Genomic DNA, 56,673 nt, shown 5'->3' on the forward strand with positions numbered 1-56,673 from the left:
TGATATAGACCGTAGCATCGAGAGCATGGACTTTGCTATGCGTCGCAGATTTACTTGGAAGGAAATAAAGCCAGAAGATACACAATCTATGCTCGACAAACTCGAATGTGCCACTAAGGCAAAGAATGTTATGGTAAGATTGAATAATGAGATATCCAAGATTGAAGGGCTTGGACCTGCCTACCAGGTTGGACCATCATACTTCTTAAAGTTGGGTGATAATGGTGGAAACTTTGAAAAGCTGTGGAATATGAATATCGAACCATTGCTTCGAGAATATATCCGTGGTTTCCGCAAATCAGAAGAAATCATGGAGAAGTTGAGAAATGCTTACTTCGATACCAAAGAAAGCAACTCAAATATTAATGATAACGAATTTGTCGATGAGAATTAACTTAACAGATAATAATATTGGACAGGTGGAAGCTGGGACATTTCTTCGTAAAGATGTCTCAGCTTTATTCCCTATTGCCGACAAGACAATAGCTCAATTATGTCATGAAAATGAGAATCTGCTAATATTTCCCTATAGTATAGAGGATTCTGACGATAAAGTCGGTGATGCTTCTGTTATGACCATTCTAAATACAAGTGACTCTGAAAAGGTACGTATTACCACAGGAAATGTGATGGGTTTTATCGGTGTAGGAAACCTGCAGATAAAAATTAAATCCCGTTTTGACGAAGGACGCGATGACTATCTCTTACATTACATGCTTCAAAAGGTCTTTTCATTCAATCTCTTTGACCTTAATCACAACAACGAAAAAGAGGATGTATTTGACTTTATTATGTTTATGTTCCCTCACTTGCTAAGGAACGCAATGCGCCAGGGCATATACAGAGAGTATCAGAACTTCAAACATAACGATGCCAAATTAAAAGGTACTATTGACTGGGGTCGCCATATTGCCCAAAACATTCCGTTTGCAGGAAATGTGGCATACTCCACTCGTGAATATACCTATGACAATGACATGACGGAGTTAATCCGTCATACAATTGAGTTTATGAAGTCAAAGAGACATGGTCAATCCGTATTAGGTTTAGATCAGGAAACTATAGATAATGTAAAATCTATAATTTCACTAACTCCTTCATATAACAAAAATGAGCGAAGTGCAATTATTGGTAAGAACCTAAGACATAAGAGTCATCCTTACTATACGGAATACCAGCCCCTGCAATGCCTTTGCTTACAAATTCTAAGAATGGAAGAAGTAAAGTACGGAGAAACTGATGAGGAGATTTGCGGTATTCTGTTTGATGGAGCTTGGCTTTGGGAAGAGTATCTGAATACGATTCTACAAAAAGAGGGATTCAAGCATCCAGAAAACAAGAAACATAAAGGCGGCATCTATTTGTTTGAAGATCATAGTGGAATCCGTTATCCAGATTTCTATAAAGATGATATTGTTCTCGATGCAAAATACAAGAAGCTTGAAAGTTATGAAAAGGTTTCAAAAGTTAATCGTGATGACCTTCATCAGTTAATCACATACATCACTAACTTACAGGCCTCAAAAGGAGTTTTTATAGCTCCTTTGTCTGAGAGACAGCAGAAAATTCCAAAATCACGGTTGAAGGACTCATCTGCTGCTCTATATATTTTGGGTATTGAAATTTGCAAAATGTCCACATCTTATGCGGACTTTTGCGAAACGATGAAAGCCCAAGAAGCATTCTTTGTAGATACATTAAGACAATTATAATAGGTCAAATAACATATTAAAGCAGGAAGAAACAGTTCTTTCTGCTTTTTTTTCTATCATTCTTGCACATTCTTTTGATTGTGCAGATAGACTGCACAATCAATTCATACCTTTGCAGCAGAAGTTAAACATTAATAGGAAAAGGTATGGGACTATTCGATTTCTTATTTTCAAGCCACAATAGTGGTTATTGCGATCGTGATGAGTATGAAGGCATCGAGAATGATGAGTGCTATGACGATAATTGCGGTTGGCAGTTACCTTCATCGTCAGGATTATCAAAACAAAACATAGAAAAAGTATTATTAATTTAAAAAGTAACATTATGAAAAAGTATTTATTTTTCCTTCTTACCCTCGTGGTAGCATCTTTTGCATTCATATCATGCAGCAGTGATGACGATTCAGACAATGGAGACTATGATAAGTCTATGATTGTAGGAACCTGGGAGATGACTGCAGTAAAGACATCTGAGTCTGGCACTTATGTTGACTGGCCTTTCAGAAAGACTTACGCCACATTCAATGCTGACGGTTCTTATTACGGCTCCGGATATTTCGGAACTGGTCGTGGAACATGGTCTTTGAAAGGAAACACACTAAACACATATGTTGAGGGTGAACTATTTGCTTCTTATACCATCATTACTGCGACATCTACAGTTTCTGAGATGAAAATGTCTATAGGTGACGAAGCTATTTGGGTAAAATGCCAGAAGCAATGATGCTAATCAAGCACTACTTTGTAATGCTTTGAACATACTTCAGAAGGATGACAGGGTCAAACACCTTGCCATCCTTTTTTGTTGTCAGGTGCAGATGAGGGCCAGTTGACATTCCGGAACTACCAGATACCCCAAGCACCTCTCCTGCATTGACAAACATCCCCTTTGAAATCCAAGAAAGCAGAAAGATGGCAATAACTGATGGTATAGGCAGCAGTTCTGACTGTGACATACTTACCTGAGCGATTGTCATGGCCAACGCCAGGCACTTCCCCAGGAAACATAGAAAACACTTGCTCGTAATGAGCTGCCAAATCCACGCCATTGTGCATGATGGTCTTGTGCTTCACCGGGTGATTACGCATTCCAAACCTTGATCCCATATGCCTTCTTCCCAAAGGCTACCATTTCCTCATAGAAATCTGCACGAAGACGTTCTGCCTTAAGTTGCTTCTTTAACTCTGCTACCTCCTTGACCAAATCTTTGTAGTCATCGGGAGTAATTTCTTTACCTTGTTTACTCATCTTTTCTGCCAATTCTGGATTTTCGGCTTCAAAGGTACGAATTTTACGCCAAACTGTAGAGCGACCTATACACAATTTAACTGAAATCTCTTGTTGTGTTAGGTGCTCAAGAGTGTACAGACGGTACACTTCTTTGGTAAGTTCGACATCTTTCAGTGTTGCTTCTAATGATTCTTTCATGTAATTGAAACTTTAGGAGTCAACCATATTTACAAAAAGACACTACAATCAGACTTTATGTTATTTTATGTTTCATACTCTTTACAGTATGATTATTGAAGATGCGCTCCTAATTTATAAATTAGGTTAAATCAAGTCTGCTGACCCAACAAAACCAAGCAGTATGAATCCATTTCTGAATATAATTCGTATCTTTGCAGAAGAATCGTGCCTGAGCAGGTGTTATCCTGCCGTAAATGGCGCATAACTATCAAGTTATCAGTCAATAAAACATTTTGATCAAGCTGCAGGAGAAGATGATTGTGTCTCTGCCTCCTGTTTCTGCCAGCAAGATGCAGAAGCTCGACAGAGAGAAAACTGTAGTGAACCTCTATGTTGCCGGACATCCGATAGATGAAATCTGGATTCCAGCACTTTAAGGGCGGCAAATACAAATTCATCCATTCTGCCTTCGACTCCGAGACTCAGGAGCGCATGGTGGTTTATCAGGCTCTCTATGGAGACCAAGCCTATTGGGTAAGACCGGAAGATATGTTCTTCGGGAAAGTAACAAGGGAAGGCAGAACTTTTAATCGTTTCACGGAAATAGATAAATTCTAACAACAGGAAAATGAGCATGAAACAGATAGAAACACTCGTTTTTGATTATGGAGGTGTCATCGTGAATATTGATGATGTCTCTGTTGTGAAAGCCATGGAGAGCCTGGGCGTTACGGCGTTCAAGCGGCTAATCCATGTCCGCAAAATCAAGAGACTGATGCACCAATATATCAATGGTCTGGTAGCAGAAGCAGAAACATTGAAAGAGATGCTGAGCCTTTGCCGCAAAGGAACCACAACCGGGGATATTGAGAAAGTCCTGGAAGAGTTGTGTGGCAATCTGCCCGTGGAAAGACTGGAGGCATTGGTCAAGCTTCGGAAGCGATACAAGGTCTATCTGCTCAGCAACATCAACGATACGCTTTGGCAGAAATCGGTCAGTCAGATGAATCAGCTGGGATATTCCACAGAGGAGATGTTTGATGAAGTCTTCCTCTCATACGCCATGCGGAAAGAGAAGCCATCCGTCGAAATCTACGAAGAGATGACGCAGAAGACAGGATTGAATCCTGCCACCACTCTCTATTTCGATGACCGTGCAGAGAATGCCGAGGCTGGCAGAAATTTCGGCTTTCAGAGCGTACTGGTAAAGACCAATCATCTGGAAGAGCATCAGGAATGGCAAGAAATTATCAAGAATATAAAAGAATAATCTTATGCGCATAATAGGAAACTTACTTTGGTGGCTCTTCGGAGGTCTCGAAGCTGCCATCGGTTATTTCACCGGAAGTCTGGCTCTTGCATGTACTATCATCGGCATTCCGTTTGCAATACAGACATTCAAGATTGGTCTGCTCTGCCTATGGCCTTTTGGCTCTACAGTAAGAGAATCGAATAGTCCAACAGGTTGCATTCGCATCCCGTTGAATTTACTCTGGCTGATTTTCGGGGGATTGTGGGCTTGCCTCATGCATCTGTTCTTCGGCTTTCTCTTATGTATAACGATCATCGGCATTCCTTGGGGAAAACAGCATTTCAAGATGGCCGGACTTTCGCTCGCACCATTCGGCAAGGATGTGGAGTTGGGATTTTAAAGTGATAAGAAGAAGTTGAAGGAAATATGGCAATAACTATTGATACAACAAACCTCTGCTCACATCTTCAAAAGAAGTTGTTTGAACCTGAGGGAGTATATTATCCTATCTGGCAAGCCATGCAGAATGATGAGGAGTTGACAGCCGTAGTTCGCTCACGACAGCTTCATATTTATCGTAATGGCAAGAAGATTCTCATTCTCGCTGGCAAGGCTCAGCCGAAGATTATCAGAGAGGATAAACTGAATGAATTGATAATAAGATAAAGAACGAAGCTTATGAATTTTCCAGAAATATATTCAGCAACAGGCATGATAGAACTGATCCAGAAGATCGGCTTCCTCCCTCTCCTTGATAGTGGCATTGAAGGATTCTCAGCCGAAGACATCGTGGCGGAAGACTGCGGTTACGTAAGACTTCCTGAAGGCGGTTGGGACTGGCCGCTATGGAAATGGAAGGGCGCAATCATTCAGGAAATGCCATGTATGTACGGAAAGTTCTTTAACAAGAAAGCAGGATTCATCAGCCAGGAATGGTGGCCGGACTTCTGTAACTACAGAAGAAGCAAATACTCTCGCCCTGATGATGAATCAATAGAAGGAGCCATTCTCAGCACGCTTCAATCTACCGGTAGTCTCATCACAAGAGAACTTCGGGCAGCCTGCGGTTTCACCGGCAAGGGAATGAGAAGCAAGTTTGACGGTTATCTCACCCGACTGGAAATGGCGACTTACATCGTGACCGAGGATTTCGTCTACCCTCGTGACAAGCACAATCATGAATATGGCTGGGGATGGTCGCTGCTCAATACTCCTGAAGATCTCTATGGCAGGGAGGTTTGCCAATGCAATCGCACTCCCCTGGAATCTTACCAGAGGATTTTCGAGCATCTGAAAGAAATCCTGCCTGATGCTTCGGATAAACAGATCATTAAATTAATTGGATAAAAATGAGAAAGGAATCAAGAGCAATGGATAGTGGGTGGGCATTGGAAGTAATGCACAAGGCTCCGTATATAACTGTCAGTTTTATTGACGAAGAAGGCAAGCCTTATGGTTTACCCCTGTCACTCGCATCAGATGATGATGTGAATTGGTATTTTCATGGTGCCTTGGAGGGCAAGAAGTTGGAGGCAATCAAGACTCATCCTGAGGTTTGCCTTTCAGCCGTAACCCGTTGTGCGCCTACGGTTGGTCCGAAGGACGGCAGTTTCACCCTGCAATTCAAATCAGCCATTGCATTCGGCAAGGCAGAAATCGTGACAGATGAAGCAGAGAAGATTCATGGGCTCCGACTAGTTTGTGAACGGTTTCTTCCTCACCACATGGATGCTTTCGACCAGAGCATCGCCCGTTCCCTATCACGCACGGCTGTAGTTCGCATCACGCTTACTGAGCCACCAACCGGCAAGCGCAAGCAGTATGATAAGGAGGGCGTGGAAATGAAATATGGCAGAATGGAATAACGAACATTAAAACATATAGATTATGAAGAAGATAAAGTTAAGCAATGGCGTGGAAATGCCGCAACTGGGTTATGGTGTTTATCAGGTGGAACCTGATCCAACCCTACCCTCACCCAGATAGGCGAGAAATACGGCAAGACTGCTGCACAGGTAGCCTTGCACTGGCTGTTGCAGAGCGATGTAATCATCATCCCGAAGACTGTTCATAAGGAACGAATGCAGGAGAATCTGAACATTTGCATAAAAATCATTAGAATGGAGAATTATGGAAGAAAAATTATCGACTATATATTTGGTTGGCGGTCAAACAGCTCTGCAGTATCTTATGAACGTGAGCAAAAAATACAGGCAAATAGCGACCGAAGCGATATTCGAGTGTTTGAGACTGGGATATCCCCTCAACGACATGGAAATATCAGGCAAAGCTCGCGAACTGCTGAGGAAGAGGAATGTAATTGGTTAAAACGATTTTTTCAAATTTTCTTCAAACTGAAGCAAAGGGTGTCCGTACCAATCTCTTGGTACCAATGCTGGAGCAAAGCTACACGATTTAATTTTATCCAAGCAATCACACTCTCTGCATCTTCATCAGAAAGCAACTTTGCATTAGGTTTTCTCATCGGATTATCCTCTATCGTAAAATATTCAAATTGCTTTCGGTTAACCATTACACCCAGAAAGGGCGTGAAAGTCATAGTTGTTTCAAAAGGAATATAAACTCTGATCTTATGACTAAGCCCAGTGCTTTCTTGCCAGAAACATGAAATGTCAAAAAAGGGAGGGTAAAAGTAAGGCTTGTCATTTCTTGGAATAATCATAAATTGATCATATTTGGTTGATTACAAAACTCATAATTCTCAGTAACAATCGAGGCATTGGAAAACAACACAGTGCTGCATTCGCTCATCCCATAGGCATTATGAATGTGCCCGAAGAGATGAGCCTCCGGCTTGATGCGTTTAACTGCATCTAGCAATGTTCTGCTGCCATAATGTAAACCTGCACTTTCATCCATAATGAGATAGGGTGGCTGATGAGTGATAAGCACGTCGATATTGGAAGGAATGTTCTCCAACATTTTGGTATAGTTACCACTTATATCATCTTCCACGAACATCGGGATGCCGAAGAACTTTATGCCTTCTATCGTTACACCGTTACCATAAAGATAATGGCAGTTTTCGGGCAAGCCATTGATATCGGCTCCGAAAAGACAGTCGTCATGGTTTCCTGCAATGAAAACTTTGTGTTTGTATGGCAAGGCACAGAACCATTCCATAAAGTCGATAACTTCGGCTTCTGTTCCTGCCATCGTGAAGTCACCGGAATGGACTATCACGTCAGCTGCAGGAAGATCCTGCAGCTGACGATGATGGCTGTGAGTGTCGGAAATATGAAGTATCTTCATTTATTTTCGGAAGAGGAAATTCCATCTATTATTTTCTTAGAGATGTCTTCTCCTTTTTCTAAGTCAAAACAATAAAACTCTGTTTCAGCGCCTTTTGACTCAATTTTTTTATGGATATTTGTGATAGTTCCATTGTCATGGCTTTTTACTATCATGATAAAGAAGGTTAGGCAAGTAGGCTCATTACTCAACTTGCAGAAGTCTTTGGCGAAGGCAGACTCTTCTGGGTTTAGAGCCTTGAATTCGATAAGAGCAATTCTGTCGAATTTATCATTGTGGATACTGAGGTCTATCATGGCTGACTGTCCCGTTTTTTCTTTTCCATCAGCTTTGTATGGGACAACTTTTATATGCTCTTTACTAAAAACATATTTTTCTTCAGTTGGGGTTTCCACAGAATAATATGCATTCCACTGATTAGCTTCACAATACTTGTTGAATTGCTCAACAAATATAAATCTCAACTCTTGCTCGCTGATGCGAGTTTCACTATCACGATATTGCTCACTGTATTTGGGGAAGATAATTCTTGATTGCGATTTACAAAAATCTTTATGATTTCCATCCCCTTCTCTTTGCGTATGATACACTTTTTGGATAACATCAAAAGTGTCTTTAATAATTTCTTCTATACGTTCTTTGTCTGTCATAATTATGAAGTTTATAATTCAGCCCCTGCCTCCTTGTGGATGCAGATGACCTCCTTGGGTTTAACAATATCAATAACTTTCTTGATGCACTCTCTCGAAGCATGTCCTGAGGTATGAATATCCACCACATTGGGAAACGCCTCTCGAAAGTCTCTGTAAGCAGGATTTTGCTTTACTTGCAATGGGTCTTTGTAATAACCATCCCAAGCAGAATAGATGAGAAGAACCTCTGACGAAGATAATCCTTGACACATTTTCTTCACAAAATCCAAATGGCTAGCCCCTGTTACCAAGACAAAGCCTTTCTTTTGCATCTCCCCGAGTTTAGGATCATCCTCCCCCACATACTTAAAGTGAAAAGCAAACAAGCCCTTTGAAGATTTTGCTTCTCGATGTGTAAAGATTCGCATCGCTCTGCCCATCATTCCACCAGTGTAGTATAGTCCCTTACGAGCTTTGAGAGCTGCCGTTTTCACACTAGCCAATCTCTCGATATCCGTGGCAGAAACCAAGACTATCACATACTTGAAAGCACTCATCACACAAGCCATACGTCTAGACACCTCACTTTCTTGAATACAAAGGTCTCCACGCTTCAGTGTGGTTCCTTCTGTGATAAGCAAGTCTATATTAGAAGCATATCTATGAAGCGTAGGATATAATCCTTTGCCAAGATAGGCATGGTCACGATAATCACCAGTATGCCAAATGCGTTTTCCGTCAGCTTCGATAAGAAACATATAGGAGTCATAGATGCTATGGCTATTAAAAAAAGGAGTGATACGGATATCCCCTATCATAAAAGATTTTGGCCGAGTATGCGGTGCCGTACGCTCCCATACATGAAAATCTTTTATCTTACTTATTTTCTGCTCATCATCTATCAATATCTTACTTTTTTCTTCCGAATCTTTCCATTCTTGCTCATGAGCTATTTTCAACAGGTCATACTTCGCAAGCATTAGTTCTTGACCTCCCACTCCTAAATATTGAGGCACATCGCAAGGAATTAGGTCAAACAAGCCGACATGATCTTCATGGGCATGAGTATATACCACCGCTTGGTGCTGCTTAACATTTTGCGCAAAGATGTCACGCACCAAAGCTTTATCTTGCTCAGGTGTAGTAGGAACAGTACAACCAGGCAAGTTCTGACCGAAATCCACAAAGACCCGAGAAGTCTTCGTGGATATTTCAGTAATACATCCACCTATTTGGTCTATTCCACGATGAATAGTAACTACAACATCGTTATCTTTTAGATATGTTTGAAATCTTGCCATCGTCATTCAATTTTATTGTTTTATTAGAAAAACGTATACTTATTAGAAATATTGTCTTAAATCCATCTTTTTTATTTGATATTTATGTATATTCATTGGGATACAACTTCAACTAAGGTTACTAATCTCACAGAATCCTCATGCCAAGAGCCTATTCCCCACGTTACAGTTTCAAAGGACTCACTTACCAGATGCAAACTTTCCATATCTGTCATTTGCAATTCATGGCCAGTTGGCTGGAAGACAAGAAAGAGTACACGAGCTATCTTACGCCCCCCACACAAGGATTCAAGCTTATCTTGCGTTATTTTGCAAACCAATTTATATGGCTTATTCCATAAATCAAACTCCTCACAATCAAAGGCTACAAGTTTGCCTTTTGTAAGAAAGAAGGACTCAAAGTCATCATTATCAATGCTTACCACCATACGGGTCTGATAAAACTCCCTCACCAGACCCTTTATTATTTCAATATTGCTTATCATTGATTTCACTTCAATACTCTTCGTATAATGACTCTCGTATTCTCCAATTTCAGCATCGGCTGAGACATATAGGTGGTAAACTCACAGCCGTGCTCCTTCATCCAGTTCACTACCTCATTTCTAATCTCGTTGTCATAGCAGATGGTGAGACCTAAAGGAAGAGTTACTTGAAAATCTTTTGGTTCGATTTCCTTGCCTGTCACCATTGGGTTGCTAGGTTCAAGCCCAAGGCAGTATGCCACATAGCTGCCTGCCAATATTCCCTTGGAAGGCTCAGCACTGTATCCTAACTGCTCTTTTACTTTATCCATTACATCTCTCAATGTCATTAGGTCCTTAGCAATACCCAAGTTTGCAAATACCAGCAACTCCTCTTTTATTCGGGTTTCGATTTCAGGTGTCAGGGAATCGAATTTCTGCTTTGCACCAAACATAGTTTGGAATGTCAACGACTCGTTGAGTGTTCTCTGTTGCAGTTGCACCTTGCGTTTCTGTTCTTTGTTCATTGTTCATTATGTATTTTAAGTTCTACAATATCATAAGAAGCATCTTTTTCATGTGCTCCTTATATTTCTATAATACGATAATCCCAATGTAATAATTTTCGAAAAGTCTCTATTTCTGCACACTTTTGCAAGAAATGAGCAAGAATTTCACAAAGTTTAACTATAATGATTAGGGGCGTTTTTCCGGTCATTAAGGATTTCCGTTTATTCAAGATGTCCCCAAGTTGTCCCTCAATGCCTCTCTAGCTTATAAATAAGGTTAAATCAAGTTCGCCCTGCAAACAAAATCCATCCATATAATCACTTTTCTGAATATTTTTTGTATTTTTGCAGCATCGAGGCATGGATGAGAATGAAAGTCTGGCACCATAAGACAATGCACAAGAAATTCAAATTAAAGAACGAAGCATATGAGTAATACAATGAATGGGATTTATTAGAAGGGCATTAAGCAACGGATAGGAAGATTCTTTGAGAAGGTGCACGAATGTATACTTATCTTTACCGATTGGCTGGGGTAAGCATACATAATAAATAGACAGCAAAACATTGATATAAACTGATGGAAACAGAAAGAATTTTACTTCGCTATTGGGAGGAATCTGATGCAGAGGCACTCTTCAAGTACGCCTCCGACCCTGACGTTGGACCTCGTGCAGGATGGCCGACGCATAAGTCTGTTGAGGAAAGTCGGGAGATAATCCGGACATTCTTCCATAATGAAACGACATGGGCGATTGTGTTGAAAGAGACTGGCGAGGCTATCGGCTGCATCGGCTACTACACCCATGAAACCAGCAACATCCCTATCGGAGAAAACGACTGTGAGGTGGGTTACTGGGTAGGAAAGCCTTATTGGAACAAGGGAATCTGCACCGAAGCCTTGAAGCTGATGCTTGACTACTGCATCCAAGTAAAGCATTTCGAAAACATCTGGGCAGACCATTTCATAGGCAATCCTGCATCAGGAAGAGTCATGGAGAAATGCGGTTTTGCCGATACAGGTATGTTGAATAAATGTAGCCAGCTCGTAGATGGCGACAAGGATATGGTTAAAGTATTTAAGTACAAAGGATAAAAATCTCCGATAAAGGTAATAACTTCCGAAAACCAGGTATAAGCTCTTTTGGAGAATGTGCGTATCTTTGCAGAAGATAAACTGCACTCGGCAATTTGAAAGCAAGCTTTCATTGCGCTCATTTGCATTATCTTTGCAAAAATTTAAAATGAATAGGATTATGAAGGAATTATTCTTTAATACAATACAGGAGTTCAACGACTACATTGGGGTGAAAACGCTTCATCCTCTGGTAAGCATTGCACGTGTAGAGAACACCTCTCCTATACAGGAGGCTGTGCACCATTACGGACTTTACGCCCTCTTCCTGAAGGAAAACAAGGGCTGCAAATTGTCATACGGCAGAACAGAATATGATTTTGACGAGATGACCGTAACCTCGTTTGCTCCAGGACAGTCGATTAAGGTTGAACCCATTCCTGGAGTACCGCTTGCCAAATATACGGTATTGGCTTTCCATCCCGAGTTGCTCAATCGCACCCAGCTTGGCAAGAACATCTCCCGCTATGAGTTCTTCGACTATACAAGCAACGAAGCTCTACATCTATCCGCTGCCGAGGTAAACATCTTCCGTGATGTGCTCTCAATGATTAAGCAGGAACTCGAGCATCCTATAGATAGACATTCGCGTGAACTCATCGTTTCAAACATCGAGTTGCTGCTGAACTACTGCCTGCGCTTCTACGACCGACAGTTTATCACACGCGAGGAGATAAATCATTCGGTGGTAAAGAAGTTCATCTCTCTGCTCGATGAATACATTGCCCGGAAAGCGGAGCATGAAGGGCTGCCTACCGTAGCCTACTTTGCCGACAAATGCTGCTATTCTACCAAATATTTCGGTGAATTAGTCAAGACAGAGACTGGCAAAACCGCAAAGAGTCTGATCAACGACCGACTGCTTTCTGCAGCCCGTCAACTACTTGTAGATGAAACCTTAACCATTATGCAAGTCAGCCAGCGCCTCGGCTTTGAATATTCTCAGCACTTCGTCCGCTTTTTCAAGGCACAGACGGGAAAGACTCCAAGCGAGTACCGCAAAACTGCTTAAATATAATGAAGCATATATAGAATAACTGATATTTTTTACATCGAAGATGTTTTCTGGAGAAGAATTTGAAAATATGGAGAAGATTAAAAAAAAATGATACAATGAAGAAAATAGTACAGACAGCAGGGCGCACCCAGTTGGGTGAGTTTACCCCAGAGTTCGCTCACCTCAACGACGACATCCTCTTTGGAGAAGTATGGAGCCGCAATGACCTGCTTTCATTGCGCGACCGCAGTTTGGTAACAATCACTTCGCTCATCAGCCAAGGAATCACCGACAGCTCGCTGAAATATCACTTGCAGTCGGCAAAGAATAACGGAATTACCCGCACTGAAGCGGCAGAGATTATTACTCACATCGCCTTCTACGCAGGTTGGCCAAAGGCCTGGGCTGCCTTCAATCTGGCAAAGGAGGTATGGAACGAGGACGTGAAAGGCGAAGACGCCAAGGCTGCTTTCCAGCGCGAGATGATATTCCCTGTTGGCGAACCCAACATAGCTTACGCCAAATACTTCAAAGGCAACAGTTATCTGGCACAAATATCTGACAGTCAGATACCTTTCTTCAACGTTACCTTTGAGCCTGGTTGCCGTAACAACTGGCATACGCACCACGCCACAAAGGGCGGCGGACAAATGCTGGTAGGTGTAGCCGGACGTGGCTGGTATCAGGAGGAAGGAAAGCCTGCGCAGGAAATCCTCCCCGGCACAGTCATCCATATTCCTGCCAACGTGAAGCATTGGCATGGTGCCGCAAAAGACAGCTGGTTTGCCCACCTCGCCTTTGAAATACCTGGCGAGAACACATCCAACGAGTGGCAGGAGGCTGTGAGCGATGAGGAATATAACAAGATAAAATAACAACCATAATATTTTACAATTATGAAGAAGGTAAAGTTAAACAATGGCGTGGAAATGCCATAACTTGGATACATAGCGGAGAAACAACCAAGCAGTTTATGGAGTGGAGAACTGTGGTGAAACCTACAGAATAATTATGACACAAGATACTTCTACATATTACGTTTGGATAGGCGGCTCATGTGATTATGGGCATAAAGAGCGAGCTGGTGGTGCTGCCGTTGTAATTGAGCATAACGGCAATCTCATCAGTCGTGATGTAATCAGCGACCTGCACACCACAGAGTTCCGCATGATGCTTACCCTCATGGTGAAGGTAATGCAGGAAATACCGGAAGGTTCCGACATTCTCTTCCTGACCAACGCTGCCTATATTCAGAACTTTGACAAAGCTCCAACGGCTAAATCAGCAAACAGAACGAGCAGCGAGAACAAAGATGCAAGCTCGCTTGCAGTCTCTGCCGAGTCGCGAGGGAGGAAGGCGAGAGCCAATCCGGACTTGATTGTTCAATGCATCAAGGAAAAGAAAAGGCACAACTCAGTCGGAGTCAAAATCGTGCAATATCACAAGAGTCCACTGCTGATCGAAACCCACGATAGGGCTACGGAAGCTATGGCTAAGACAAGGAAGGAGTTTCATCAGAAAAACAAATAAATGTTTAGGGCCGTTTTCCGGTCATTAAGGTCACGGTCATTTCCGGTCATTAAGGATTTCAACTTCTCTATTGTGGTAACACATTAGCGCTTTTTGATAACACATTTGTAACACACATGGATGATTTCCCAATACGTCAAATTCATAACATATTGATTAACAGCTATTTACGAAAAGAGTTCATAAAAGAGGAATAAGTGATAAAATATATTTAAAAACAAAAAAAAGAACAACAGAGATAAGTACCTATAAATAAGTAACTTACTACTATTGTTCTCTCACGCTATTTTTGTACAAATAAGTTTCATTTTGACTATTATAGTGATTCCGTTGGGGTTCGAACCCAAGACCCACAGCTTAGAAGGCTGTTGCTCTAATCCAACTGAGCTACGGAACCTACACTTTTCAAATCGCAAACCAGCTAACCAATAACGCAATCAGCCACTTTTCTTATTTGCGGCTGCAAAGGTACATATATTTTTTGAATACACCAAACTTTTTCTCACTTTTTTCTTTTTTTATGCTTAAATATCGCAAAAAATAACTACCTTTGCATCCGTTAGGAGCAAGAAACTGTATTCTGGCCCCGAAAGAGAAGAGATTTTTATAACGCATATTCAAACATAAAACATACGCAAATGAAAAAGTTAATCTTTTCAGTAGCCCTGCTCTCGGCAGCACTCTCTGCCAGCGCAGAAGAACATCCGCTCTGGATGCGCTACCCAGCCATCTCGCCCGATGGCACTACCATCGCCTTCGCTTATAAAGGCGACCTCTACAGTGTTTCTGTCAACGGCGGTGAAGCACGACAGCTCACAACCCATGCAGCCTTCGATTCGCATCCTGTATGGAGCCCTGACAGCAAGAAAATTGCCTTCCAGTCTAACCGCGAAGGAAGTCTTGACATCTTTGTAATCGATGCAAAAGGCGGTGCTCCTACCCGACTCACCACCAACAGCGGCAGCGAAACACCTATCGCCTTTGCAGACAACGACCATGTGCTCTACTCAGCCAGTCTGCAGCCTACAGCCCAGAGCATCATCTTCGGCGACAACACATTCCCACAAGTATATAAGGTAAGCACCAAGGGCGGAAGACCGGAACTCTTCTCTACCCTCACCATGGAGAATATCAGCATCGCCAAGAACGGCGACATTCTCTACCACGACAAAAAGGGATACGAAGACCCTTGGCGCAAACACCAGAAATCACCTATCGCACGCGACATCTGGCTGAAGAGTAACGGAAAGTTTGCCAAGCAGACTACCTTTGCCGGCGAAGACCGCTCGCCAGTATGGACATCAGACGAGAAATCATTCTTCTATCTGAGCGAGCAGGACGGCACATTCAATATCTACCGCCGCAGCCTCAACAGTTCAAGCGACAAGCAGATAACACACCACAAAGGCAATCCGGTAAGATTCCTCACTGCATCCAGCACCGACCTGCTCTGCTACGGATATGATGGCGAAATCTACACCGTGAAAGAAGGTGGAGAGCCTCAGAAGGTGAACATCTCCATTACAACGGATAATGACGCTCCAAGCCTCGTACGTCAGATTAAAAGCTGGGGAGCTACAGAGATTTCCGTTTCGCCAGACGCCAAGGAAGTGGCTTTCGTGATGCATGGCGACGTATACGTAACTTCTGTAGAATACACCACTACCAAGCGCATTACCGACACACCGCAGCAGGAGCGCGACCTGAGTTTCTCGCCAGACGGCAGAGCCCTGGTCTATGCAGCCGAGCGCAACGGCGTATGGCAGATTTACCAGTCTAAAATCAAGAACGAGAAAGAGAAGAACTTCACCTACGCTACCGACATCGAGGAAGAGCAGCTGGTGAAAACAGGCATTACATCGCAGTATCCTCAATACTCTCCTGACGGCAAGGAAGTAGCTTTCTTCGAAGACCGCGCTGCACTCCGCATCGTCAATCTGAAATCGAAGGAAATCCGCACCGTGCTCGATGGCAAATACGTCTACTCTTACAGCGATGGAGACATCGGTTTCGAATGGTCGCCAGACAGCAAATGGCTTCTTTCTACTTATATCGGCAACGGCGGCTGGAACAACCAGGATATTGCGCTGGTAAAGGCTGACGGCAAAGAGGTTCACAACCTGACCAATTCCGGCTACAGCGACAGCAACGGCAAATGGGTGCTCGACGGCAAGGCAATGCTCTTCCAGAGCGACAGAGCCGGCTACCGCAGTCATGGAAGCTGGGGAGCAGAAGACGATGCCTACATCATGTTCTTCGACCTGGACGCCTACAACCGCTTCAACATGAGCAAGGAAGAGATAGAACTGGCTGACGTCAACAAGGACGAAAAGGAGAAGAAGGAAGACGAGAAGAAGGAAGAGGCTAAAAAGAAGGCTGACGAAAAGCAGAAGAAGACCGGAAAGATAGAGGTGGAAAAAGTGAAGCCACTGGAGCTGGACATCGAAAACTGCCGCGACAGAATCGTACGCCTCACCGCAAACTCTTCGCACATGGGCGATGCTGTGCTCTCTAAAGACGGCGACAAGCTCTACTACCAGGCAGCCTTCGAGGATGATTACGACCTCTGGCAGCACGACCTGAAGGACGGCTCTACCAAGCTCGTGATGAAGGGCGTAGGCCAGGGCAACCTGCAGACCGACAAGGATGTGAAGAACCTTTTTATCTGCAACGGAAGCAGCATCAAGAAGGTGGATCTGAGCGGATTCAGCACCAAGAACATCAGCTTTGAGGCTAACTTCAACTATAAGCCAGCCGAGGAGCGCCAGTATCTCTTCGACCACATATGGCGACAGGTGAAAGACAAGTTCTACGACCCTAAGATTCATGGTGTTGACTGGGAAGGTTACCGCAAGACCTATGAGAAGTTCCTGCCTTACATCAACAACAATTTCGACTTCCAGGAGATGTTGAGCGAAATGCTTGGCGAGCTGAACGCCTCGCATACAGGAGCCCGCTACTACGCTTCGAACAGCGCGCTTACCACCGCCAATCTGGGAGTATTCTTCGACCCTCAGTATCAGGGCGACGGCCTGAAGATTCAGGAGATTATCAAGCGCGGTCCTTTCGATGTGAAGAATACGGGCGTTACAGCCGGCTGCATCATTGAGAGCATCGACGGCGAGGAGATTAAAGCCGGAATGGACTACTTCCCATTGCTCGACGGAAAGGTTGGCAAGAATGTACGACTCGGCATCAGAAACGCCAAGGGCAAGAAGATGGAGGTTACAGTGAAGGCTATCTCTCAGGGCAAACTCAACAACCTGCTCTACAAGCGATGGGTAGACCGCAACCGCGCTTTCGTTGACAGCATTTCAGGCGGACGCATCGCTTATGTTCACGTTAAGGCGATGAATTCGGAGAGTTTCCGCACCGTTTACAGCGAATTGCTGAGCGACAAGAACCGAAACAGAGACGCTGTAATCGTAGACGAACGCCATAATGGCGGTGGCTGGTTGCACGATGATCTCTGCACCCTGCTCAACGGCAAGCAGTATCAGGAGTTTGTACCTCACGGCAAGGTAGTTGGCCGCGATCCGTTCAACAAATGGGTGAAGCCATCTTGTGTCATGATCTGCGAGAACGATTACAGCAACGGTCACGGTTTCCCATGGGTTTACAAGGAACTCGGAATCGGCAAGCTGATCGGTGCTCCTGTAGCAGGAACCATGACAGCCGTATGGTGGGAAACGCTGATGGACAACACGCTGGTATTCGGTATTCCTCAGGTAGGCTGCCGCGACATGCGTGGCGTGTTCGGCGAGAACACCCAGCTGAACCCAGACATCGAGGTTTACAACAGTCCGGAAGATTTCATCAATGGCCATGATACCCAGCTCGAAAGAGCCGTAAAGGAAATGATGAAGAAATAAACAGAACGCCCTGCAGGGGTCCAGAAGCAGAATCGCTTCTGCCCTTTGCAGGGCGAATTGTTTTTTGTAGCAGACAACATTATTTATTAAACCTTAATTAACCCACATTATCGGCGAAAACCCTTCTGTCATGACATAAAACCCTCTAAATCTTTACTTTTTTTCTTGAAAAGGGCGAAAAAGCAAATGAAAAAGCCATAAAATAAAAAAAAATGAGTATCTTTGCAGAAGATAAACTGCACTCAGCAATTTGAAAGCAAGCTTTCATTGCGCTCATTTGCGTTATCTTTGCAAAAAATATAAACAAGATTATGGGATTATTCGGATTATTCAGCAACAAAAAGAAGGAAACTCTCGATAAGGGACTTGAAAAAACCAAGGAGAGTGTGTTCGGCAAACTGGCGCGCGCCGTTGCCGGAAAGTCTACCGTCGATGATGATGTGCTCGACGATCTCGAAGAGGTACTCATCACTTCAGACGTAGGTGTAGAAACCACGGTCAAGATTATCCGCCGCATCGAAGAACGTGTGGCCCGCGATAAATATGTTTCAACCAGCGAGCTCAACCGCATTCTGCGCGAGGAAATCGCCATTCTCCTCTCCGAGAATCACAGCGATGACCTGGCAGACTGGGAACTTCCTGCCGACCATAAGCCTTACGTTATCCTCGTAGTAGGCGTAAACGGCGTGGGCAAGACAACCACCATCGGCAAGCTGGCTTACCAGTTTAAGAAGGCTGGCAAGAAGGTTGTTCTGGGAGCTGCCGACACCTTCCGTGCCGCTGCCGTAGAGCAGATTTGCATCTGGGGCGAGCGCGTGGGTGTGCCTGTAGTGAAACAGCAGATGGGAAGCGACCCGGCAAGCGTGGCGTTCGACACCCTGCAGAGCGCCAAGGCAAACGGCGCCGACGTGGTGCTCATCGATACGGCAGGCCGACTGCACAACAAGGTGAACCTGATGAATGAGCTCAAGAAAATAAAGGAAGTGATGAAGAAGGTAATGCCTGAAGCACCAGACGAGGTAATGCTCGTGCTCGACGGAAGTACCGGACAGAATGCATTCGAGCAGGCTAAACAGTTCTCTGCCGTTACCAACATCTCCTCGCTCGCCATCACCAAGCTCGACGGAACCGCTAAGGGCGGTGTTGTCATCGGCATCAGCGACCAGCTCAAGGTGCCTGTAAAATACATCGGACTGGGCGAAGGTATGGAAGATCTGCAGCTTTTCAACAAGACAGAATTCGTAGACTCGCTCTTTAAAAATTAGAAAATGAAGAAAAATCAGATAGATATTATTACCCTGGGCTGCTCGAAGAATCTCGTAGACAGCGAGTTGCTGATGAAGCAGTTTGAGGCAAACGGCTACCATTGCGTTCACGATTCCAAGCGCCCTCAGGGCGAGATAGCCGTCATCAATACGTGCGGATTCATCGAGGATGCAAAGCAGGAAAGCATCGACACCATCCTGGAGTTTATCCAGGCTAAGGAAGAAGGCCGACTCAGAAAGCTCTACGTAATGGGCTGCCTCTCGCAGCGCTACCAGAAGGAACTGGAAGAAGAAATGCCCGAAGTGGATAAGTTCTACGGCAAATTCAACTACAAGCAGCTTCTGCAGGAACTCGGCAAGGCGGAAGTTTCATCCTGCAACGGCCAGCGTCATCTCACCACTCCGCGCCATTATGCCTACATCAAGATAGCTGAGGGCTGCAACCGCCACTGTGCCTACTGCGCCATTCCTATCATCACCGGCAAGCACGTTTCCCGTCCGAAGGAAGAGATTCTGCAGGAGGTGCGCGAACTGGTGGCAGAAGGCGTGAAGGAGTTTCAGATTATCGCTCAGGAACTCACCTACTATGGTGTAGATATTGACGGCAAGCATCATATTACCGAACTCATCAGCGAGATGGCTGATATTCCGGGCGTGAAATGGATTCGCCTGCATTACGCTTATCCAAACCAGTTCCCAATGGATCTTCTGGACGTGATGCGCGAGAAGCCAAACGTATGCAAATATCTCGACATTGCCCTCCAGCACATCAGCGACCACATGCTCACCAGCATGCATCGCCACGTAACGAAGCAGGAAACCATCAATCTGCTGAAGGCCATCCGCGAACGCGTGCCAGGCATTCACATCCGCACTACGCTGATGGTTGGTTTCCCAGGCGAGACAGATGAGGATTTCCACGAACTCCTCGACTTTGTACGCGAACAGAGATTTGAGCGCATGGGCGCCTTTGCCTACTCTGAGGAAGAAGGAACCTACAGCGCCACCCACTACGAAGACAACGTGCCTGCCGAGGTAAAACAGCGCCGACTGGACGAACTGATGATTCTGCAGCAAGACATCAGCTCTGAGATTGAGGCTGATAAGGTGGGCAAAAACATGACCGTTATCATCGACCGCAAGGAAGGCGATTACTACATCGGACGAACAGAGTTCTGCTCTCCGGAAGTAGACCCTGAGGTTCTGATCCGTGCCGACGAGAAGCGTCTGCGTGTGGGTTGTTTCTATCAGGTAGAAATTACTGCAAGCGAGGAATTTGACCTCTATGGCAAGGTGGTGAAATAATCATTCTCTCCCCCATGGCCTGGAGTTTTAGTAATTTTGACTACATATTAAATAAATATGAACAATAAGGAATACATCGCTGAACTGGCTCAGCAAACCGGCTATTCGCAGGAAGACACCCAGAAGTTGGTGCGCAAGGCGATAGACGCTATGATTGCCGAGTTTGAGGATGGAGAAGCTGTCTCTATCCCCAATTTTGGCACCTTCGAAGTGAAGAAGCGCATGGAGCGAGTGGTGGTTAATCCTACTACCAAGAAGCGCCAGCTGGTGCCGCCTAAGTTGGTGTTGGGTTTCCGACCGGTTGCTTCGGTCAAGGAAAAACTAAAGAATGGAGGGGATGAGCAATGAGCAAATTCAGTTTAAATACACTCGGAAAACTGCTTGCTGATAAGAGCGGTCTGAGCCAGGTGGAAGCAGAACTCTTCATCCGGAAGATGTTTGATGTGTGCAACCAGGGACTCGATGCCGACAAGCAGGTGAAGATAAAATGGCTGGGTACCTTTAAGGTACAGGCCACGAAAGACCGTGAAAGCATCAATGTGAACACGGGCGAGCGCTTCACCATTGAAGGCAGAGACAAACTCACCTTCACGCCTGACAACATCCTGAAAGAAATCGTGAACAAGCCATTCGCCCAATTTGAAACGGTGGTGGTAAATGACGGCGTAGATTTCGATGAAATAGATGAGAAGTTTGGAGAAGAACAGACAGAAGATGCACCTGCACAAGTAATCGATTTTCTGGACGAAGAAAAAACTGCAACTCCAAATCCGGAGGTTGTCGTAATCGGATCTGAAAAGGAAAAGGAAAAAGAAGACGAAGACGAACTGGCAAAGCAAATTGCTATTGAACAAGCTAAACTGGAAAGATTAAAACAAGCCCAACTGGAGCAGGAAAGAATACAAAAAGAAAAGCAAGAGCAGGAAAGGCTGGAGCAGGAAAGGCTGGAACAGGAAAGACTGGAGCAAGAAAGGCTTGAGCAGGAAAGACTGGAACAAGAAAGACTTGAGCAAGAAAGACTGGAGCAGGAAAGACTGGAGCAAGAGAAGCTTGAATTAGCCCAGCAACAGCAAGCCCTGAAAGCAGTTGTTGAACCAGCAGTACCTGCATCAGATGAATCTGAAGAAGAAGAGGAGGAAGAAGAATCTTCCAATTCTCATCATATTGTTATTCCTCGCTATCTGGTCGTAGCAGTCTGTCTCATCGTAGTAGCTTTGATTGGCGGAATGGGATGGTTTGCCTTCAACTATGGTCAGATGACTGCCCAGCGCGATCATCTAGCCATGCAGCTAAACCAGTATCATCAGGCTCCAGCCAAGAAAGTCCCAGCCAAACCAGCTGCCGCCCCACTCTCTCAGGAACAGAAACTCCGCCAGAAAGCGATGGAAGACAGCATCCGTATGGCTAAAACTGCAGAAGCAGTAAAACTGGCTGAAAATTCGGATGAGGAAAGTGCTAGCGCTGAAAAAGCTAAGCAGACTGAAGCAAAAGCTAAGGCAGAAGCAAAAGAAAAGGCTAAAGATAAAGCCGAAGAAAAGGCTACTTCGAAAATAGCATCATCCCAGTATGATAAGGATGCTCGCGTACGCACGGGAGCTTACCGAATCATAGGAGTTGCCCAGACCGTTACGGTTGGCGCCGGTCAGACCCTCGAACAGATCAGCACCCGCTATTTAGGTTCCGGCATGGAATGCTACGTAGAAGCCCTGAATGGTACAAGCACCGTAAAGGCCGGACAGAAAATCAAGATTCCGAAACTGGAATTGAAGAAGAAAAAGAAATAAAAAATACAAAACAAAAAATCGCCCTGTAAGAGCAAATATAATTTTGCACTTACAGGGCGACATTGTTTTATGTTAACATTACTTGCCCAACACTTCATCAAGCAATGTGTAGAAAGCAGGATCCTCACCAACGATGGTCTTGATTATCTTACCGTTAGCATCAATCACAATCTTTGTAGGGAAGCCCTGAACAGCGTAGTCGATGAGAACCTTGCTGTCCTTCGGATTGTAAACATGAATCCATGGCAACTGGTGCTTCTCAACAGCAGCCTTCCACTTAGCCTCTGTATCATTACAATCTACACCTAGAATTTCAAACTTACCCTTGTACTTCTCGTAATACTCCTTCATCTTAGGCATTCCCTTGATGCACCATCCGCACCATGAACCCCAGAAGTCGAGAACTACAATCTTGCCGCGAAGGCTGGAAAGCTTGAAATCATTTCCCTTAATATCCTTCAGCGTGAAGTCAGGAGCCTCAACACCGGCAGCCTGCACCTTCTTAGCCTTCTCCTCAGCCTCAGCACGCTTCTTAGCCATATCAATCATTGGCTGGTAGAAAGCCTTCATTCTGCCGTTCTTCACATTTTCAGAGAGCAAGCCCAGCAGTTTCTCCATCTTGCTGACATCATCAAACTGCTCTATGATAGTAGCACAAGCCTCATAATCAGGATGCTGTTTTACGAAATCGAATATCTTATCGTCCTTTGCCTTTTGCAGGGCAGGAGCCTTCTGCTCATACTCTGCCATGATGGTCTGCTGGGTCTCACCATTCTTGATTCTCTGGTTCAGGGAAGCTTCGTAATCTCTCAACTCCTTATTAGCATTCTCCAGCAGAACATCTACTTCATGATACTGCTGATAGAACTTAGAACCCAAAATATCAAAGCGGGTCTTTGCATCGCCCTTAACTTCAGCCTTCTCGCCAGGAACACAAGGCAGGTTGAACATAAACTGACCTGCACCACGATAAGCTTCAGGTGAGAGGAAAACGTATCCTGCTGCCTTATCAAGGTTTGCAGAATAGGTAAACTTGCCATTCTTCACCAAAACCGTATCCATCTTAACATTTCTGCCCTTGTAAACAAGTACAGAATCGGAATTGAAATTCTTCAAATCCACCTTCAACTGGAAGTTGCTCTTCTGAGCCATTGCAACAGTTGATGCAAGCATCAACGCTGCAGATAAAAACGCTGTTTTCATTTTCTTTTATTATATTTATTCTGATTACACCTTATTATATATAGGGAACGAAGAACGCCTGATTCGTCGTCATCCTTATTCTTCATACTCAGTAGTATCTTCAATACCCGCCTCGGCCAAAGCCTCCTTGCGCTCAACGCAGGTTCCGCATTTGCCACAATGCTTCTCACCGCCCTTATAGCAGCTCCAGGTTTCAGCATAGTCAATGCCCAACTTCTTACCTATCTCAGCAATCTGCCCTTTGGTAATATTCGTATAAGGAGCCACCACGCGCACATCAACAAACGTACCTGCTTCAGCAGCCTCATCTATCGCCTTGATAAACTCCGGACGGCAGTCTGGGTAAATCGTATGATCGCCACCATGGTTAGCAATGAAAACTTTCTTCAGATTATTACTCTCAGCAATGCCGATGGCAATGCTCAGCATGATTCCATTACGGAAAGGAACCACCGTACTCTTCATATTATCATCAGCATAATGCCCCTCAGGAATCGCATCGGCACCTTCAAGAAGAGAGCTCTTGAAATACTGATGCATGAAACCCAAATCTATCGTAATATGCTTGATTCCCAAACGCTCACAATGCATCTTGGCGAAAGGAATTTCACGCTCGTTATGATTACTTCCATAGTTAAAACTAATGCCGAGTGCAATCTCGTCTTTCTTATCGTAGAGCAACGTGATGCTATCCATGCCACCGCTCACAATGATTACTGAATCCTTCATTTTACTTTGATTTTTGAACTGTATGATTACTTTTTACTTCACCCGAACAGGCAGCGGAATGCTTCTTCCACCTTCCTTACGGGATGAATTTCTATCTTATATTTCTTATGGTCGAAACCATGATTGTTGTACTTCGGGATGATGATGTGCTGGAATCCCAGTTTTTCAGCCTCAGCAATACGCTGCTCGATGCGGCTCACCGGACGGACTTCACCGCTCAGACCTACCTCGCCTGCCATACACCAACCTTGCTCGATAGGCGTGTCAACATTGCTGCTCAATACGGCTGCCAACACACTCAAGTCCATGGCAGGATCGGTTACTCTCAATCCTCCGGCAATATTCAGGAACACGTCCTTCTGCATCAGCTTGAACCCCACACGTTTCTCTAGAACCGCCAGGAGCATGTTCAAACGGCGCTGGTCAAAACCAGTTGCCGAACGCTGCGGAGTTCCATAGGCTGCTGTTGAAACCAAAGCCTGCGTTTCCACCAGGAACGGGCGTACACCCTCAATGGCAGCACTGATGGCAACACCCGAAAGCCCGTCATGATCTTCAGTAAGCAGCAACTCCGAAGGATTGCTCACCTGTCGGAGTCCGCCTTGCATCATCTCGTAGATTCCCAACTCAGAAGTACTTCCGAATCGGTTTTTGATGCTTCTCAAGATGCGGTACATGTAATGCTGGTCGCCCTCAAACTGAATCACCGTATCTACGATGTGCTCCAGAATCTTTGGTCCGGCAAGCGTTCCCTCCTTATTAATATGTCCTATCAGAATAACCGGAATGCCACTCGTCTTGGCAAATCGGAGCAGGGAGGCTGCACACTCGCGAACTTGGGAAACAGAACCCGGCGAACTGTCTACTTCTTCCGCAGCAATGGTTTGGATAGAATCTATAACTATCAGCTGTGGAGCCACTTCCTGAATATGACTGAAGATTTTCTCCAACTGCGTTTCACAGAGAACCGTAATATGATCAAAGGCTCCTTCTGATGAAAGAGAAGCCGTTTTCAGAGTGTCTGCAGAAGAACCCTCTCTGAGCATCGCCTGTCCTTTAGCCAACCGGTCAGCACGGAGTTTAATCTGATGAGCACTTTCCTCTCCGCTCACATACAGGATGCGGCGGTCAGTCATGTTCAGAATAGTCTGCAAGGTGAGCGTACTCTTACCGATTCCCGGTTCACCGCCCAGGAGCGTAATGCTGCCAGGAACCATTCCGCCACCCAGCACACGGTTCAGCTCCTCGTCCCTCATATCGATGCGCGGTTCATCAATCGCAGAAATATCGCGAAGTTTCATCGGCGCAGCGTCGTGCTCGCTGTGCTGCCCGCCAAACATCGTGGCAGCTCCACCATGACGCATGGTCATTACGGCATTCTTCGCAGCCTGCGATCCGGAATCAGCAGCAATACGAATTTCCTTAAATGTATTCCATTGTCCGCAGCTAGGACATTTGCCCATCCATTTGGCACTTTCCTGTCCGCAATTGCTGCACACAAAAGCAATCTTATCTTTCGCCATTTTATCTCATTTATATGTAATAACGTTTTAACTGCGCACAAAGGTACTATTTATTATCGAAAAATCCAAAAAAAAAGTAATTTGTTAAGAATATATTTCATTTCTCTCCATTTTGTTTAACAAATCAGGCAGAAGGAAGCGCAAAACACGAATTTTGCAAACCCGATATAGCAAACAGACGATTTCATCTACTAAAAATCATAAAAACCGCTACTATATTTTGCTGAATCAAATATAATTTGTATCTTTGCCTTCGGTTTTTGAAACCAGCAGAAAGGTTTAGAACAATAAATTAGTACATAAACTAAATAAAATTTGGTAAAATGAAAATTGAAGATTTTAACTTTGCCGGTCACAAGGCAATCGTGCGCGTTGACTTCAACGTGCCATTGGATGAAAATGGTAATGTAACAGACGACACTCGTATCCGCGGTGCCCTTCCTACATTGAAGAAGGTACTTGCAGACGGCGGCGCGCTCATCATGATGAGCCACATGGGTAAGCCAAAGGGCAAGGTTAAACCAGAGCTTTCTCTCTCTCAGATTGTTAAGAACGTATCAGACGCTCTCGGCGTAGACGTTAAGTTCGCTAAGGACTGCGGTAACGCTGATGCTGAGGCAGCTGCCTTGAGGCCAGGTGAGGCTCTCTTGCTCGAGAACCTCCGCTTCTATCCAGAAGAGGAAGGCAAGCCAGTTGGCGTTGAGAAGGGTACTCCAGAATTCGATGCTGCTAAGGCTGAGATGAAGGAGCGTCAGAAGAAGTTCGCTGCTAAGTTGGCTTCTTACGCTGACGTATATGTAATGGACGCATTCGGTACAGCTCACCGCAAGCACGCTTCTACAGCTGTCATCGCTGATTCTTTCGACAAGGATCACAAGATGCTCGGCTTCTTGATGGAGAAGGAAGTTAAGGCTGTTGACGCAGTTCTTGGCAACATCAAGCGCCCATTCACAGCTATCATGGGTGGTTCTAAGGTTTCTACTAAGATTGGTATCATCGAGAACCTGTTGACTAAGGTTGACAACCTGATTCTCTGCGGTGGTATGACTTATACATTCTCTAAGGCTCTCGGCGGCAAGATCGGTATGTCTATCTGCGAGGATGACAAGCTCGACGTTGCTCTCGACGTAATCAAGAAGGCTAAGGAGAACGGTGTAAACCTCGTACTCGGCACAGACTCTATCTGCGGTGACGACTTCAAGAACGACTGCAATACTCAGGTTTGCCCATCTAACAACATCCCTGAGGGTTGGGAGGGTATGGACGCAGGTCCTGAGACTCGCAAGGCTTTCGCAGCTGCCATCAAGGGTGCCAAGACTATCCTTTGGAACGGTCCTGCAGGTGTATTCGAGTTCGACAACTTCGCTGGTGGTTCTAAGGCTATTGCTGACGCAATCGCAGAGGCTACTAAGGAAGGTGCATTCTCACTCATCGGTGGTGGTGACTCTGTAGCTTGTATCAACAAGTTCGGTTTGGCTGATCAGGTATCTTACATCTCTACAGGTGGTGGTGCTCTCCTCGAGGCTATCGAGGGTAAGGTATTGCCAGGTGTAGCAGCTATCGAGAAGTAATCTTATGTTTAAAAGAAAGCCATTTGAAAAAGGGCTTGATTTTTTACAAGAAAAAATAGGTTGGAGGGCATCCTATGCGATGTCCTCCAATTTTCAGTTTTAATTGAATCCCTAATAATCTACAGATTCTCTCTATAAACAGAACTGTATCTTTCATTTAAAACAAGCAACAGAAAACATAATTCTAAAATAATTTGGTAAACTACAGGAATATAATTTTCTGATTTTAAAACGAACACATGGATTGGATTGTTAATCTCTTCGCCAATACCGAGTCGGTGGCTCACATCGCCCTACTCTACGCTATCGTGATAGCTATTGGTGTTTACCTCGGAAAGATAAAGATTGGCGGCATTTCATTAGGTGTCACCTTCGTTCTCTTCGCAGGTATTTTGGCTGGCCACGTTGGCTTCACCGGCCCAAAGGAAATTCTCACTTTCGTGCAAGACTTCGGCCTGATCCTCTTCGTCTTCATGATTGGTCTCCAGGTAGGACCTGGCTTCTTCGAGAGTTTCAAGAAAGGTGGTGTTACGCTCAACATGCTTTCGGCTAGCGCTATTTTACTCAACATCCTCGTGATGTTTGGTTGCTATTATCTCTTCTTTGATACGAGCAACCCTAACAACCTGCCTATGATGGTAGGTACTCTCTATGGTGCGGTTACCAATACTCCGGGTCTTGGTGCTGCCAACGAGGCTTTGCTTAGCGTCTTCCCTAATGGGGCTCCAAGTATTGCCAACGGTTATGCTTGTGCTTATCCTCTTGGTGTAGTGGGCATTATTGGTGCTACTATCCTTATCAAGTACATCTGTAAGATTAATACTGCTGATGAGGAAGAACAGCTTAACGAAGAAGATGCTGCCAACCCACACGCTAAGGCCCATAACATGCACTTGCGCGTGGAAAATGCTTATATTACAGGCAGAACGCTGAGAGAAGTTTCTGAGTTCTTGAACCGTGACATTGTATGTTCACGACTGCTCCACAATGGCGAGGTGAGCATTCCTAACAGCAAGACTAAGTTTGAGGTTGGAGACGAATTGCTCGTTGTATGTGCAGAGGCTGATGCTGAAGCCATCAAGGCTTTTATCGGACCAGAGATTGAAGCTGAATGGGACCGCGAGAAGGATGAAGTACAGCATTTTGTTTCTCGCCGTATCATCGTTACCCGTCCGGAAATGAACGGTAAGACCTTGGGTAAGATGCACTTCTCCAGCGTATACGGCGTTAACGTAACCCGTATTTCCCGTCAGGGAATGGACATTTTTGCAGGCAGAAACCACCACTTCCACGTAGGTGATAAGATTCTGGTTGTAGGCCCTGAAGAGAATGTGAACCGTGTGGCTGAAATCATGGGTAACTCTGTAAAGCGCCTCGATGCGCCTAACATTGCCACTATCTTCGTAGGCATTATGGTAGGTATTATCTTCGGTTCTCTCCCATTTGCCATTCCGGGAATGCCGGTGCCTTTGAAGTTGGGTATTGCCGGAGGTCCGCTTATCATCGCCATCCTCATCGGCCGTTTCGGCTATCGCATGAAGCTGGTAACTTATACGACGACTTCGGCTAATATGATGCTGCGAGAAATAGGACTTGTACTCTTCCTGGCGAGTGTGGGAATCAAGGCTGGTGCCGGATTCTGGGACACAGTAGTACAGGGTGACGGTTTGAAATATGTGGGATGTGGTTTCCTCATCACCGTTATTCCTATCCTCATCATCGGTACGATTGCCCGCCTGAAGTTTAAATTCAACTACTTCACCATCATGGGTATGCTCGCCGGTACTTACACAGACCCTCCTGCATTGGCTTATGCAAATGCTTCTTGCTCAAAGGAGGCTCCAGCTGTAGGATACTCTACGGTTTATCCATTGAGCATGTTCCTCCGTATCTTTACAGCCCAGATAGTGGTGCTGTTCTTCTGCGGAGCGTAAGACTTACAAATGTTAACAAAACAACTGAAAATAGTTATAAATTATAAACGAGGTGCACAAAGACAAAAATTTGTGCACCTTTTTTGTTGTCTTTTCAGAAATTCTTCGTACCTTTGAGCACAAGAAACAAACCTAATGAATCTTCTAGGAACAGCTATCGTTCCTATATGATGCAGATTTTTTCGAAATATGAAACAATAACCCTATAAACGTTAGTAAGCGTATGAAGAAATTGGGATTTCTGATAACCATGCTAGTCATCACGTCCTTGCCCGCTTGGAGTCAAGGAGCCAAAAGTATCCGTATTACGGAGGTGATGACCGACAATCGTACCAATCTTGTAGATGAGTACGGGCAGCACAAACCATGGGTGGAATTGAGCAATTCCTCCTTTACCACGTATAATGTACGCGGTATGTTCCTAACCACCGACCGAAGGGTTCTCGACAAGAAAATGTCGCCTGAAGCTCGCCGACAGCTGATGTGTCCATTGCCTAACAATGAACCACGAACCACACTGGGAAGCAAGAAGAGCATTGTTATCTTCGACAGCAGTTTCTGGTACCTGGATGGCGAGAACGGACAACATTGGAAGGCAAAAAATTCTTCTAACTCGGGACCTTTTCATCTCAATCTTATTCTACAGGAAAAGATGCCCAACTGGATAGCACTCTATGACGGAAATGCCGTTGACCTGATAGACTCCGTAAGCGTGCCAGTGTTGGCTGCCGATGAGAGTTTTGAACTGAGCAAGGACTTCAAGACATGGGAGAAAGCCATTGCCGGATCAGTAACTCCAGGCTATCTGCCTCAAAACACAGGTTTGAGTAAAGCCCAGCAATTGAAGAAAAGCGACCCATACGGAATAGGAATCGCCGTACTTTCAATGGGAATCGTATTTGCCTGCCTTGCTCTCCTCTTCATCGTGTTCTGGTTTTTCGGAGCCTACATGAAACATAAACAGCGCATCGCCCGTGCTACAGAGAAGCACGCCACCTTATTATATAAGACAGGAAAGAAGACCATCGAGGTTACTCAAGGCCTCAGTCATAAGACCAACGTGATTCTGAAAGATGGTTTAGAAACCAAGGGTATTGATAAGGAGATTTACATGGCAGTCATCTCCCTTGCACTACAGGAATACCTGGAAGATGTTCATGATGTAGAATCCGGCATTATCACCATCAAGCCAAAACAGACCAGATGGAATGCTCCGAAATTCAACAACAACAATAACAACGTTAAAATATAAAAACTATGGCAAAGTACGAATATAAGGTTAAAGGCGTAGATTACGTCGTTGAAATACAGGATATTGAAGGCAATATCGCCAATGTAACCGTGAATGGAATTCCATTCGAAGTGGAAATGAAACAGCCGGTTAAGAGCAGTAAACAGAAAGTAAAGTTAAGTGATGGACAAAACAACATTTCTGCCAGCTCTGTTACAAGCGCAGGTTCTGCCGCAGGTTCAAGTTCTGCAGCAAGTTCTGATTCTGCTTCATCAAGCAAACAGGCAACTCCTGCTGCAGGCAAAGCAGTTGTTGCCCCTCTGCCTGGCACTATCAACGAAATCAAGGTGAAAGTCGGTGACAAGGTGAACACAGGCGATACTGTTGTCGTGCTCGAAGCCATGAAGATGCAGAACAACATCGATGCAGAAACTTCAGGAACCATTACCAGCATCAACGTGAACAAAGGAGATGCAGTAATGGAAGGAGACACGCTTGTAACAATCGCATAATAAGCTGTTTAGACAAAAGCTAATGATTACTCTTCCAATCAAAAGACTAATCATAAAGTTCAATGTTTAACTTTCAAAGTTCAAAGTAAATTATGGATTTCATCATACAAAACTTCAATGAGTTTCTTACCTTTACGGGCTTTGCCAACGCCTCGGCAGGAAACCTCATCATGATTCTGGTGGGAGCACTCTTTATCTGGCTCGCCATCAAGAAAGATTTTGAGCCGCTGCTCCTGGTTCCTATCGGATTGGGAATCATTCTTGGCAACATTCCATTCCGTGCCGATGCAGGACTCGAAATAGGTTTATACGAAGACAACTCCGTTCTGAACATCTTCTACCAGGGAGTGAAACAGGGCTGGTACCCGCCACTCGTATTCCTGGGCATTGGAGCCATGACCGACTTCTCTGCGCTCATTTCCAACCCGAAGCTCATCCTGATTGGAGCCGCTGCCCAATTTGGAATCTTCGGTGCCTACATGATTGCACTGGCTCTGGGATTCGAACCTAACCAGGCAGCTGGCATTGCCATTATCGGAGGAGCAGACGGACCAACCGCCATCTTCCTGAGCAGCAAACTGAGTCCGAACCTCATGGGAGCCATTGCGGTTTGCGCCTACTCTTACATGGCACTGGTGCCTGTAATCCAACCACCTTTGATGCGACTGCTTACAACCAAGAAAGAGCGCGTCCTCAAGATGAAACCGGCACGTCAGGTTTCACAGACCGAAAAGATTCTCTTCCCTATCATCGGTCTGCTTCTCACCACCTTCATCGTTCCATCCGGTTTGCCATTATTAGGAATGCTATTCTTCGGAAACCTTCTGAAAGAGAGCGGAAAGACAACCCGACTCGCCAAGACAGCAAGCAGCAGCTTGAATGATATTGTCGTTATCCTCCTCGGCCTGACCGTAGGCTGTTCTACCCAGGCTTCAGAGTTTCTGACATTAAACACCATCAAAATCTTTGCTCTCGGTGCTCTTGCTTTCATCATCGCATCGGCAAGCGGAATCTTATTCGTCAAACTGATGAATCTCTTCTTGCCAAAAGGCAAGAAACTGAACCCACTTATCGGAAACGCCGGAGTGAGTGCCGTACCAATGAGTGCACGCATCTCCAACAACCTGGGTCTGGAATACGACCGCCACAACTTCCTTCTCATGCATGCCATGGGACCAAACGTTGCGGGAGTCATCGGTTCTGCCGTTGCAGCCGGAGCTTTGCTGGGATTCTTCAATTAAAAGTTGAGCCACCAAGCTATCCCTCCAGGATAAGCACATAAAAATAGAATCGCCCTGAAAGGACAAAAGCATCTTACATCCAATGCTTTCCCTTTCAGGGCGACTTTTTTATTTCTTTTTTTAACTCTTAACCCGCATTCTCATTTTTCCTTCAAAGGAAATGATAACCTCAACCTGATAACTCAAACTGCTGTCAGGCATTGCCAGAACAGCAAGATAATGAATGCCAGATTCATCTATCTTATTGAATACGATGTCGCTCAATATAGACTGGTCCAAGAAAGAAGCAGGAACCTGCTTATCGAAATCCTTCTTATGGAAATCACGAGAGAACAGACGGTTGGCACCATGATAAACATGCAAGTTTACAATATTATCATAATAAACATTGTCTACCTCAACACCATCATCATTATAAGAACTCTTGTAGACCTTATAACTTGTTGGGTTAACCTGTACGTAGAGATGATATTTCTCATCGCCCCTTACAACCACCGTATCACGTTTAATCAGCGTATTCTGATTCAGCGCCACGGAAGCATGGTTGTGGATGAACTGCTGCAAATAAGACTTATCTTCCGTCTTCACCAGCTTAACCACATCCCCATTCTGCACCTTAAACTGGAAAATATGCTCAGCCTGTTTTACGATCGGATATTTTGCAATATTAGCACCCTTCATTACAAGCGTATCGCCAGCAATGTAGAAGTAGACAGGCTGACTGGTTGAATCAGGATAATAAATCGTATCGCCTTTTACGCGGAACGCCACATCATCCTCATCGTCATCGTTCAGCCAAATGCCTTGCAACATCTTCTTAGCCGCAGTATCTTCCTTCACTTCCTGTTGCTTTTCGGCCTTCTGCCCACAAGCAACAAGAGTCAAGATACAACTGAGCAACCATAAATTAACTATCTTTTTCATGATGAGTTCTTTAAATAAATTAATCGGTAAAAGCTGATACCAATTCTACTCGAAATAATCAGCCTCTTCGAAAGACTTTGCCTTGGTTCTGTCTTTTTCTGACGTAAGCACCTCAACTCCTTCAATAGGCCATTTTATTCCGATAGTAGGATCATCCCAATGAATACTGGCTTCGTAATCAGGAGCATAAACATTATCTACTTTATAAGTAAAGATGGCTTCGTCACTCAGTACCAGGAAACCATGGGCAAAACCGCGAGGAATGAAAAACTGACGTTTGTTCTCTCCACTCAGTTCAACCATTACATATTTACCGAAAGTCTTACTGCCCTTTCTCAAGTCAACAGCTACATCCAGCACGCGGCCTTTGATGACACGCACCAACTTAGCCTGCGAGAATTCACCTTTCTGATAATGCAAACCTCTGAGCACACCACGAGCCGACATCGATTCATTGTCTTGCACAAACACCACATGCCCTCCAACGTGAGCATCAAAGTCAGCCTGCTTCCATGCTTCAAAGAAATAGCCGCGAGCATCTTCAAATACCCGAGGTTCTATCAGCCAGACTCCTTCAATTTCTATCTCTGTATATTTCATTGATTTATACCTTATTTATTTTAGGCACAAAGGTAATACTTTTTCCCGAAACGACAAAACAAATTAGACTTTTTATGATTTCATCGAAAATTTTCTTTATTTTCTGTTGGTCATTTCCGAAAAAATCACTACCTTTGCAAACGTGAATAGACTAGAAAGACATATAGAGATCCTACTTTTGAGCAACGATTGCGTGATTGTCCCAGGATTTGGTGGCTTCATGGCTCATCATGTAGATGCGCGTTACGATGGCAGAGACAGCATGTTTTTGCCACCGCTGAGAACTATTGGCTTTAACCCACAGCTCCAGATGAACGATTCTCTCCTTGCACTTTCGTATGTTGAAGCATACGATATCAGCTATCCGGAAGCTTTGAACCGCATTGCTGATGAAGTGACAGAGATGCGTCAGACTCTGGAGAATTCAGGAAAATTTGAACTGAATGATATTGGCACCATCATATTGAACGAAGACGGAAATTATACCTTCGAACCATGCGAGGCGGGCATTCTTACCCCTGAGTTGTATGGCTTGGGCGGCTTAAACATGCTCCCACTCGCGCAGATTTCTGCAGAAGAGGTTCAGAAGACTGAAGATTCTGCTGCTTCAATCATTGAAATGCCAGCAAAGACAGTAGAAAACAATCGTACAGAAAGCGAAGTCAAGAATCAGGATAGTAACCAGAAGATGGAGAGTGGACTCTCTGTCAACAATTCTGTGTTCGTTAACGAAGAAGAAGAATCAAATGCCGAATTCATCAGCATCAAGAAGAGCTGGTTGCGCAATATTGCAGCAGCCTGCATCGCTCTCATTGCATTCTTCACCTACTCTTCTCCATTGGGAACCCCAACTGTTCAGAAGAGCCAAATCGACACAGGTATGTTGAACCGCATCATGCCTAAGGAGATCAATAAAGTTGCGCAACCTCAAGAACTGGTACTTAGTACAGAATCACAGGCAGAAGAGAGCATTCCTGCCAAGTCTGTCAACATGACTCAGGACAATGAATTGCAAACAGCTTCTTCTTACTATAGCATCGTTTTGGCAAGTCGTGTTACCAAGCGCAATGCTGCCTGCTATGCTGAACTCCTCCAAAACAAAGGATTCAAGGAAGCTAGGGTGTTGATTACGGATAATAATGTGAAAGTTATATACGGAACATACTCTACCGAGGGCGAAGCTTATACTGCTCTCAACCGTTTACACAACTATGATGCTTTTACTGACGGCTGGATTACGAAAGTGAAAGAATAGTTTACAGTTAAGAGTTTATAGTTTATAGCTAGAACAAAGAGCAAGGAGTATCGGAAACTTCTACAACACATTATTATAATAAAGATAGAAAAGTAAGAAAAAGAATATGAAAAGAGTACGTTGTCCTAAATGCGATAATTTTATCACCTTCGATGAGACCAAGTATCAGGCAGGTCAGAGTCTCGTTTTCGTTTGTCCTAATTGCAATAAGCAGTTTGGCATCCGAATGGGAGTTTCCAAGCTCCGCGAAACCCGCAAGGAGGAAAAACTTGATGAGAATGCCAACGAGAAGGGATACGGTTCTATCGTTGTCATCGAGAACGTATTCGCTTACAAACAGGTCATCCCGCTCCAGTTAGGCGACAACATCATCGGCCGCTACATGAAGAACAGCGGAATCAACTGCCCTATCGAAACCGTAGACCCAAGCGTTGACATGAACCATTGCGTAATCAACGTTAGCCGCGACAAGAAAGGCAAATTGAAATATGTACTCCGTGATGGACCAAGTTATACAGGAACTTTCGTTGACAATGAGATTCTGGGCGACAGAGAACGCCGCGTTATTGAAGACGGAACCCTGTTCACCATTGGAGCAACTTCTATCATTCTCCGCACAGCAGACAGTGAAGAAGAAAACTAAGAAGTTTCAATTATCAAAATAAACACTTCAAAAGGAGCAATTAGATGTTGGTTTACATCCAATTGCTCCTTTTTCACTTAACGAAAACGTAAAAACACGCCATATTTCTAACTTTCTGAAAGAAATCTACTATATTTCGTAATCTTTTTGCTTTTATTTTCTTTAAATTAAAAGAAAATGTGTACCTTTGCATCGAAAAATAAGAAATAGAAATGAATTACGTTAGGTTATGGATGTAGCAATCGTAAAATATAATGCCGGAAATATCTATTCCGTAGTCAACGCCATGAAGCGTTTAGGCATCGAACCTGTACTTACAGATGATGCAGAAATGCTCCAGAAGGCTGACCGCGTTCTCTTCCCAGGACAAGGCCAGGCAAGAGAAGCAATGGAATATCTGAAGGCTCATCAGCTTGATCAAGTAATCAAGAACTTGAAGCAACCCGTCCTGGGCATTTGTGTAGGACAGCAACTCTTGTGCCGTCATTCTGAAGAAGGTGACGTAGATTGCATCGGAATCTTTGATGTAGATGTAAAGCGATTCCAGCCTCAGAAACACGAAGACAAGGTGCCTGCTATGGGATGGAATGAAATCTATGATTTGAAGACTGACCTTTATAAGGGGTTCGGAAACAGAACGGATTCTGACTCAGACAAGTCTACCGCTGATGCACTGCTTCATCCCTACTCCTATTTCGTACATAGTTATTATGTGCCACTCTGCGAGGAGACCATTGCCAAGGCAGAATACATTCTTCCTTATAGTGCATCGCTCCACAAAGACAATTTCTATACCTGCCAGTTCCATCCTGAAAAGAGCGGAAAGGTGGGAGAACAGATTTTAAAGAACTTTTTAGAGATAAAATAAAAGAGGAAATACAAATATGATAGAATTAATTCCAGCTATCGACTTGATAAATGGCCAGTGTGTTCGTCTTACCAAAGGCGATTACGACCAGAAGAAGGTTTACAATGACAATCCTGCCGAGGTGGCAAAACAGTTTGAGCAGATGGGCTTCAAACGCCTGCATGTAGTAGACCTCGATGGAGCCAAGTCAAAGCACATCGTAAATGATGCGGTGTTGAAGGCAATTACCACAGAAACCTCTCTCGTGGTTGATTTCGGTGGCGGAATCAAGACCGAAGAAGATATTGAGAAAGCTTTTGCTGCGGGAGCAAGCATGGTTACAGTGGGCAGTATTGCCGTCACCATTCCTGAACTCTTCATGCAATGGTTGGACAAATATGGAGCCGACCGCCTGATTCTGGGAGCCGACGTAAGAAACGGAAAGATTTCTATCAACGGATGGAAAGAAGATTCTTCTGAAGATCTCCTTCCTTTCCTGAAAAAGTACATCGATAAAGGAGTACGCTATGTTCTCTGCACAGAAATCAGCAAAGACGGAACGCTGCAGGGACCTGCCATAGAACTCTACAAAGAAGTAATGGCTGCCTATCCTCAACTGCATCTTATCGCCTCAGGCGGAGTAAGTTGCAACGAAGACATCGAAGCATTGGAAACTGCAGGAATTCCTGCCGTAGTATTTGGAAAAGCTTTCTACGAAGGGAAAATCGATGTTAAGAAACTAGTTAATAGCTTCAATCGATAAGAATTAAAATACAATGGTGAAAATTCAAAGTAAAAGCAAAGGATTAGCTAAACGAATCGTTCCTTGTCTTGATGTAAAGAACGGCGAGACGGTAAAGGGAACCAATTTCGTAAACCTTCGCAGCGCTGGTGACCCGGTAGAACTGGGAAAAGCTTATAGCGATGCTGGAGCCGATGAGCTCGTATTCCTCGATATTACAGCGAGTTTCGAAGAGCGCAAAACCTTTACGGATATGGTAACCCGTGTGGCTGCCGAAATCAATATCCCATTTACTGTGGGAGGTGGAATCAATGAACTCAAAGATGTTGACCGCCTGCTCAACGCAGGAGCCGACAAGGTTAGCATTAACAGTGCTGCCATCCGACATCCGGATCTCATCGATGAAATTGCCAACCATTATGGCTCACAGGTTTGCGTATGCGCCATTGATGCACGTCTCGATTCTGACGGCTGGCACTGTTATGTAAAAGGCGGAAGAGAACGGGTGGAACTAGGATTGTTTGACTGGGCTAAGGAAGTAGCCGACCGGGGTGCCGGTGAAATTCTCTTTACCAGTATGGATCATGACGGTGTGAAACAGGGATTCGCAAACGAGGCCCTCGCCCGTCTTGCTGAAGAAGTAAGCATTCCTATCATCGCCTCAGGAGGTGCTGGAAAGATGGAGCATTTCCGCGATGCGTTCACCCAAGGCAAGGCAGATGCTGCCCTAGCAGCCAGCGTGTTCCACTTTGGCGAGATTGCCATTCCTGACCTCAAGAAATACCTGAGAGAAGAAGGAATCAACGTGAGAATATAGGACACGGGGAATATAATAATGTAAGAAAATAAAAACAAGATAAAATGGAAATAGATTTCGAAAAATTAGGCGGACTGGTTCCTGCCATCATCCAAGACGCAGTTACAAAGAACGTCTTGATGCTTGGCTTCATGAATCAGGAAGCATACGATAAGACAATAGCAACCAAAAAGGTGACATTCTGGAGCCGTTCACGCAACTGCCTCTGGACAAAAGGTGAAACATCAGGCAACTTCCTGAATCTCGTTAGCATTCAGAACGACTGCGATAACGATACCTTGCTGGTTAAGGTTCACCCAGACGGTCCAACCTGCCACAAAGGTACAGACACCTGCTGGGCAGAAGAGAATACACTCAACCCAATCCTCTTCCTCTCAGAGCTTCAGGACTTCATCAACAAGCGCCACGAAGAAATGCCAGAGGGAAGTTACACTACCAGCCTCTTCAAGAAAGGCGTTAATAAAATGGCACAAAAGGTTGGAGAAGAAGCTGTTGAAACCATTATCGAAGCCACAAACGGCAACAACGAGAAACTCATTTACGAGAGTTCAGACCTTCTCTATCACCTCATCGTTCTGCTCACAAGCAAGGGCTTGAGAATAGAAGATGTTGTGAAAGAACTTCAGATGCGTCACGATCCGGAATGGGATAAGAAACGCCGCGTTGCCAAGAGCAAGGGCGAAATGAAATAATATATCTAGCTCAAGGCTATCTTGCAGCAGCTCGCCCTGAAAGGGCAGAAGCCCCTAGCCCAGGGCAACACCCTGGGTATAAAAAGATATTGGCAATACGCCCTGAAAGGGCAAAAGCTTTCAAATACATTAAATAAAGGAGAAAAAATTAGGATGTTAATAGATTATCAGAACGTCAGCATATATCAGGCCGATAAGTGCGTGCTCCCAAACATCAATTTCCATATTGACGAAGGAGAATTCGCCTACCTTATTGGAAAAGTCGGCTCTGGTAAAAGTTCGCTATTAAAGACACTTTATTGCGAACTAGACCTTGTAGAAGGCGAAACCGAGAAGGCTGAAATTCTCGGCAGAGACCTCAAAACTATCAGGCGAAAGGAGATTCCGGCTCTGCGTAAGGAATTGGGAATCATCTTTCAGGATTTCCAGCTGCTACACGACCGCACCGTTCGCAAGAACTTTGAATTCGTACTCAAGGCAACAGGCTGGAAAAACAAAAAAGACAGAGAAAAGCGTATCGAAGAGGTGCTCAACGAAGTAGGCATGATTGATAAAATCGACAAGATGCCTCATGAACTCTCAGGTGGTGAGCAACAGCGTGTAGCCATCGCCCGCGCCATTCTCAATAATCCAAAAATCATCATCGCCGATGAGCCTACAGGCAATCTCGACCCAGAGACAGCCAGCAACATCGTGAGTCTGCTGAAAGACATCACCAAACAAGGCACAGCTGTTGTGATGACAACCCATAACATCCCGATGCTCGACAAATTCCCAGGCATCGTTTACCGCTGTAAGGAAGGTGTGCTCTACGACGTAACCAACGAGTACAACCACATCGACCTCACAGAGGATGGAGAAGATAATTAAGTGAAATAATTAAATAAAATTACGACTATGAAGGTAATGAAATTCGGAGGTACTTCTGTAGGCTCACCAGAGCGCATGAAGGGAGTAGCCTCTTTGGTTACAGAATCAGGTGAACCAACTTTCATCGTATTGTCTGCGATGAGCGGTACAACAAACTCTCTCGTTGAGATCTCTGACTATCTTTACAAGAAGAATCCAGAGGGCGCCAACGAGGTAATCAACAACTTGGAGAAGAAATACATGCAGCATGTAGAAGAACTCTACTCTACCGAGGAGATGAAAAATACGACTCGTGAGTTCTTGCAGGGCGAATTCAACTATCTCCGCTCATTCACCAAAGACCTCTTCACTTCTTTCGAGGAGAAGAGCATCGTGGCTCAGGGCGAGATGATGAGCACCAACATGGTTGTAAACTACTTGAAGGAACAGGGTGTAAAGGCCGTATTGCTCAGTGCATTAGACTTTATGCGCACAGACAAGAACGCAGAACCGGATCCTCAGTACATCAAGGAGAAGTTGGCTGCTATCATGGAGCAGAACCAGGGCTATCAGATTTACATCACTCAGGGATTCATCTGCCGCAACGCATACGGCGAGGTTGACAATCTGCAGCGTGGCGGTAGCGACTACACCGCATCTCTTATCGGTGCAGCTCTCCCAGCTGAAGAGATTCAGATCTGGACAGATATCGACGGAATGCACAACAACGACCCTCGTGTCGTAGAGCACACTGAAGCTGTCCGCCAGTTGAACTTCGAGGAGGCTGCTGAGTTGGCTTACTTCGGTGCCAAGATCCTCCACCCTACCTGTGTTCAGCCAGCTAAGTATGCAGGCATCCCTGTACGCTTGAAGAACACCATGGATCCTAAGGCCGACGGTACAATCATCGACAATGTCATCGTACGCGGCAAGATCAAGGCTGTTGCTGCCAAGGACAACATCACAGCCATCAAGATCAAGAGTAGCCGCATGTTGCTCGCTACAGGTTTCCTACGCAAGGTATTCGAAATCTTCGAGAGCTATCAGACTCCAATTGATATGATTGCCACTTCTGAGGTGGGTGTCAGCATGAGTATTGATAATGATTCTCATCTTAACGACATCGTAAATGAGCTGAAGAAATATGGTACAGTAACTGTTGATTCTGATATGTGCATCATCTGCGTTGTAGGTGATTTGGACTGGAGCAACGTTGGCTTCGAGACCATCGCTACCGATGCGATGAAGAACATTCCTGTACGCATGATTTCTTATGGTGGTTCTAACTACAACATCTCATTCCTCATCAGAGAGAAAGATAAGAAGCAGGCATTGCAGAACTTGAGCAACGTATTATTCGAGAAGAAGTAATGCAAATGAAAACGAAGAGTGAAAAGTGAAGAATTCGTATGTAATGCTTCCTATCCACTCTTCGTTGGATATTCTGATTTAACTATAATAAGGTATTAATTTAAGATTAAGCGAAATGAAAGGTACATTTCCGATAGATAAGTTTCAGGAGATACAGACTCCGTTCTACTATTACGACACCAATGTGTTGCGCCAGACATTGAAAACCATCAATGAAGAGGCTGGCAAGCACGAGGGATTTGAAGTGCACTATGCCGTAAAGGCAAATGCCAACCCTAAGGTGCTCAATATCATCTGTCAGGCTGGTTTAGGAGCTGACTGTGTGAGCGGAGGAGAAATTCAGGCAGCCATCAAAGCCGGATTTCCAGCCAGCAAGATTGTTTACGCTGGTGTAGGTAAAAGCGATTGGGAAATCAACCTCGGATTGGAGAAAGGCATCTTCTGCTTCAATGTAGAAAGCATTCCGGAGTTGGAAATCATCAACGAACTGGCTGAAAAACAGAATAAGATTGCGCAGGTTTGTTTCCGCATCAATCCGGATGTCGGCGCCCATACGCACGCTAACATCACAACAGGTCTGGCAGAAAACAAGTTCGGAATTGCCATGCGCGACATGGAAGCCGTAATCGAAGAGGCTGCCAAGATGAAGAACATCCAGTTCCTCGGACTGCACTTCCACATCGGAAGCCAGATTCTCGATATGGGTGATTTCGAGGCACTCTGCAACCGTATCAACGAACTTCAGAACCAGCTCGAAGCTCATCACATCGTTGTGAAGAACATCAATGTGGGAGGCGGATTGGGCATTGACTATAATCATCCAAACCGACAGCCAATCCCTAATTTCAAGGATTATTTCGATACATACGCAAAGAAACTGAAGTTGCGCGATGGTCAGAAGCTTCACTTCGAGTTGGGCCGCGCTGTAGTGGGTCAGATGGGTTCTCTCATCACCAAGACACTCTACATCAAGCAGGGCACAGCCAAGCAGTTTGCCATTGTGGATGCAGGAATGACTGACCTTATCCGTCCAGCTCTCTATCAGGCTTACCATAAGATTGAGAACATCTCAAGCGATGAACCTGTTGAAACTTACGACGTAGTAGGTCCTATCTGCGAATCAAGCGATGTCTTCGGCAAGGCTGTCGACATCAACAAAGCCCATCGCGGCGACCTCATCGCCCTCCGCTCAGCCGGAGCCTATGGTGAGATCATGGCGAGCCAGTATAACTGTCGCCAGTTGCCAAAGGGGTATATTACAGAAGACTTTTAATATAGTTGAAAGTTAAAAGTTAAGAGTTTATAGGATTCTCCTTTCTCTAGCTTTCTATATTACGAGAAAAAGAAAATGATGATCATTAGTACAACTACTATAATAGCAGGCGCAGTGGTGGTTTTATTAGCGGTTCTCGGATCGCTGATAAATCCATTTCTGCGCTCGTTGCGCTTTCAAAAAACAGAAACGGCAGAGAATCAACCTCCTGTCAGTATACTCATTACCGCACACGATAATCTTGCTGAATTGGAGAGGAATCTCCCTATGTTCCTGCGTCAGCAGTACGCTGCCGACTATCAGGTAATCGTAGTCTGCCAGAGTACAGATGGCGAGACACAGGATTTTCTGAAGCGAACAGCAGCCGAGAACCCTCATCTGTATTATACTTACATTCCTGAGAGTTCACGCTACATGAGCCGCAAGAAATTGCAGATTACACTGGGTGTGAAGGCAGCCAAACATGAATGGATTATTCTGACTGAACCTAATTGCCGCCCAAGCAACGACAAGTGGCTGCAAACCATGGCCCGTCAATGTCAGGACCCAAACCATCTGGTATTGGGATATGTAGCCCTTGATGAGGAAACCAAGAGCATACGCCGTTTCGACAGCATCCGCAAGGCTTACTATGTTTTGCGCCGTGCCCAGCAGACCTATGGTTATCGCAGCCACATGCCAAACGTAGCGTTCCGCAAGAGCGACTTCATGAAGGAACAGGGCTATCAGGGCAACCTGGAATATGTTCGCGGCGAATACGATTTTCTCGTCAACAAGTATGCCCATTATGGCGATACTGCTACAGAACTGGATTGCGATGCATGGCTCATCCGCGAAGCACCATCGAACAAGAGCTGGCACAATGCCCACCTCTATCTGCAGGCTTCACGCAGGAGTTTGGAAAGAGCCGGTTCCATGCGAACCCTCATGTTCTTTGACCATCTCATGCCACATCTCAGCCTGATAGCAACACTGGCCGTTGCAGCCTACTCTATCCTCATGAAGAATTGGATTCTTACAGGATGCGCAGGTTTCAGTTTCCTCCTGCTGTTCATCGTGAGAATGCTGATAGCCAACAAGGCCATCAGACACTTTGATGACGGAATAGCGATGTTCAAACTGCCATTCTTCGAATATGGAATTATCTGGAGAAATCTGGCTACCAAATTGCGCTATTGGCGGGCTGACAAAAACGATTTCACTTCTCATAAACTCTAAACAGGGTAAAAAGGAAGTAACAGTCTATCAGAATAATAACAGTTAAAAATAACCGACAGAACGATGAAAGTATATTTGTTCATTTCCAACCATAAGAAGTTGCTGAAGATGTATCTTCCATACATCGAAGCCTTGAATAAGCAGCTCGACATCACCAACAGCCTGGTTGATGCCGACATTGTGTTGATCATAGGAGCATGGACATGGCAGGGAGCCCAGATAGCAAAGAAAGCAAAGCAGATGGACATTCCCTACATCGTTTGTCCACTAGGCGATATTTCTGAGAGAAACTGCAAGAACCCTTACTTGAAGCGTTCACTGCAACAGTCTATGTATCAGAAAGCCATGTACGCCAAAGCCAACCTCATAGTAGCTACTACCCCTATGGAGAAAAACTATCTGGAAAAGAAAGGTTGGAACAAGCGCATCGCCCTGATTCGCTATGCAGGCTACAGTCATCTTACCAACACTGAAGCCATGATGCAAAACTGGCAGGAGACGGATGAGGAGACGCTGGCAGTCTTCGAGCAGCAAAAGGCAGAAGCCATCGCTGCCCAAACCAAACAGGCAATCATCGCACAGATTATGCAGATAAAAAGCCGCATGCCGCATCAGAATATTCCGCAAAAATATCTTGACGATTTACACACTCTGCTCTATGCTGATGATTATGATGAGGATGCTATCAAGCAAGAACTGGCAGAGAAGAAACTCTCTTCATATGCCGCCTCCGTTTTCCAGACCATGACAGATAAAACAGGACTCACAGAAGGCTTCATGCCGATTCCTGCCAAAAAGGGCAGAAAGAGTAAAGAGATTCTGAAATTTGTGAAATAAAAGAAATCTGAAGTTTGTGAAATAAGAAGAAATGAACTTAGATAGAATAGAACAGCAGGCTGGTCATCTGCCAGCTTACCAGATAGCCGACTCAGTCAATGAAGCATTGATGGAGTCGGCTAACCTTGTTATTACAGCTCCTCCTGGAGCCGGTAAATCTACCCTCCTCCCGCTCACCATTCTGCGGGGCATGAGTGATCAGGCATTGGAAGGCTTCATCCATGATCATCTTAAAAGTCAGGGTAAGATTCTGATGCTCGAACCGCGCCGCCTGGCTGCTCGCCAGATAGCCGAACGGATGGCACAGATTCTGGGAGAACCCGTGGGCAAAACCATCGGCTATCGGGTAAGATTCGAAAGCAAGGTTTCGGATGATACACGCATCGAAGTCCTTACCGAGGGCATTCTCACCCGAATGCTGGTCAATGATGCTACACTCGAAGGCGTTTCGTGCCTCATCTTTGATGAGTTTCATGAGCGCAGCATCAATTCCGATCTGGCGTTAGCGCTGGCCCGGCAAACACAGGAAATCATCCGCCCCGACCTGAAGCTCATTATCATGTCAGCAACAATCGATGCTTCTATCATCTGTCAGGCACTTCAGGCTCCGCTTATCGAGAGTAAAGGCAAAATGTTTCCGATAGAAACCGTTTATGCAGACCACGACATCGACAGATATCAGGTAGCACAGGAAATGGCAGCCACTATCTGTCAGGCTTTCAGAAACCAGGAAGGTGACATTCTTGCCTTTCTGCCGGGACAGGGAGAAATCATGAAATGCGAAGAACTGCTTCGCTCTGTCCTGCCCTCAGCCACTCTTTACCCGCTATACGGTAACCTCTCGCCAGAAAAGCAACGGCTCGCCATCGCTCCTTCCAAACCGGGTGAACGAAAAATCGTACTGGCCACTCCTATCGCCGAAACTTCTCTCACCATCGAAGGAGTAAGAATCGTTGTGGATTCCGGACTCTGCCGAAAACTGGTTTATGATGCCCGTACAGGCTTGAGCCATCTCGAAACCGTTCGTATCAGTCAGGACATGGCTACGCAACGAAGGGGGCGTGCGGGCAGAATCACATCAGGCGTATGTTACCGGCTTTGGACACAGACCTCGGAACATCTGATGCCAGAACAACGGCTGCCCGAAATACTGGATGCAGATCTCTCTTCGATGGTTCTCGACATTGCAGCTTTCGGGGAAAACAAACCGGAACTGCTGCCTTGGCTCACCCTTCCTCCCAAGGGCAACCTCGTATTGGCACAGCAACTTCTTATGTCGCTCAACGCTCTCACTCCTGATCATGATGTTCACGCTCTCAGTGGCAGCATCACCGAAGAAGGCAGCAGAATGGCTCAACTTCCTTGTCATCCGCGCATTGCCAAGATGATGATCAGCAGCGATTCTCCGGCGATCCAAGCCCTGGCCTGCGACATTGCTGCTCTGCTGGAAGAGAAAGACCCGATGGGCGAAAATGAAGATTCAGACATGACGCTCCGCCTTTCTATCCTCCGTTCCGCACGCTGCAAGAAAAATCTGGGGCGTTGGAACCGTATCGCTCAGATTGCCCAGGAATACAGGAAGATGCTGCGTATCAGGGAAGACAACGAGCCAATTGATGCTGAGGAAGTGGGCCATCTCATCGCCCTAGCCTACCCTGAGCGCATCGCCCATGCCACCGACCATGCGGGCAACTTCAAGATGTCGAATGGCAACACGATTTTCATCGACCCGTGCGACAGCATGGCAGCAAACGAATGGCTTGCCATCGCATCACTCAACCTCGATTCAACCTCATCATCCAGTTCTGGGCAGGGACGGAAAGGAAGGGTATTTCTCTCAGCCCCCGTCAACTGGAAGAACCTGCCGGCACAAACCTGCGAGAATATTTCATGGGACAGCAAAGCGCTGGCAGTAAAGATGCAACAGGAAACACGGATAGGAGCGCTCATCATAGACAGCAAGCCGATACAAAATGCCAACCGAGAGACTGTTTCTAATATTATCTGTGAAGCTGCCAGAAAAGACGGACTCAGTATGTTCGATTGGAACGAATCGGTTCATCGTCTGCAACAGCGCGTGGCGCAAGTAGCTGAGTGGCATCCGGAGTTGGAGATTCCCGACCTGTCAACAGAGCATCTCCTGACAACAGCCCAAGCGTGGCTCCCTTTCTATCTCGAAGAAGGTGGTAAGATGAAGACTTCTGTTACTGAGCTGAAGAAACTCAACCTGTGCGAAATCCTTTGGAACATCCTTCCTTATGAGCTTCAGCAGGAGATAGACCGCCTTGCTCCCACCCACATCCGTGTGCCATCGGGCAGCAATATCCGCATCGATTACCGCCTGGGGGCCGAAGCCCCGGTTCTGAGTGTGCGGCTTCAGGAGTGTTTCGGAATGACATCAACTCCCACTGTCGATGCAGGCAGACAGCCCCTTCTGCTTGAGTTGTTATCTCCCGGTTTCAAGCCAGTTCAACTTACTCAGGATCTCGCAAGTTTTTGGCAAGGCACTTATTTCGAAGTCCGCAAAGAACTGAAGCGCCGATACCCTAAGCATTTCTGGCCGGAGAATCCGTTAGAGAGCCAGGCCGTGAGAGGTGTCAAACGATGGTGATCCAGATGCTCTCGCCTCGGTCTCTCGCCGCCGTGATGGCATTGACGAGGCGATGCAGCCAGATGCGGGAGTTTACCACCATGCCTCGGAGTTTGTTTTCGCCCGGCAGGATGCAGCCCTGCGTATCATCGGGGTAGTTACCGGCATGGATGCGGATGCCCTCAAAGCCAGGAACGCCCTGCAGCAGGGGCAGCCACTGCTTGAATCTCGGCGACTTGGTGATGAGCACGGGATAAGTGCCCTCGGGTATGGCAGTCTTGCCCTTCATCTTCTGCGCCTTCTTCTCCGACACTCGCCCCAGACGCACATTCTCCTCTTGGGGCAACAGGGTGATTCCCAGCAGGTTGCGCCACGTTGGCTCCAGGGTATCGCAGAAGTAGTGCTCCCCGTCCAGTTTGCCCACATCTACCACATGGCAGAAGCTGCGCTTCTGGTCCTTATTGAGCGTATAGTTCACCTTGCGCTCCACCTCCTCGTCCTTCAGGATATACATACGCCCTATGGTGTAAGTATTCTGCTTAGCTATTCTTTTGAGTACGATTTCCATAATTGTTTCTATTTAGATTCTTTTTTGAGAAAACATAGCTTGCGATAAAAACTGTAATTACCGTAATTGTAATAGCAATGGCTGTTATCAGCTTTGTCATTACCAGCATTAACGCCTTGTTCGCCTGCCTCCACTTTCACGATATACTTTCTGAACACCCAGGTGGCTATCATCCGTCGGGTGCCCTTGGTATCCAGCCCCAAGTCGCTTCTCAACTGCTCAGCCTGCTGATAAGAGAACTCATTTGGCAGAAGTTGCAGCATATTGGAAGGCCCTCTTTTGCTCGACTTCACTCCCTCCTGCTCCGCCTTCACGATAGCATCTCGGAAGAATCTCATCTTGCAGTACAGGTCATACTGCTCGCTCCAGCGCACAAACTCCTCTATCTCGGATTCCCATTGGCAACCATTCGCCACATAGAGCACGCAAGCCTTCAGATAGGCAATGACATTGGCTCTGAACGAGAGGTTCTCGTAAACCCTGTCTTGGCTCATACGGGCAAAGTCGGCATTCTCCTCTTTCAGCTTCTGTGCCAAGGCGAAAGCCTCAGGGCAATTGATAGTACCAGAAGCCATGTTAAGATGCTCGATATAGGGTTTTAAGTTCTCTCTGAATGTGTCATCGTATGTGCCATAGACAGGCATCTCGGCTCCTATCTCACGCTCTGGGATAGTACAGAAGTTGATTCTGGAGATAGGACCATCGGTCAATACCTTGGAGAAATATCGGATACCCTTGTTGATGGTGGTCGAGGCATTCCAGTTAAATCGGATGGTTACTCGCTCCGTAACACTCTGCGTGCCCACTCGGGTTTGTCCATATTGATTACCAGGGTCGAAGGCGAGGCACATGATACGAAACTGCTGGTTGCCAATGCCCCTTAGGTTATCAAACTGGTCTATCTCGTTGAGAGCAGTATAGAGGAAATGCTCCTGCGCCTCAGCGGTACGCATCACGAAGGCAGGGTTGGTCATATCGGCGTCTATCTCCTGGATCACGAGATTTTCAGGTCGCTTACGCTTATCCTTGTTAGCACCTTTTCTTGTCACCTCATCCTTCCACTCCTTCTCTCGTTTCAGGTTATCTTTGTCTCGTTTTCTGATATCTTCCATAATCAGGTTGATAGGCATCTGCACGCAGTTCTTTCCTGCGCCCGTACCAGCTAAGAGACAACACATTAGCGTAGCCTCATGCTCCACATTGTCGATGTAATTAAAATAGGTGCGGCAGAGGTGGGTGGCTAGCGGAGGAAAGATGGCATGGGCTACGGCAGGCTTATAGATATCCGGTGTCTGAGACACGAGGAGCTCCACGAGCTTAGGCAGCTTCTTCGGCATCTCGGGCGGAGCGGGGTAATCATCTTCACAGTTAGGAGTTTGGAGTGAGGAATTAGGAGTTGAGAGAGTCGCTTGCTTCTCTGCTTGCGCATTGATGCGGATCACATCTCTAGAGAATGGCTTCGAACTGTCTCCATATTTCTCATAGAAGTCATGGATCAGCTGCTGGCAGTCACGCTCTTGGGCGAAGCTAGGCATCTTCACTGCCACTACTCTTCTCAGCTCCTCTTCGCTCATCACCCTGCTCGCTCCTGCGCTCATGATGGCAAGAAGTGAGGAGTGGCGAGAGCCCTCGGTATCGATATTCACATTCTTCAGTCCTGCCGACTCCGTGAAGAGGTCGAAGGCTATCAGGCTCTTCTCGCTGGCGGTACCAGAGGTTGGTAATCCGTCAGGAATCTGATAGCCTCCAGCAGAGCCATGAGAAACAGCAGGATTGCCGTTAGAGCCCGAAAGTCGATTTGTTTGAACATTCTGTTGAGTATTTACGGTTGATGGTTTGATATTGATTTCGTAAGGCTGGTTAGCCTTGCCTCTGCCGTCGATGGTGAGACCACGCTTCAGATAAGCCTCTCTGCGAGCCTTCAGTTCATCGGCAGGAAGCACGGCATACCAGTCCTTGGAGCGATAGATCTCCGAGTCCTGATCCGTGATAAAGAGGATTCTCTCTGGGGTGAAGCAACTCTCATCGCAGGGCACGCCAAGTGCCTTACAATACGCTCTCTGCGTCTCCTCGATAGTCATACCTATCGGCATTCGGATGTCGATGTGGAGTTTCTTACGAGCCGAGTATTCCAGATGCAGTAGCATTCCCTTCCAGATGGAGTCGCTGCAATTCAGCTGCCTTGCCATTTCGATGGCGATACCCACCAGTTCCTTATCGTCGATGTCGATGGTGGTCTGGAAGAGAAAACTCGTAGGGTCAGCATCCTTCTGCGAGCGATGATTCTTGAGGAATCGGCTGTAGTGGCCGCAGCGGAAGGGCATCAGCCCCTTCAGTTTGTCATTGCCCCCACGTATCTGCTCCACCATATCGTGGAGCCAAGGCTGAGCTATCAGCTTGTCATATTCAGCCAGGGGCAGGCAGCTGGCGCTGCCCTTATTGCCCCCACGCTGAGGATTCATTGCAATAAAGTGGTTCATGCTTAATTATACATTATTAATTATACATTATCTATTACTCCTTATAGTCCTCCCACTCCACATTTTCCTTGAAGGGCTTGATAGCCTTCACCATCTCCTGGTGCTCACCCTTGAGACAGCGCAGAATCTCCGCCTTGCTCATGTCCTTGGAGAAGGCATAGTTCACTTGCACGGTTCGCTTGCTAGTGCGCACCACCCCATGCTTGGTCTTGAGAATCTCCGTGAAGGGCTTCTCTCGCTTGCCCTGCACATAAGGCTTGAAGTCCACCCAGTCGCCTCGCCCATTCTCGCCACCCGAGAATATCATCCTGCCCCTGATCACCTGCGGCTTGTCACTGATTACCTCCGTCTCGTTCCATGGCGCCTTGCGCACTGATACGTTACCATTCTCCTCGGTGATCACAGCACCGTCTACCTTTACTGCATTGATTAGTCTTGTAAACATATTATATGTATTAAAAGATTGAGAACCCGCAATACGCAAAGTCCCCGCAACCAGACGCGCTGTGCATCTGATTACGGGGGCAAAGGTACTAAGAGTTTTTGAAACTTACCTGCCACGGGGTTGCCCCGTCCATGTGCCACGGGGTAGCCCCGGGGTAGGCAGGAAAGAATTACGCAACATATTAAATATCAATCCATTACATCTTTTATCTTTTCTATGAATCGCTCTATGCTTTTTTGGTCCATTCCTTTAGAATTGCCCTTTCGCAAGATTTCCTTGTTCATATTCCACAATTCTCCGAATGTAACCCAAGGTTGGTTGATGCTCAATTTATCAGAGATGAGAGAAGCCAACACACCTTTTTCAGAGATCGACATTCTCTTAGGCTGATAACAATCGTCTAGATAATCGTGTTCTTGTAGTTTATTGAGTATTTCGATAGCTTCCGGCGTATTGAGTTCATCAGGCAGTTTTAGCTCCTCCTGTCTGCCCTTAGCTACCCAAGCAGGTTCTTCCTTCAAGCTTATCTCTCGATTGCCAGGACAACCTTGCAAATTATCACCATTGCCCATAACAAACGAGCAACCTATAAACACAGGAACTCCCAGTCCTATCAATTCAGGCAACTGGGACATTGAAAATTCCATTTCGTTTTCATTTTTAAATGTTATTTTATCGAGAAAAAGCCCATTCTCATCCCGAGAAGGGCGCACACCACGATGGTGTCAAGGTGAAGCGTCTTCACCCGAAAATTTCTTAAGATTCATCGGATTTAAATTTAGTTAGTTAATAATTCAGATTGTTCATTCACCATTTTGATTGCGATGTCAGCTCTACATCCATACAGCAGTTTGAACTCATCTGTGATTTCAGTCAAAGCATCAATCTTCTCTTGCTTACTTTTCCCATTAGGTTCAGCTTTCAATTCCTTGTCATATTGGTCTAGATAATATGCTATGAGAAAAGCCATTTTGTCTAGCGTATCAGGAGAAGCAGTAGAATTACACTGGCACAGATTGTTAAAGGTAGAGTCGCCCATTCCAAAATCTCTCTTCACTTTATATGCATTCAACACACCTCTACTGACCAAGGAGTCGAGGTGATTTCCCAACTTCTTGATGAGCTTTTCTCTCAGATTCTTTAGATAAGTATCTAGCTTGCTTTTTCCTTTTTTATTTACCTGTTCCATTATTATTATTTATTATGAATTGTAAAATTCTTAATAAATAATGAAACCTGCAAATTTGTAGTCAAGCCAAGACTGGGAAGTCAGGCTTATTTATTAACGTTTTTGTATTCTGTTAACTTTCTTGATGGAAATTTTGAGCGAAATAACTCAATAGATGTGCACAGCACATTGTCGTTAATCCTTTATAAAACTCCTTATCATAGGTTACTGCTGGTGCACCTCTTTATTTACCACTTGATAGCTCGCCCCACCATGGGTAATTATTATATATATTTATTTGTAATCACTGCTTATTATAAATTCAAGTTCCATTACTATGTCTTTCTATAAAGCCAAAAAAATCCCGCACATCGACAAAGTTTAAAATACGTCGATGGCGGGATTAATCTTTGTTGCTGCATCAATATAAGATTAGTTTCTCATATAGCAACATTTATCACCAAATATTTTTCATTTTGCCCTTATTTTTCTTGGTTTCTTACATTTTCAAGTCAATAAGGTTTTCTTTACAATAAATCAATCGTCTTTCTCTAATTTTAATCCTTCTTTAATCTCTTCATCATTTGCAACATATTTCTTCAAGATAAAATGATATACATTTTGGTTTCCAATAGTGATAGGATAAGCGTTTACAAACTCCCATCCTTTGGAAGTCATATAGTTAAGCACACCTACCATAGTATTAAACTTTAGAGGCTTACCATCTTCGTCTCTAAGTTTATATGTTTCAGATAGTGGCTGTCCTAGATCAACAGAAACTTTGACTTTTGTACTAAACATACTTGTTTTACCAAGCAACTCGATATACACTACATGTTTGTCTCCAATCTTATTCTGTGAAAAACCACTTAGTGAAGACAACACCAGCAAAAATGTTAAAACTAATTTATTCATAATTTATCATTTAAAGTTAGCATCAATAGCAATGCTGCCCACAAAGGTACGAAATGTTTTTGAAACAACCAAGGATTTTTGAAGATTATTTGTATTACGGTAATTCCTTTTCTTGTTAGAATGTTAATGATAAGAGCAAGTCACGTTTACCTATCGTTGGGGAAAGGACTTCTAGCAAAAGTGTGCATTTTCATAGTAAAGGAGCTGGCAGCTCATCAGCCACCAGCTCCACCTACTTTTTGAAAAAAAATACGGTAGATGTGCACAGCACATGGTTGTATGTCATTACCCCAGCAATTTAGCTTTTTGTTTTTCAAATTCCTCCTCTGACAATATACCTTGAGCTTTTAAATTTGCCAACTTGGTAAGTTCATCAGCTACACTGACAGGAGAAGGAACCGATTCTTCATCCTTACTAAACTTCTTCTGATTATCTGCAATATCAAGAATGACAGAGAATATATCTTTGATGCCAGTAACCTCCTTCATCAACTCTTCATAACGCATATTGTCAGCTGTATTCTTTGTCTTAAGGATTACACCAGAATATATAACCAATCTGATATTAGGATTAGCAGTATCTTTCTTCAAGATTTTAATTACCATTTTACTAACTTCCTTATTCTGCTTAGCTTTAGCTGTTGAGCCACCTACAATGGCACCAACTCCACCAAACAAAAGACCACCAACAACAGCACCACCCAAAGATTTGTTGTAAACATCATTACCATTCTCCTCATAACTAACGCTTACCAAATCTGAATACAACAAGAAGTAACTTTTGTTTGGTGTTAAAATGAAAACATACTGATTTACATCATCGGTAATGAAAGCATAGTCGTTGTATGCACGCAATATAGGGTTACTTGATAACAATCGTTTGCCACATTTTTCTTCATAATCACCAGCGATACTAAATGTCTTTCGATTTATTTTTCCAGCATTTCCGCTCACTCTCAGCACTTTTCTTTGATTGGCATCCAAAACTGCAATAAATGAATCTGCATCAACCACTTCTGTTTTAACGAAATCATTCACCACTTCTTGTGTTACATTACTAGTTGTAGAAGAGCCTATAGTTATTGTCTTCTGCTGATTATTGAAATAGAGCATAAGATCTTCATCTCCATGCTTGCTATCATATACCAGTTTGTCACTAAAGTTGTTTTGTTCCTCCTCTCGTGCGCTCTTCTTTGACTGTTCTATAGCAGCCATAATACACATTACCACACCAATCACAATTCCAGCAATAGGAATGACTGTTAAAGTACCAGCATCACTGTTATAGGATAACAGAGCCAATACAGCAAAAATGATGGTCACAACAACAGACCCGCCTAAACTTAATTCTTCTTTCTTTTTCATACTGTTTTATGTTTAAACCGATTTCATAAAAACTACTAATGGAACTATATAACATATCAAGTCATATACATCAAATGTACCAGAACACCACCCTATCAGTTGCATAAGTTCCAATGCAATTGCAGATAGAGGCAAAGGTAGAGCTAGCATTAATCGAATCTTGCGACTTTGATACTTAGTTGTTATATACATTCCAAGCAAATATGACGCAGTCCATAACCCTGCAGGCAAGCTATTTATTACAAAGCTTGGCAAAGTATACAACTGAGCCTTTTCTCTAATTCCATCGAGATAGGGCATACCACCCATTTCTTCAATTATCGAAAACATCAAAAGACATTTGGGGCGAAACAACAAATAGATAACTCCGCCGATGGAAATCAAGAGGATAACCTCTCCCCATTCCCCTAATCGTCTTTTATACAACCTCTGTAGCATTATACATTTATATGATAAACTCATTCAACTCATTCTTATACTTCTCCCATAATGGCAAATGCTTATCCAACACTGCCTTGAACTGGGTATCATGATTTTTCGACACAATATGAGCCAGTTCATGTACCACCACATACTCTATGCATGGCTGAGGGTGCTTATGGGCGCAAACCTGTCGCCCTGTAAGGGCGCCTTGCTGATTGCCATTATACCCAGGGCGATGCCCTGGGCTAGGGGCTTCTGCCCTTTCAGGGCGTATGGGGCTAGCCGAAAGGGTGCAGCCGAAATATACACTACGCCTGAAGCGGCTTCAATTCTTCTTCTGTCAATCCAGTAGCCTGCATGATTTGCGACCAAGACATACCCATTGCCAACAAGTTACGGGCTATTGTCAAACCTTTAGATAATTCACCTTCTGCTCTACCTTCTGCTCTACCTTCTGCTCTACCTTCTGCTCTACCTTTAGCAATTCCCTTTTCCTCGCCTTCAACATACGAGCCATAAAGGCCGGAGTAGTAATCATCAACAGCCTTAATACTTTCATCGTATTTTTCCTGCTCCTCACTACTCAAGCAACGAACATCCGCCAATTTAGCAAGATGATCGAATATCTTTTTCTGTGCCGTAAAAGGCAATCTTTCCAATACTTCCATATATTTCAATACATAAATCCATTTTTCAAAACCAGTCTCGCATTCTTCCTCACTCTTATCAAAGAAAGGAAGAGAAAGATAGATGAAACGAAGCTTATCAGAAAACATGGAATCGCTAGACTTCTCCCTCAAAGCTACGTCTGTCCTAAACTTTGTCACCTCATGCTCCTTTGGCATAAAATTCATGATGCAAACCACATAAACCGGTACAAACTGGTATAAAATAGCTGTGCGGACACCAGCTTCATCAAATTTCTTGCGTTGGGCAACAAAAGCCTTACTAGCATAATAGATGGAACGATTCACAAAGAAAGGTACCCATCTGTTCTGCATCTCAACGATGAAATGCTTGTCATCGTCGGTAACACAATAGATGTCAAAGATGCAGCCACGGAGATCATTACTATCTCCAAGCTGTTCCTTATCCTTGAATGTTACGTCCTTGATTTGAAACTCACCTTCAAACAAGTCGTTCAAAAAATTAATCAGCAAGTCCTTGCTGAACTCTTGACCGAAGAGACGCTTGAAGCCCCAATCGGTAAAGGGGTTGATGTATCTACCCATAAATTATCAATTTAGATTCTGTAAATCTGCCGCAAAGATAAACTTTTATTTCGAAACATGCAAGAAAATCGGGGAAAAGTTTAGAAAAAGTTGCTGGCAAGGGGAAAATGTTTATAAGTGCGCGAAAATATAAGAAAGATGAAATGGTATCCGATTACAATTTCAGTTATTACAGTTTTTTCCTGAGGGGTATAAGGGTTTGAAGGTAGTAACAATCTGTTACTACAAATATTTATATATAAATATATATATTTATATATTTATATATACTTTTCTATACTTACATTTTAAAAGCGTGATATTGGGTCAAAATAAAACTGTAATAACTGAAATTGTAATTTGTAATCGATTTTTTAGCGGTATCGAGATGCATACTTTCATTGCCCCTAAAACTATGACTATCTCATCACAAAGCTATGAGTTATGACCCGCAAAACGATGAGTTATTTTCTTTAACACAATATGGTAGAAATGTTAATGGAATTTCACATAACTCTGCAAGGTGATTTTTGGTGGTTTAGGAAAAATGTGTTAGTCCGAATACCAAACTGCTATCTCCATAAAGGTTCGTTTTCCCATCCTTGTGGAAAGCCCATGGCATGTAAATCAATATTGGGATAATCTGCGAGCAACCTGAGCAGCGAACTTTTCAAATCCATACAAGGAGTTATAGTTTGCTCCATATATAATAAGGTGCATAACTGATGGTAAAGTTTGATAGGCTTTTGGGTTGGAGCAATCCAAGAAAGTGGAAGCCGATTTGGCAATTGTGGCTTCAATGCAAAACGCCTATTCCATATACGAGCATGGTGTGCACAACAATTGCGAAGCTGCAATTTGGCAGTTGCAATATCTTCTATCACCAGCCCTCTGTTCTGGAGCAAGGCAACCTGTTCATCTACGTTTATCGGTTGTTTGTCGTAATCCATATACCCTTTATAAAAAGCGAAGTCCCACCGTGGTACGCATCGTTGAGAGGCGTGGTGGGATTTGTTGCTGCAAAAATACTCTTTTTTATTGGAAACTCCAAATA

At 44.7% G+C, this 56,673-nt stretch carries 63 protein-coding genes and 1 tRNA gene (1 of these 64 only partly in view); 38 read left to right on the forward strand and 26 right to left on the reverse strand.

Going from position 1 to position 56,673, the window contains the following annotated elements; all coding sequences use genetic code 11:
* From NQ544_RS04725 to NQ544_RS04740, 4 genes are all read left to right on the forward strand, one after another.
* Positions 1-394: the 3' end of an McrB family protein gene (locus tag NQ544_RS04725; protein WP_006846509.1), read on the forward strand. The gene continues 1,619 nt to the left of window position 1, outside the view; the window shows 394 of its 2,013 coding nt (coding positions 1,620-2,013); its start codon lies off the left edge, out of view; its stop codon occupies positions 392-394.
* A complete protein-coding gene (locus tag NQ544_RS04730; RefSeq protein ID WP_006846508.1) occupies positions 384-1,712 on the forward strand; it encodes an McrC family protein in 1,329 nt (442 codons plus the stop codon). The genes NQ544_RS04725 and NQ544_RS04730 overlap by 11 nt, the downstream gene beginning before the upstream one ends.
* 146 nt (positions 1,713-1,858) lie before the next feature.
* Complete coding sequence (locus NQ544_RS04735) at positions 1,859-2,026, forward strand: hypothetical protein (protein ID WP_153134089.1); 168 nt, start codon at positions 1,859-1,861, stop codon at positions 2,024-2,026.
* An 11-nt stretch (positions 2,027-2,037) separates the two neighbouring features.
* Positions 2,038-2,436: a lipocalin-like domain-containing protein gene (locus NQ544_RS04740; RefSeq protein WP_040552515.1), complete on the forward strand. Its 399-nt coding sequence runs from the start codon at positions 2,038-2,040 to the stop codon at positions 2,434-2,436.
* Positions 2,437-2,449: 13 nt separating this feature from the next.
* On the opposite strand, the gene NQ544_RS04745 is transcribed toward NQ544_RS04740, so the two are convergent.
* From NQ544_RS04745 to NQ544_RS04755, 3 genes are read right to left on the reverse strand one after another with little or no spacing between them, the layout of a single operon-like run.
* Positions 2,450-2,596 (reverse strand): M23 family metallopeptidase, encoded by a 147-nt coding sequence (locus NQ544_RS04745; protein WP_228023738.1) that lies wholly within the window; start codon positions 2,594-2,596, stop codon positions 2,450-2,452.
* On the reverse strand, positions 2,556-2,819 hold the full coding sequence (locus NQ544_RS04750) for a M23 family metallopeptidase (protein ID WP_228023751.1): 264 nt from the start codon (positions 2,817-2,819) through the stop codon (positions 2,556-2,558). Before NQ544_RS04750 ends, NQ544_RS04745 begins: the two co-directional genes overlap by 41 nt.
* Positions 2,794-3,141, reverse strand: coding sequence for a hypothetical protein (locus NQ544_RS04755; RefSeq protein ID WP_006846505.1), 348 nt, complete (start codon positions 3,139-3,141; stop codon positions 2,794-2,796). The genes NQ544_RS04750 and NQ544_RS04755 overlap by 26 nt, the downstream gene beginning before the upstream one ends.
* 275 nt (positions 3,142-3,416) lie before the next feature.
* Between NQ544_RS04755 and NQ544_RS04760 the strand changes: the two genes are divergently transcribed.
* The 8 genes from NQ544_RS04760 to NQ544_RS04800 all read left to right on the forward strand — a co-directional run bounded on the left by NQ544_RS04760 (position 3,417) and on the right by NQ544_RS04800 (position 6,703).
* Positions 3,417-3,560, forward strand: coding sequence for a hypothetical protein (locus tag NQ544_RS04760; protein ID WP_006846504.1), 144 nt, complete (start codon positions 3,417-3,419; stop codon positions 3,558-3,560).
* Positions 3,535-3,741 carry a DUF1653 domain-containing protein gene (locus NQ544_RS04765; RefSeq protein WP_006846503.1) on the forward strand — a complete coding sequence of 69 codons (207 nt, stop codon included), beginning with the start codon at positions 3,535-3,537 and terminating at the stop codon, positions 3,739-3,741. The genes NQ544_RS04760 and NQ544_RS04765 overlap by 26 nt, the downstream gene beginning before the upstream one ends.
* A 16-nt stretch (positions 3,742-3,757) precedes the next feature.
* Positions 3,758-4,393 (forward strand): HAD-IA family hydrolase, encoded by a 636-nt coding sequence (locus NQ544_RS04770; RefSeq protein WP_167529913.1) that lies wholly within the window; start codon positions 3,758-3,760, stop codon positions 4,391-4,393.
* Between the two features lie 4 nt (positions 4,394-4,397).
* Complete coding sequence (locus tag NQ544_RS04775; protein WP_006846501.1) at positions 4,398-4,775, forward strand: YccF domain-containing protein; 378 nt, start codon at positions 4,398-4,400, stop codon at positions 4,773-4,775.
* A gap of 32 nt (positions 4,776-4,807) precedes the next feature.
* Positions 4,808-5,041, forward strand: a complete 234-nt coding sequence (locus NQ544_RS04780; protein ID WP_040552720.1) for a hypothetical protein — start codon at positions 4,808-4,810, stop codon at positions 5,039-5,041.
* Positions 5,042-5,053: 12 nt separating this feature from the next.
* Positions 5,054-5,722 carry an AlkZ-related protein gene (locus NQ544_RS04785; protein ID WP_006846499.1) on the forward strand — a complete coding sequence of 223 codons (669 nt, stop codon included), beginning with the start codon at positions 5,054-5,056 and terminating at the stop codon, positions 5,720-5,722.
* A gap of 2 nt (positions 5,723-5,724) precedes the next feature.
* Positions 5,725-6,240 carry a pyridoxamine 5'-phosphate oxidase family protein gene (locus NQ544_RS04790; RefSeq protein ID WP_006846498.1) on the forward strand — a complete coding sequence of 172 codons (516 nt, stop codon included), beginning with the start codon at positions 5,725-5,727 and terminating at the stop codon, positions 6,238-6,240.
* A gap of 265 nt (positions 6,241-6,505) precedes the next feature.
* Entirely contained in the window at positions 6,506-6,703 is a 198-nt protein-coding gene (locus tag NQ544_RS04800) for a hypothetical protein (RefSeq protein WP_006846496.1), read from the forward strand.
* A 10-nt stretch (positions 6,704-6,713) separates the two neighbouring features.
* Here NQ544_RS04800 and NQ544_RS04805 read toward each other — a convergent pair whose 3' ends face one another.
* The 6 genes from NQ544_RS04805 to NQ544_RS04830 all read right to left on the reverse strand — a co-directional run bounded on the left by NQ544_RS04805 (position 6,714) and on the right by NQ544_RS04830 (position 10,572).
* Positions 6,714-7,058 carry a hypothetical protein gene (locus NQ544_RS04805; RefSeq protein WP_006846495.1) on the reverse strand — a complete coding sequence of 115 codons (345 nt, stop codon included), beginning with the start codon at positions 7,056-7,058 and terminating at the stop codon, positions 6,714-6,716.
* Positions 7,055-7,648 (reverse strand): metallophosphatase domain-containing protein, encoded by a 594-nt coding sequence (locus NQ544_RS04810; protein ID WP_006846494.1) that lies wholly within the window; start codon positions 7,646-7,648, stop codon positions 7,055-7,057. Before NQ544_RS04810 ends, NQ544_RS04805 begins: the two co-directional genes overlap by 4 nt.
* On the reverse strand, positions 7,645-8,298 hold the full coding sequence (locus tag NQ544_RS04815) for a hypothetical protein (RefSeq protein ID WP_006846493.1): 654 nt from the start codon (positions 8,296-8,298) through the stop codon (positions 7,645-7,647). Before NQ544_RS04815 ends, NQ544_RS04810 begins: the two co-directional genes overlap by 4 nt.
* Positions 8,299-8,309: 11 nt before the next feature.
* Positions 8,310-9,581 (reverse strand): MBL fold metallo-hydrolase, encoded by a 1,272-nt coding sequence (locus NQ544_RS04820; RefSeq protein WP_153134088.1) that lies wholly within the window; start codon positions 9,579-9,581, stop codon positions 8,310-8,312.
* Positions 9,582-9,673: 92 nt separating this feature from the next.
* Positions 9,674-10,066 carry a hypothetical protein gene (locus NQ544_RS04825; RefSeq protein ID WP_006846491.1) on the reverse strand — a complete coding sequence of 131 codons (393 nt, stop codon included), beginning with the start codon at positions 10,064-10,066 and terminating at the stop codon, positions 9,674-9,676.
* Between the two features lie 5 nt (positions 10,067-10,071).
* Entirely contained in the window at positions 10,072-10,572 is a 501-nt protein-coding gene (locus NQ544_RS04830; protein WP_006846490.1) for a hypothetical protein, read from the reverse strand.
* Between the two features lie 562 nt (positions 10,573-11,134).
* Here NQ544_RS04830 and NQ544_RS04835 point away from each other — a divergent pair.
* The 4 genes from NQ544_RS04835 to NQ544_RS04850 all read left to right on the forward strand — a co-directional run bounded on the left by NQ544_RS04835 (position 11,135) and on the right by NQ544_RS04850 (position 14,216).
* Positions 11,135-11,650 (forward strand): GNAT family N-acetyltransferase, encoded by a 516-nt coding sequence (locus tag NQ544_RS04835; RefSeq protein WP_006846488.1) that lies wholly within the window; start codon positions 11,135-11,137, stop codon positions 11,648-11,650.
* A 160-nt stretch (positions 11,651-11,810) separates the two neighbouring features.
* Positions 11,811-12,701 carry a helix-turn-helix domain-containing protein gene (locus NQ544_RS04840; protein ID WP_050758572.1) on the forward strand — a complete coding sequence of 297 codons (891 nt, stop codon included), beginning with the start codon at positions 11,811-11,813 and terminating at the stop codon, positions 12,699-12,701.
* Positions 12,702-12,802: 101 nt separating this feature from the next.
* Positions 12,803-13,561 carry a carboxymuconolactone decarboxylase family protein gene (locus tag NQ544_RS04845; RefSeq protein WP_006846486.1) on the forward strand — a complete coding sequence of 253 codons (759 nt, stop codon included), beginning with the start codon at positions 12,803-12,805 and terminating at the stop codon, positions 13,559-13,561.
* Positions 13,562-13,697: 136 nt separating this feature from the next.
* Entirely contained in the window at positions 13,698-14,216 is a 519-nt protein-coding gene (locus NQ544_RS04850) for a hypothetical protein (RefSeq protein WP_006846485.1), read from the forward strand.
* Positions 14,217-14,538: 322 nt separating this feature from the next.
* Here the strand turns inward: NQ544_RS04850 and NQ544_RS04855 are convergent.
* Positions 14,539-14,613, reverse strand: a tRNA-Arg gene (locus NQ544_RS04855).
* Between the two features lie 241 nt (positions 14,614-14,854).
* Here NQ544_RS04855 and NQ544_RS04860 point away from each other — a divergent pair.
* From NQ544_RS04860 to NQ544_RS04880, 5 genes are all read left to right on the forward strand, one after another.
* Positions 14,855-18,088, forward strand: a complete 3,234-nt coding sequence (locus NQ544_RS04860) for a S41 family peptidase (protein ID WP_006846483.1) — start codon at positions 14,855-14,857, stop codon at positions 18,086-18,088.
* Between the two features lie 311 nt (positions 18,089-18,399).
* On the forward strand, positions 18,400-19,353 hold the full coding sequence (gene ftsY / locus NQ544_RS04865; RefSeq protein WP_006846481.1) for a signal recognition particle-docking protein FtsY: 954 nt from the start codon (positions 18,400-18,402) through the stop codon (positions 19,351-19,353).
* Between the two features lie 3 nt (positions 19,354-19,356).
* Positions 19,357-20,658 carry a 30S ribosomal protein S12 methylthiotransferase RimO gene (gene rimO, locus NQ544_RS04870; RefSeq protein WP_006846480.1) on the forward strand — a complete coding sequence of 434 codons (1,302 nt, stop codon included), beginning with the start codon at positions 19,357-19,359 and terminating at the stop codon, positions 20,656-20,658.
* A gap of 57 nt (positions 20,659-20,715) precedes the next feature.
* Positions 20,716-21,006 carry an HU family DNA-binding protein gene (locus NQ544_RS04875; protein ID WP_006846479.1) on the forward strand — a complete coding sequence of 97 codons (291 nt, stop codon included), beginning with the start codon at positions 20,716-20,718 and terminating at the stop codon, positions 21,004-21,006.
* Positions 21,003-22,442, forward strand: coding sequence for an HU family DNA-binding protein (locus NQ544_RS04880; RefSeq protein WP_006846478.1), 1,440 nt, complete (start codon positions 21,003-21,005; stop codon positions 22,440-22,442). The genes NQ544_RS04875 and NQ544_RS04880 overlap by 4 nt, the downstream gene beginning before the upstream one ends.
* Positions 22,443-22,520: 78 nt before the next feature.
* On the opposite strand, the gene NQ544_RS04885 is transcribed toward NQ544_RS04880, so the two are convergent.
* The 3 genes from NQ544_RS04885 to radA form a co-directional block, all read right to left on the reverse strand.
* Complete coding sequence (locus NQ544_RS04885) at positions 22,521-23,645, reverse strand: TlpA disulfide reductase family protein (RefSeq protein ID WP_006846477.1); 1,125 nt, start codon at positions 23,643-23,645, stop codon at positions 22,521-22,523.
* A 75-nt stretch (positions 23,646-23,720) separates the two neighbouring features.
* Positions 23,721-24,374 carry a 7-cyano-7-deazaguanine synthase QueC gene (gene queC / locus NQ544_RS04890; protein ID WP_006846476.1) on the reverse strand — a complete coding sequence of 218 codons (654 nt, stop codon included), beginning with the start codon at positions 24,372-24,374 and terminating at the stop codon, positions 23,721-23,723.
* A 38-nt stretch (positions 24,375-24,412) separates the two neighbouring features.
* A complete protein-coding gene (gene radA, locus NQ544_RS04895; RefSeq protein WP_006846475.1) occupies positions 24,413-25,897 on the reverse strand; it encodes a DNA repair protein RadA in 1,485 nt (494 codons plus the stop codon).
* A gap of 323 nt (positions 25,898-26,220) precedes the next feature.
* On the opposite strand from radA, the gene NQ544_RS04900 reads away from it, so the two are divergent.
* The 5 genes from NQ544_RS04900 to NQ544_RS04920 all read left to right on the forward strand — a co-directional run bounded on the left by NQ544_RS04900 (position 26,221) and on the right by NQ544_RS04920 (position 32,386).
* Complete coding sequence (locus NQ544_RS04900) at positions 26,221-27,468, forward strand: phosphoglycerate kinase (protein WP_006846474.1); 1,248 nt, start codon at positions 26,221-26,223, stop codon at positions 27,466-27,468.
* A 239-nt stretch (positions 27,469-27,707) separates the two neighbouring features.
* Complete coding sequence (locus NQ544_RS04905; protein WP_006846472.1) at positions 27,708-29,402, forward strand: putative transporter; 1,695 nt, start codon at positions 27,708-27,710, stop codon at positions 29,400-29,402.
* A 223-nt stretch (positions 29,403-29,625) separates the two neighbouring features.
* Positions 29,626-30,654: an OadG family protein gene (locus NQ544_RS04910; protein WP_006846471.1), complete on the forward strand. Its 1,029-nt coding sequence runs from the start codon at positions 29,626-29,628 to the stop codon at positions 30,652-30,654.
* Between the two features lie 5 nt (positions 30,655-30,659).
* Positions 30,660-31,145 carry an acyl-CoA carboxylase biotin carboxyl carrier protein subunit gene (locus NQ544_RS04915; protein WP_006846470.1) on the forward strand — a complete coding sequence of 162 codons (486 nt, stop codon included), beginning with the start codon at positions 30,660-30,662 and terminating at the stop codon, positions 31,143-31,145.
* Positions 31,146-31,237: 92 nt separating this feature from the next.
* Positions 31,238-32,386: a sodium ion-translocating decarboxylase subunit beta gene (locus NQ544_RS04920; RefSeq protein ID WP_006846469.1), complete on the forward strand. Its 1,149-nt coding sequence runs from the start codon at positions 31,238-31,240 to the stop codon at positions 32,384-32,386.
* A 120-nt stretch (positions 32,387-32,506) separates the two neighbouring features.
* On the opposite strand, the gene NQ544_RS04925 is transcribed toward NQ544_RS04920, so the two are convergent.
* Both NQ544_RS04925 and rfbC read right to left on the reverse strand, forming a co-directional pair.
* Positions 32,507-33,310, reverse strand: a complete 804-nt coding sequence (locus tag NQ544_RS04925) for a DUF4738 domain-containing protein (RefSeq protein ID WP_006846468.1) — start codon at positions 33,308-33,310, stop codon at positions 32,507-32,509.
* A 45-nt stretch (positions 33,311-33,355) separates the two neighbouring features.
* Positions 33,356-33,910: a dTDP-4-dehydrorhamnose 3,5-epimerase gene (gene rfbC / locus NQ544_RS04930; protein ID WP_006846467.1), complete on the reverse strand. Its 555-nt coding sequence runs from the start codon at positions 33,908-33,910 to the stop codon at positions 33,356-33,358.
* 178 nt (positions 33,911-34,088) lie between these two features.
* Between rfbC and NQ544_RS04935 the strand changes: the two genes are divergently transcribed.
* From NQ544_RS04935 to hrpB, 12 genes are all read left to right on the forward strand, one after another.
* Entirely contained in the window at positions 34,089-35,165 is a 1,077-nt protein-coding gene (locus NQ544_RS04935) for an HU domain-containing protein (RefSeq protein ID WP_244263567.1), read from the forward strand.
* A gap of 106 nt (positions 35,166-35,271) precedes the next feature.
* The gene (locus NQ544_RS04940) at positions 35,272-35,808 is read left to right on the forward strand and encodes an FHA domain-containing protein (protein WP_006846465.1); all 537 of its coding nucleotides are present in this window, start codon (positions 35,272-35,274) and stop codon (positions 35,806-35,808) included.
* A gap of 229 nt (positions 35,809-36,037) precedes the next feature.
* Entirely contained in the window at positions 36,038-36,676 is a 639-nt protein-coding gene (hisH, locus tag NQ544_RS04945; protein ID WP_006846463.1) for an imidazole glycerol phosphate synthase subunit HisH, read from the forward strand.
* Between the two features lie 16 nt (positions 36,677-36,692).
* Positions 36,693-37,418, forward strand: coding sequence for a 1-(5-phosphoribosyl)-5-[(5-phosphoribosylamino)methylideneamino]imidazole-4-carboxamide isomerase (gene hisA, locus NQ544_RS04950; protein WP_006846462.1), 726 nt, complete (start codon positions 36,693-36,695; stop codon positions 37,416-37,418).
* Positions 37,419-37,431: 13 nt separating this feature from the next.
* Entirely contained in the window at positions 37,432-38,214 is a 783-nt protein-coding gene (gene hisF, locus NQ544_RS04955) for an imidazole glycerol phosphate synthase subunit HisF (protein WP_006846461.1), read from the forward strand.
* 44 nt (positions 38,215-38,258) lie between these two features.
* Positions 38,259-38,906 carry a bifunctional phosphoribosyl-AMP cyclohydrolase/phosphoribosyl-ATP diphosphatase HisIE gene (hisIE, locus tag NQ544_RS04960; RefSeq protein ID WP_006846460.1) on the forward strand — a complete coding sequence of 216 codons (648 nt, stop codon included), beginning with the start codon at positions 38,259-38,261 and terminating at the stop codon, positions 38,904-38,906.
* A gap of 153 nt (positions 38,907-39,059) precedes the next feature.
* Positions 39,060-39,776 carry a cell division ATP-binding protein FtsE gene (locus tag NQ544_RS04965; protein WP_040552511.1) on the forward strand — a complete coding sequence of 239 codons (717 nt, stop codon included), beginning with the start codon at positions 39,060-39,062 and terminating at the stop codon, positions 39,774-39,776.
* Positions 39,777-39,803: 27 nt separating this feature from the next.
* A complete protein-coding gene (locus tag NQ544_RS04970) occupies positions 39,804-41,126 on the forward strand; it encodes an aspartate kinase (RefSeq protein ID WP_006846458.1) in 1,323 nt (440 codons plus the stop codon).
* A 115-nt stretch (positions 41,127-41,241) separates the two neighbouring features.
* Complete coding sequence (gene lysA, locus NQ544_RS04975; protein WP_006846457.1) at positions 41,242-42,399, forward strand: diaminopimelate decarboxylase; 1,158 nt, start codon at positions 41,242-41,244, stop codon at positions 42,397-42,399.
* Positions 42,400-42,474: 75 nt separating this feature from the next.
* Positions 42,475-43,617, forward strand: a complete 1,143-nt coding sequence (locus NQ544_RS04980) for a glycosyltransferase (RefSeq protein WP_006846456.1) — start codon at positions 42,475-42,477, stop codon at positions 43,615-43,617.
* Between the two features lie 63 nt (positions 43,618-43,680).
* Entirely contained in the window at positions 43,681-44,454 is a 774-nt protein-coding gene (locus tag NQ544_RS04985; protein WP_006846455.1) for a glycosyltransferase family protein, read from the forward strand.
* Between the two features lie 31 nt (positions 44,455-44,485).
* Positions 44,486-47,065: an ATP-dependent helicase HrpB gene (gene hrpB / locus NQ544_RS04990; protein ID WP_006846454.1), complete on the forward strand. Its 2,580-nt coding sequence runs from the start codon at positions 44,486-44,488 to the stop codon at positions 47,063-47,065.
* Here hrpB and NQ544_RS04995 read toward each other — a convergent pair.
* From NQ544_RS04995 to NQ544_RS05040, 11 genes are all read right to left on the reverse strand, one after another.
* Positions 47,052-47,612, reverse strand: a complete 561-nt coding sequence (locus tag NQ544_RS04995) for a DUF5675 family protein (protein WP_006846453.1) — start codon at positions 47,610-47,612, stop codon at positions 47,052-47,054. The two genes, hrpB and NQ544_RS04995, sit on opposite strands and share 14 nt — an antisense overlap.
* Before the next feature lie 8 nt (positions 47,613-47,620).
* Complete coding sequence (locus NQ544_RS05000) at positions 47,621-50,092, reverse strand: hypothetical protein (RefSeq protein WP_006846452.1); 2,472 nt, start codon at positions 50,090-50,092, stop codon at positions 47,621-47,623.
* Positions 50,093-50,126: 34 nt separating this feature from the next.
* Positions 50,127-50,537, reverse strand: a complete 411-nt coding sequence (locus NQ544_RS05005) for a hypothetical protein (protein WP_006846451.1) — start codon at positions 50,535-50,537, stop codon at positions 50,127-50,129.
* Between the two features lie 188 nt (positions 50,538-50,725).
* Positions 50,726-51,184, reverse strand: coding sequence for a hypothetical protein (locus NQ544_RS05010; protein ID WP_153134086.1), 459 nt, complete (start codon positions 51,182-51,184; stop codon positions 50,726-50,728).
* A gap of 131 nt (positions 51,185-51,315) precedes the next feature.
* Positions 51,316-51,726 carry a hypothetical protein gene (locus tag NQ544_RS05015; protein WP_006846449.1) on the reverse strand — a complete coding sequence of 137 codons (411 nt, stop codon included), beginning with the start codon at positions 51,724-51,726 and terminating at the stop codon, positions 51,316-51,318.
* A gap of 516 nt (positions 51,727-52,242) precedes the next feature.
* Positions 52,243-52,620 (reverse strand): hypothetical protein, encoded by a 378-nt coding sequence (locus tag NQ544_RS05020; protein ID WP_006846448.1) that lies wholly within the window; start codon positions 52,618-52,620, stop codon positions 52,243-52,245.
* A gap of 285 nt (positions 52,621-52,905) precedes the next feature.
* The gene (locus tag NQ544_RS05025; RefSeq protein ID WP_006846446.1) at positions 52,906-53,985 is read right to left on the reverse strand and encodes an SHOCT domain-containing protein; all 1,080 of its coding nucleotides are present in this window, start codon (positions 53,983-53,985) and stop codon (positions 52,906-52,908) included.
* A 12-nt stretch (positions 53,986-53,997) separates the two neighbouring features.
* Complete coding sequence (locus tag NQ544_RS05030; RefSeq protein WP_167529912.1) at positions 53,998-54,447, reverse strand: hypothetical protein; 450 nt, start codon at positions 54,445-54,447, stop codon at positions 53,998-54,000.
* Entirely contained in the window at positions 54,431-54,556 is a 126-nt protein-coding gene (locus NQ544_RS13935; protein WP_208854991.1) for a YgjP-like metallopeptidase domain-containing protein, read from the reverse strand. The genes NQ544_RS05030 and NQ544_RS13935 overlap by 17 nt, the downstream gene beginning before the upstream one ends.
* 160 nt (positions 54,557-54,716) lie before the next feature.
* Positions 54,717-55,640: an Rpn family recombination-promoting nuclease/putative transposase gene (locus tag NQ544_RS05035; RefSeq protein ID WP_006846442.1), complete on the reverse strand. Its 924-nt coding sequence runs from the start codon at positions 55,638-55,640 to the stop codon at positions 54,717-54,719.
* Between the two features lie 551 nt (positions 55,641-56,191).
* Entirely contained in the window at positions 56,192-56,569 is a 378-nt protein-coding gene (locus NQ544_RS05040) for an Abi family protein (protein ID WP_006849048.1), read from the reverse strand.
* Positions 56,570-56,673: the final 104 nt, after the last annotated feature.

The organism is Segatella copri DSM 18205 (assembly GCF_025151535.1).
GTDB lineage: Bacteria > Bacteroidota > Bacteroidia > Bacteroidales > Bacteroidaceae > Prevotella > Prevotella copri.

Coding starts and splice junctions, on each gene's coding strand:
- NQ544_RS04730 (WP_006846508.1), top strand. CDS start 384: ATGAGAATTAACTTAACAGATAATAATATTGGACAGGTGGAAGCTGGG.
- NQ544_RS04735 (WP_153134089.1), top strand. CDS start 1,859: ATGGGACTATTCGATTTCTTATTTTCAAGCCACAATAGTGGTTATTGC.
- NQ544_RS04740 (WP_040552515.1), top strand. CDS start 2,038: ATGAAAAAGTATTTATTTTTCCTTCTTACCCTCGTGGTAGCATCTTTT.
- NQ544_RS04745 (WP_228023738.1), bottom strand. CDS start 2,596: ATGTTTGTCAATGCAGGAGAGGTGCTTGGGGTATCTGGTAGTTCCGGA.
- NQ544_RS04750 (WP_228023751.1), bottom strand. CDS start 2,819: ATGGGATCAAGGTTTGGAATGCGTAATCACCCGGTGAAGCACAAGACC.
- NQ544_RS04755 (WP_006846505.1), bottom strand. CDS start 3,141: ATGAAAGAATCATTAGAAGCAACACTGAAAGATGTCGAACTTACCAAA.
- NQ544_RS04765 (WP_006846503.1), top strand. CDS start 3,535: ATGAAATCTGGATTCCAGCACTTTAAGGGCGGCAAATACAAATTCATC.
- NQ544_RS04770 (WP_167529913.1), top strand. CDS start 3,758: ATGAAACAGATAGAAACACTCGTTTTTGATTATGGAGGTGTCATCGTG.
- NQ544_RS04775 (WP_006846501.1), top strand. CDS start 4,398: ATGCGCATAATAGGAAACTTACTTTGGTGGCTCTTCGGAGGTCTCGAA.
- NQ544_RS04785 (WP_006846499.1), top strand. CDS start 5,054: ATGAATTTTCCAGAAATATATTCAGCAACAGGCATGATAGAACTGATC.
- NQ544_RS04790 (WP_006846498.1), top strand. CDS start 5,725: ATGAGAAAGGAATCAAGAGCAATGGATAGTGGGTGGGCATTGGAAGTA.
- NQ544_RS04800 (WP_006846496.1), top strand. CDS start 6,506: ATGGAAGAAAAATTATCGACTATATATTTGGTTGGCGGTCAAACAGCT.
- NQ544_RS04805 (WP_006846495.1), bottom strand. CDS start 7,058: ATGATTATTCCAAGAAATGACAAGCCTTACTTTTACCCTCCCTTTTTT.
- NQ544_RS04810 (WP_006846494.1), bottom strand. CDS start 7,648: ATGAAGATACTTCATATTTCCGACACTCACAGCCATCATCGTCAGCTG.
- NQ544_RS04815 (WP_006846493.1), bottom strand. CDS start 8,298: ATGACAGACAAAGAACGTATAGAAGAAATTATTAAAGACACTTTTGAT.
- NQ544_RS04820 (WP_153134088.1), bottom strand. CDS start 9,581: ATGGCAAGATTTCAAACATATCTAAAAGATAACGATGTTGTAGTTACT.
- NQ544_RS04825 (WP_006846491.1), bottom strand. CDS start 10,066: ATGATAAGCAATATTGAAATAATAAAGGGTCTGGTGAGGGAGTTTTAT.
- NQ544_RS04830 (WP_006846490.1), bottom strand. CDS start 10,572: ATGAACAAAGAACAGAAACGCAAGGTGCAACTGCAACAGAGAACACTC.
- NQ544_RS04835 (WP_006846488.1), top strand. CDS start 11,135: ATGGAAACAGAAAGAATTTTACTTCGCTATTGGGAGGAATCTGATGCA.
- NQ544_RS04840 (WP_050758572.1), top strand. CDS start 11,811: ATGAAGGAATTATTCTTTAATACAATACAGGAGTTCAACGACTACATT.
- NQ544_RS04845 (WP_006846486.1), top strand. CDS start 12,803: ATGAAGAAAATAGTACAGACAGCAGGGCGCACCCAGTTGGGTGAGTTT.
- NQ544_RS04850 (WP_006846485.1), top strand. CDS start 13,698: ATGACACAAGATACTTCTACATATTACGTTTGGATAGGCGGCTCATGT.
- NQ544_RS04860 (WP_006846483.1), top strand. CDS start 14,855: ATGAAAAAGTTAATCTTTTCAGTAGCCCTGCTCTCGGCAGCACTCTCT.
- ftsY (WP_006846481.1), top strand. CDS start 18,400: ATGGGATTATTCGGATTATTCAGCAACAAAAAGAAGGAAACTCTCGAT.
- rimO (WP_006846480.1), top strand. CDS start 19,357: ATGAAGAAAAATCAGATAGATATTATTACCCTGGGCTGCTCGAAGAAT.
- NQ544_RS04875 (WP_006846479.1), top strand. CDS start 20,716: ATGAACAATAAGGAATACATCGCTGAACTGGCTCAGCAAACCGGCTAT.
- NQ544_RS04880 (WP_006846478.1), top strand. CDS start 21,003: ATGAGCAAATTCAGTTTAAATACACTCGGAAAACTGCTTGCTGATAAG.
- NQ544_RS04885 (WP_006846477.1), bottom strand. CDS start 23,645: ATGAAAACAGCGTTTTTATCTGCAGCGTTGATGCTTGCATCAACTGTT.
- queC (WP_006846476.1), bottom strand. CDS start 24,374: ATGAAGGATTCAGTAATCATTGTGAGCGGTGGCATGGATAGCATCACG.
- radA (WP_006846475.1), bottom strand. CDS start 25,897: ATGGCGAAAGATAAGATTGCTTTTGTGTGCAGCAATTGCGGACAGGAA.
- NQ544_RS04900 (WP_006846474.1), top strand. CDS start 26,221: ATGAAAATTGAAGATTTTAACTTTGCCGGTCACAAGGCAATCGTGCGC.
- NQ544_RS04905 (WP_006846472.1), top strand. CDS start 27,708: ATGGATTGGATTGTTAATCTCTTCGCCAATACCGAGTCGGTGGCTCAC.
- NQ544_RS04910 (WP_006846471.1), top strand. CDS start 29,626: ATGAAGAAATTGGGATTTCTGATAACCATGCTAGTCATCACGTCCTTG.
- NQ544_RS04915 (WP_006846470.1), top strand. CDS start 30,660: ATGGCAAAGTACGAATATAAGGTTAAAGGCGTAGATTACGTCGTTGAA.
- NQ544_RS04920 (WP_006846469.1), top strand. CDS start 31,238: ATGGATTTCATCATACAAAACTTCAATGAGTTTCTTACCTTTACGGGC.
- NQ544_RS04925 (WP_006846468.1), bottom strand. CDS start 33,310: ATGAAAAAGATAGTTAATTTATGGTTGCTCAGTTGTATCTTGACTCTT.
- rfbC (WP_006846467.1), bottom strand. CDS start 33,910: ATGAAATATACAGAGATAGAAATTGAAGGAGTCTGGCTGATAGAACCT.
- NQ544_RS04940 (WP_006846465.1), top strand. CDS start 35,272: ATGAAAAGAGTACGTTGTCCTAAATGCGATAATTTTATCACCTTCGAT.
- hisH (WP_006846463.1), top strand. CDS start 36,038: ATGGATGTAGCAATCGTAAAATATAATGCCGGAAATATCTATTCCGTA.
- hisA (WP_006846462.1), top strand. CDS start 36,693: ATGATAGAATTAATTCCAGCTATCGACTTGATAAATGGCCAGTGTGTT.
- hisF (WP_006846461.1), top strand. CDS start 37,432: ATGGTGAAAATTCAAAGTAAAAGCAAAGGATTAGCTAAACGAATCGTT.
- hisIE (WP_006846460.1), top strand. CDS start 38,259: ATGGAAATAGATTTCGAAAAATTAGGCGGACTGGTTCCTGCCATCATC.
- NQ544_RS04965 (WP_040552511.1), top strand. CDS start 39,060: ATGTTAATAGATTATCAGAACGTCAGCATATATCAGGCCGATAAGTGC.
- NQ544_RS04970 (WP_006846458.1), top strand. CDS start 39,804: ATGAAGGTAATGAAATTCGGAGGTACTTCTGTAGGCTCACCAGAGCGC.
- lysA (WP_006846457.1), top strand. CDS start 41,242: ATGAAAGGTACATTTCCGATAGATAAGTTTCAGGAGATACAGACTCCG.
- NQ544_RS04980 (WP_006846456.1), top strand. CDS start 42,475: ATGATGATCATTAGTACAACTACTATAATAGCAGGCGCAGTGGTGGTT.
- NQ544_RS04985 (WP_006846455.1), top strand. CDS start 43,681: ATGAAAGTATATTTGTTCATTTCCAACCATAAGAAGTTGCTGAAGATG.
- hrpB (WP_006846454.1), top strand. CDS start 44,486: ATGAACTTAGATAGAATAGAACAGCAGGCTGGTCATCTGCCAGCTTAC.
- NQ544_RS04995 (WP_006846453.1), bottom strand. CDS start 47,612: ATGGAAATCGTACTCAAAAGAATAGCTAAGCAGAATACTTACACCATA.
- NQ544_RS05000 (WP_006846452.1), bottom strand. CDS start 50,092: ATGAACCACTTTATTGCAATGAATCCTCAGCGTGGGGGCAATAAGGGC.
- NQ544_RS05005 (WP_006846451.1), bottom strand. CDS start 50,537: ATGTTTACAAGACTAATCAATGCAGTAAAGGTAGACGGTGCTGTGATC.
- NQ544_RS05010 (WP_153134086.1), bottom strand. CDS start 51,184: ATGGAATTTTCAATGTCCCAGTTGCCTGAATTGATAGGACTGGGAGTT.
- NQ544_RS05015 (WP_006846449.1), bottom strand. CDS start 51,726: ATGGAACAGGTAAATAAAAAAGGAAAAAGCAAGCTAGATACTTATCTA.
- NQ544_RS05020 (WP_006846448.1), bottom strand. CDS start 52,620: ATGAATAAATTAGTTTTAACATTTTTGCTGGTGTTGTCTTCACTAAGT.
- NQ544_RS05025 (WP_006846446.1), bottom strand. CDS start 53,985: ATGAAAAAGAAAGAAGAATTAAGTTTAGGCGGGTCTGTTGTTGTGACC.
- NQ544_RS05030 (WP_167529912.1), bottom strand. CDS start 54,447: ATGAGTTTATCATATAAATGTATAATGCTACAGAGGTTGTATAAAAGA.
- NQ544_RS05035 (WP_006846442.1), bottom strand. CDS start 55,640: ATGGGTAGATACATCAACCCCTTTACCGATTGGGGCTTCAAGCGTCTC.
- NQ544_RS05040 (WP_006849048.1), bottom strand. CDS start 56,569: ATGGATTACGACAAACAACCGATAAACGTAGATGAACAGGTTGCCTTG.